Annotated in this window: 45 protein-coding genes (1 of these 45 running past the window's edge); 22 read left to right on the top strand and 23 right to left on the bottom strand. The window is 68.2% G+C overall.

Features of this window, described 5'->3' with window-relative positions; translation table 11 throughout:
* From chvE to TSO5_RS07430, 7 genes are all read left to right on the top strand, one after another.
* On the top strand, positions 1-9 hold the 3' portion of the coding sequence (gene chvE / locus TSO5_RS07460; RefSeq protein ID WP_109151006.1) for a multiple monosaccharide ABC transporter substrate-binding protein. It extends 1,080 nt beyond the left edge of the window; the window shows 9 of its 1,089 coding nt (coding positions 1,081-1,089); the start codon falls outside the window, past its left edge; it ends in the stop codon at positions 7-9.
* A gap of 97 nt (positions 10-106) precedes the next feature.
* Positions 107-1,708 (top strand): multiple monosaccharide ABC transporter ATP-binding protein, encoded by a 1,602-nt coding sequence (gene mmsA / locus TSO5_RS07455; protein WP_109151005.1) that lies wholly within the window; start codon positions 107-109, stop codon positions 1,706-1,708.
* Positions 1,705-2,904, top strand: a complete 1,200-nt coding sequence (gene mmsB / locus TSO5_RS07450) for a multiple monosaccharide ABC transporter permease (protein ID WP_109151004.1) — start codon at positions 1,705-1,707, stop codon at positions 2,902-2,904. The genes mmsA and mmsB overlap by 4 nt, the downstream gene beginning before the upstream one ends.
* A 29-nt stretch (positions 2,905-2,933) precedes the next feature.
* Positions 2,934-3,872, top strand: a complete 939-nt coding sequence (locus TSO5_RS07445; protein WP_109151003.1) for a Gfo/Idh/MocA family oxidoreductase — start codon at positions 2,934-2,936, stop codon at positions 3,870-3,872.
* A gap of 41 nt (positions 3,873-3,913) precedes the next feature.
* Complete coding sequence (locus TSO5_RS07440) at positions 3,914-5,947, top strand: methyl-accepting chemotaxis protein (RefSeq protein WP_109151002.1); 2,034 nt, start codon at positions 3,914-3,916, stop codon at positions 5,945-5,947.
* A gap of 77 nt (positions 5,948-6,024) precedes the next feature.
* On the top strand, positions 6,025-7,851 hold the full coding sequence (locus TSO5_RS07435) for an IlvD/Edd family dehydratase (protein WP_109151001.1): 1,827 nt from the start codon (positions 6,025-6,027) through the stop codon (positions 7,849-7,851).
* 272 nt (positions 7,852-8,123) lie between these two features.
* Complete coding sequence (locus tag TSO5_RS07430) at positions 8,124-9,644, top strand: ribonuclease J (protein ID WP_247870631.1); 1,521 nt, start codon at positions 8,124-8,126, stop codon at positions 9,642-9,644.
* Between the two features lie 95 nt (positions 9,645-9,739).
* Here the strand turns inward: TSO5_RS07430 and TSO5_RS07425 are convergent, their stop codons facing one another.
* From TSO5_RS07425 to TSO5_RS07415, 3 genes are all read right to left on the bottom strand, one after another.
* Positions 9,740-11,545, bottom strand: a complete 1,806-nt coding sequence (locus tag TSO5_RS07425; protein ID WP_109150999.1) for a carbon starvation protein A — start codon at positions 11,543-11,545, stop codon at positions 9,740-9,742.
* 143 nt (positions 11,546-11,688) lie between these two features.
* Positions 11,689-12,450 carry an SDR family oxidoreductase gene (locus TSO5_RS07420; RefSeq protein WP_109150998.1) on the bottom strand — a complete coding sequence of 254 codons (762 nt, stop codon included), beginning with the start codon at positions 12,448-12,450 and terminating at the stop codon, positions 11,689-11,691.
* Positions 12,451-12,480: 30 nt separating this feature from the next.
* The gene (locus TSO5_RS07415; protein WP_109150997.1) at positions 12,481-13,653 is read right to left on the bottom strand and encodes an MFS transporter; all 1,173 of its coding nucleotides are present in this window, start codon (positions 13,651-13,653) and stop codon (positions 12,481-12,483) included.
* Positions 13,654-13,800: 147 nt separating this feature from the next.
* Between TSO5_RS07415 and TSO5_RS07410 the strand changes: the two genes are divergently transcribed.
* On the top strand, positions 13,801-14,697 hold the full coding sequence (locus tag TSO5_RS07410; protein ID WP_109150996.1) for a LysR substrate-binding domain-containing protein: 897 nt from the start codon (positions 13,801-13,803) through the stop codon (positions 14,695-14,697).
* Between the two features lie 143 nt (positions 14,698-14,840).
* Entirely contained in the window at positions 14,841-15,035 is a 195-nt protein-coding gene (locus TSO5_RS07405; protein ID WP_109150995.1) for a hypothetical protein, read from the top strand.
* On the opposite strand, the gene TSO5_RS07400 is transcribed toward TSO5_RS07405, so the two are convergent.
* Complete coding sequence (locus tag TSO5_RS07400) at positions 14,983-15,942, bottom strand: YihY/virulence factor BrkB family protein (RefSeq protein ID WP_109150994.1); 960 nt, start codon at positions 15,940-15,942, stop codon at positions 14,983-14,985. The two genes, TSO5_RS07405 and TSO5_RS07400, sit on opposite strands and share 53 nt — an antisense overlap.
* 229 nt (positions 15,943-16,171) lie before the next feature.
* Between TSO5_RS07400 and TSO5_RS07395 the strand changes: the two genes are divergently transcribed.
* On the top strand, positions 16,172-16,897 hold the full coding sequence (locus TSO5_RS07395; RefSeq protein WP_109150993.1) for an aspartate/glutamate racemase family protein: 726 nt from the start codon (positions 16,172-16,174) through the stop codon (positions 16,895-16,897).
* On the opposite strand, the gene btsR is transcribed toward TSO5_RS07395, so the two are convergent.
* The 4 genes from btsR to TSO5_RS07375 form a co-directional block, all read right to left on the bottom strand.
* Positions 16,872-17,588 carry a two-component system response regulator BtsR gene (btsR, locus tag TSO5_RS07390; protein ID WP_109151017.1) on the bottom strand — a complete coding sequence of 239 codons (717 nt, stop codon included), beginning with the start codon at positions 17,586-17,588 and terminating at the stop codon, positions 16,872-16,874. The genes TSO5_RS07395 and btsR overlap by 26 nt on opposite strands.
* An 8-nt stretch (positions 17,589-17,596) precedes the next feature.
* Positions 17,597-19,294, bottom strand: coding sequence for a sensor histidine kinase (locus TSO5_RS07385; protein WP_109150992.1), 1,698 nt, complete (start codon positions 19,292-19,294; stop codon positions 17,597-17,599).
* 138 nt (positions 19,295-19,432) lie between these two features.
* Entirely contained in the window at positions 19,433-20,230 is a 798-nt protein-coding gene (locus TSO5_RS33620; protein ID WP_109150991.1) for a polysaccharide deacetylase family protein, read from the bottom strand.
* 134 nt (positions 20,231-20,364) lie between these two features.
* Positions 20,365-21,885, bottom strand: a complete 1,521-nt coding sequence (locus TSO5_RS07375; protein WP_109150990.1) for a malonyl-CoA synthase — start codon at positions 21,883-21,885, stop codon at positions 20,365-20,367.
* Between the two features lie 334 nt (positions 21,886-22,219).
* Between TSO5_RS07375 and TSO5_RS07370 the strand changes: the two genes are divergently transcribed.
* Both TSO5_RS07370 and TSO5_RS07365 read left to right on the top strand, forming a co-directional pair.
* The gene (locus TSO5_RS07370; protein ID WP_109150989.1) at positions 22,220-25,219 is read left to right on the top strand and encodes a LodA/GoxA family CTQ-dependent oxidase; all 3,000 of its coding nucleotides are present in this window, start codon (positions 22,220-22,222) and stop codon (positions 25,217-25,219) included.
* A 47-nt stretch (positions 25,220-25,266) separates the two neighbouring features.
* Positions 25,267-26,370, top strand: a complete 1,104-nt coding sequence (locus TSO5_RS07365; RefSeq protein ID WP_109150988.1) for a tryptophan 7-halogenase — start codon at positions 25,267-25,269, stop codon at positions 26,368-26,370.
* 56 nt (positions 26,371-26,426) lie between these two features.
* Here the strand turns inward: TSO5_RS07365 and TSO5_RS07360 are convergent, their stop codons facing one another.
* The gene (locus TSO5_RS07360; protein ID WP_109150987.1) at positions 26,427-27,326 is read right to left on the bottom strand and encodes a LysR family transcriptional regulator; all 900 of its coding nucleotides are present in this window, start codon (positions 27,324-27,326) and stop codon (positions 26,427-26,429) included.
* 104 nt (positions 27,327-27,430) lie between these two features.
* On the opposite strand from TSO5_RS07360, the gene TSO5_RS07355 reads away from it, so the two are divergent.
* Positions 27,431-28,852, top strand: coding sequence for an aldehyde dehydrogenase family protein (locus tag TSO5_RS07355; protein WP_109150986.1), 1,422 nt, complete (start codon positions 27,431-27,433; stop codon positions 28,850-28,852).
* Here the strand turns inward: TSO5_RS07355 and TSO5_RS07350 are convergent.
* The 3 genes from TSO5_RS07350 to TSO5_RS07340 all read right to left on the bottom strand — a co-directional run bounded on the left by TSO5_RS07350 (position 28,849) and on the right by TSO5_RS07340 (position 31,866).
* Entirely contained in the window at positions 28,849-29,772 is a 924-nt protein-coding gene (locus TSO5_RS07350) for a ParB/RepB/Spo0J family partition protein (protein WP_109150985.1), read from the bottom strand. The two genes, TSO5_RS07355 and TSO5_RS07350, sit on opposite strands and share 4 nt — an antisense overlap.
* Positions 29,762-30,775 carry an AAA family ATPase gene (locus tag TSO5_RS07345; protein WP_109150984.1) on the bottom strand — a complete coding sequence of 338 codons (1,014 nt, stop codon included), beginning with the start codon at positions 30,773-30,775 and terminating at the stop codon, positions 29,762-29,764. The genes TSO5_RS07350 and TSO5_RS07345 overlap by 11 nt, the downstream gene beginning before the upstream one ends.
* Positions 30,776-30,894: 119 nt before the next feature.
* A complete protein-coding gene (locus TSO5_RS07340) occupies positions 30,895-31,866 on the bottom strand; it encodes a cation diffusion facilitator family transporter (protein ID WP_109150983.1) in 972 nt (323 codons plus the stop codon).
* An 863-nt stretch (positions 31,867-32,729) separates the two neighbouring features.
* Between TSO5_RS07340 and TSO5_RS07335 the strand changes: the two genes are divergently transcribed.
* Complete coding sequence (locus tag TSO5_RS07335; RefSeq protein ID WP_109074722.1) at positions 32,730-33,659, top strand: replication protein RepA; 930 nt, start codon at positions 32,730-32,732, stop codon at positions 33,657-33,659.
* Between the two features lie 89 nt (positions 33,660-33,748).
* Here the strand turns inward: TSO5_RS07335 and TSO5_RS07330 are convergent, their stop codons facing one another.
* The gene (locus tag TSO5_RS07330; protein WP_109150982.1) at positions 33,749-34,597 is read right to left on the bottom strand and encodes a LysR family transcriptional regulator; all 849 of its coding nucleotides are present in this window, start codon (positions 34,595-34,597) and stop codon (positions 33,749-33,751) included.
* 114 nt (positions 34,598-34,711) lie between these two features.
* On the opposite strand from TSO5_RS07330, the gene TSO5_RS07325 reads away from it, so the two are divergent.
* Positions 34,712-35,719 carry a zinc-dependent alcohol dehydrogenase family protein gene (locus TSO5_RS07325; RefSeq protein WP_109150981.1) on the top strand — a complete coding sequence of 336 codons (1,008 nt, stop codon included), beginning with the start codon at positions 34,712-34,714 and terminating at the stop codon, positions 35,717-35,719.
* 125 nt (positions 35,720-35,844) lie between these two features.
* Here TSO5_RS07325 and TSO5_RS07320 read toward each other — a convergent pair whose 3' ends face one another.
* Complete coding sequence (locus TSO5_RS07320; RefSeq protein WP_109150980.1) at positions 35,845-37,035, bottom strand: HPP family protein; 1,191 nt, start codon at positions 37,033-37,035, stop codon at positions 35,845-35,847.
* Between the two features lie 145 nt (positions 37,036-37,180).
* Here TSO5_RS07320 and soxR point away from each other — a divergent pair, with 145 nt between their 5' ends.
* Positions 37,181-37,636, top strand: a complete 456-nt coding sequence (soxR, locus tag TSO5_RS07315; protein WP_109074726.1) for a redox-sensitive transcriptional activator SoxR — start codon at positions 37,181-37,183, stop codon at positions 37,634-37,636.
* 154 nt (positions 37,637-37,790) lie between these two features.
* Positions 37,791-38,966, top strand: coding sequence for a D-alanyl-D-alanine carboxypeptidase family protein (locus tag TSO5_RS07310; protein WP_158282381.1), 1,176 nt, complete (start codon positions 37,791-37,793; stop codon positions 38,964-38,966).
* A gap of 45 nt (positions 38,967-39,011) precedes the next feature.
* Here TSO5_RS07310 and TSO5_RS07305 read toward each other — a convergent pair whose 3' ends face one another.
* The 7 genes from TSO5_RS07305 to TSO5_RS07275 are packed head-to-tail and all read right to left on the bottom strand — an operon-like array spanning position 39,012 to position 44,841.
* On the bottom strand, positions 39,012-39,749 hold the full coding sequence (locus TSO5_RS07305; protein WP_109150978.1) for a fumarylacetoacetate hydrolase family protein: 738 nt from the start codon (positions 39,747-39,749) through the stop codon (positions 39,012-39,014).
* Positions 39,746-40,834, bottom strand: coding sequence for a LacI family DNA-binding transcriptional regulator (locus TSO5_RS07300; RefSeq protein WP_247870630.1), 1,089 nt, complete (start codon positions 40,832-40,834; stop codon positions 39,746-39,748). Before TSO5_RS07300 ends, TSO5_RS07305 begins: the two co-directional genes overlap by 4 nt.
* Before the next feature lie 12 nt (positions 40,835-40,846).
* A complete protein-coding gene (locus TSO5_RS07295; RefSeq protein ID WP_109150977.1) occupies positions 40,847-41,785 on the bottom strand; it encodes a 2-hydroxyacid dehydrogenase in 939 nt (312 codons plus the stop codon).
* A 31-nt stretch (positions 41,786-41,816) separates the two neighbouring features.
* Positions 41,817-42,599, bottom strand: a complete 783-nt coding sequence (locus TSO5_RS07290) for an amino acid ABC transporter ATP-binding protein (RefSeq protein WP_282183494.1) — start codon at positions 42,597-42,599, stop codon at positions 41,817-41,819.
* A gap of 43 nt (positions 42,600-42,642) precedes the next feature.
* A complete protein-coding gene (locus TSO5_RS07285; RefSeq protein WP_109150976.1) occupies positions 42,643-43,464 on the bottom strand; it encodes a transporter substrate-binding domain-containing protein in 822 nt (273 codons plus the stop codon).
* A 35-nt stretch (positions 43,465-43,499) separates the two neighbouring features.
* The gene (locus TSO5_RS07280) at positions 43,500-44,153 is read right to left on the bottom strand and encodes an amino acid ABC transporter permease (protein WP_109150975.1); all 654 of its coding nucleotides are present in this window, start codon (positions 44,151-44,153) and stop codon (positions 43,500-43,502) included.
* Positions 44,154-44,166: 13 nt separating this feature from the next.
* Positions 44,167-44,841 (bottom strand): amino acid ABC transporter permease, encoded by a 675-nt coding sequence (locus TSO5_RS07275; protein WP_109150974.1) that lies wholly within the window; start codon positions 44,839-44,841, stop codon positions 44,167-44,169.
* 319 nt (positions 44,842-45,160) lie between these two features.
* Here TSO5_RS07275 and TSO5_RS07265 point away from each other — a divergent pair, with 319 nt between their 5' ends.
* The gene (locus TSO5_RS07265) at positions 45,161-46,657 is read left to right on the top strand and encodes an MFS transporter (RefSeq protein WP_109150973.1); all 1,497 of its coding nucleotides are present in this window, start codon (positions 45,161-45,163) and stop codon (positions 46,655-46,657) included.
* 13 nt (positions 46,658-46,670) lie between these two features.
* On the opposite strand, the gene TSO5_RS07260 is transcribed toward TSO5_RS07265, so the two are convergent.
* Positions 46,671-47,375, bottom strand: a complete 705-nt coding sequence (locus TSO5_RS07260) for a TetR/AcrR family transcriptional regulator (protein WP_109150972.1) — start codon at positions 47,373-47,375, stop codon at positions 46,671-46,673.
* 249 nt (positions 47,376-47,624) lie between these two features.
* On the opposite strand from TSO5_RS07260, the gene TSO5_RS07255 reads away from it, so the two are divergent.
* Both TSO5_RS07255 and TSO5_RS07250 read left to right on the top strand, forming a co-directional pair.
* A complete protein-coding gene (locus TSO5_RS07255) occupies positions 47,625-48,827 on the top strand; it encodes an efflux RND transporter periplasmic adaptor subunit (protein WP_109150971.1) in 1,203 nt (400 codons plus the stop codon).
* Positions 48,828-48,858: 31 nt separating this feature from the next.
* Positions 48,859-52,002 (top strand): efflux RND transporter permease subunit, encoded by a 3,144-nt coding sequence (locus tag TSO5_RS07250; protein ID WP_109150970.1) that lies wholly within the window; start codon positions 48,859-48,861, stop codon positions 52,000-52,002.
* A 67-nt stretch (positions 52,003-52,069) separates the two neighbouring features.
* On the opposite strand, the gene TSO5_RS07245 is transcribed toward TSO5_RS07250, so the two are convergent.
* Complete coding sequence (locus tag TSO5_RS07245; protein WP_109150969.1) at positions 52,070-54,814, bottom strand: PAS domain-containing protein; 2,745 nt, start codon at positions 54,812-54,814, stop codon at positions 52,070-52,072.
* Positions 54,815-55,115: 301 nt separating this feature from the next.
* On the opposite strand from TSO5_RS07245, the gene TSO5_RS07240 reads away from it, so the two are divergent.
* Together TSO5_RS07240 and TSO5_RS07235 are read left to right on the top strand one after the other, a co-directional pair.
* A complete protein-coding gene (locus TSO5_RS07240) occupies positions 55,116-56,375 on the top strand; it encodes a sodium:proton antiporter (RefSeq protein WP_109150968.1) in 1,260 nt (419 codons plus the stop codon).
* A gap of 117 nt (positions 56,376-56,492) precedes the next feature.
* A complete protein-coding gene (locus TSO5_RS07235; RefSeq protein ID WP_109150967.1) occupies positions 56,493-57,491 on the top strand; it encodes an LLM class flavin-dependent oxidoreductase in 999 nt (332 codons plus the stop codon).
* Positions 57,492-57,671 lie beyond the last annotated feature (180 nt).

The following is a 57,671-nucleotide window of genomic DNA, read 5'->3' as shown; positions in this document are numbered from 1 at the left end:
ATCAAGTGAGTGAACGGCGCGGGGTGAGGGCGCCGACCGGCACCCTCACCCCGCGCCCCGTCCAACAGCGGATCGGGCGGCAGGATCGGCGATCGAGGGTTTATCCATGGACAGCATTCTTGAGATGCGCGGCATCACCAAGACGTTCCCGGGCGTCAAGGCGCTCGACAACGTCAACCTCTCGGTCCGCGAGGGGGAGATCCACGCGCTGATCGGCGAGAACGGCGCCGGCAAATCGACGCTGATGAAGGTGCTCAGCGGCGTCTATCCGCACGGCACCTACGAGGGCGAAATCCGCTTCCGCGGCCAGCCCGTCGCCTTTCGCGGCATTGCCGACAGCGAGAAGCTGGGCATCATCATCATCCACCAGGAACTGGCGCTGGTTCCGCTGCTGTCGATCACCGAGAACCTGTTTCTCGGCAACGAGCAGGCCCCCGGTGGATTTTTGGGTCGCGGCCGGATCGACTGGATCGCCGCCACCGCCCGCGCGCGCGAGCTTCTGCGCACGGTCGGCCTGACCGATTCGCCCGAAACCCTCATCACCGACATCGGCGTCGGCAAGCAGCAGCTGGTGGAGATCGCCAAGGCCCTGTCCAAGGAGGTCAAGCTGCTGATCCTGGACGAGCCGACGGCCAGCCTGAACGAAAGCGACAGCGACGCCCTGCTGGCCCTGCTGCTGCGCTTCAAGGAACAGGGCATCTCCTCCATCCTGATCTCGCACAAGCTGAACGAGATCGCCAAGGTCGCCGACCGCGTCACCATCCTGCGCGACGGCACCACGGTGGAAACACTGGACTGCCACGACGCCCCCATCAGCCAGGACCGCATCATCAAGGGCATGGTCGGCCGCGACCTTGCCGACCGCTATCCCCGCCGCACCAGCAACCCCGGCGACATCCTGTTCGAGGTGAAGGGCTGGAGCGCCGACCACCCGATCCATCCCGGCCGCCGCGTCGTGCGCGACATCGACCTGCATGTCCGCCGGGGCGAGGTTGTCGGCATCGCCGGCCTGATGGGCGCCGGCCGCACCGAATTCGCCATGAGCCTGTTCGGCCGTTCCTACGGCCGCAACATCCGCGGCAAGGCCTTCCTCGCCGGGCGCGAGATCGACGTGTCGACCATCCGCCGGGCGATGGACAGCGGGCTGGCCTACGCCACCGAGGACCGCAAGCATTACGGCCTCGTTCTGGACAACGACATCCGCCACAACGTGACGCTGGCCAAGCTGGACGGCGTCGCCAAGCGCGGCGTCATCCACCACGAGCGCGAGATCGAGGTCGCCAACGACTTCCGCCGCCGCCTGCGCATCCGCTGCTCCGACGTGTTCCAGCAGACCGTCAACCTGTCCGGCGGCAACCAGCAGAAGGTCGTGCTCAGCAAATGGCTGTTCGCCGACCCGCAGGTGCTGATCCTGGACGAGCCGACCCGCGGCATCGACGTCGGCGCCAAATATGAAATCTACACCATCGTCAACCAGCTGGTGGCCGAAGGCCGCGGCGTCATCCTGATCTCGTCGGAACTGCCGGAGCTGCTGGGTGTCGCAGACCGCATCTACGTGATGAACGAAGGCGCGCTGGTCGCCGAGATGCCGGCGGCGGAAGCCAGCCAGGAAAAGATCATGCACGCCATCATGTCCTCCGCCTCCAGATCACCAGCCAATTCTCCGGCCAATTCTCCGGCAGCAGCCGTCCGGGAGTCCCTGCAATGAGCGTCGAACTGAACATGCCCGCCGCGCCGTCCCGCCAGGCTTCGATGGCCAAGTTCCTGAAGAGCCACATGCGTGATTACGGCATGCTGATCTCGCTGCTGGCGATCGTTGCGTTCTTCCAATACATGACCAACGGCACGCTGCTGCAGCCGCTGAACCTGACCAACCTCGTCCTGCAGAACAGCTACATCGTCATCATGGCGCTGGGCATGCTGCTGGTGATCGTCGCCGGGCACATCGACCTGTCGGTCGGGTCCATCGTCGGCTTCATCGGCGCGCTGGCCGCCATCCTGATGGTGCAGTTCCACTGGCACTTCATCCCCACCGCCATCGTCAGCCTGATGGCGGGCGCCGCCATCGGCGCGGCACAAGGGTACTGGGTCGCCTATTTCCGCATCCCGTCCTTCATCGTGACGCTGGCCGGCATGCTGGTCTTCCGCGGCCTCAGCCTCGCGCTCTTGGCCGGCCAGTCCGTCGGCCCCTTCCCGGTGGAGTTCCAGCGCCTCAGCTCCGGCTTCATCCCGGACGTCTTCGGCACCACCGGCTTCCACACCACCACGCTTCTGCTGAGCATCGCGACGCCGGCCATCCTGATCGCCTTCAGCGTCGCCGCCCGCATCCGCCGCCACCGCTTCGCCATCGAGCAGGAGCCGCTGGTCCTGTTCGTGCTGAAGAGCGCCGGCCTGTTCGCGGTGGTCGCCTATGTCGGCTGGCTGCTGGCGACCTACAAAGGGCTGCCGAACGTCCTCATCATCATGGCGCTGCTGATCGGCCTCTACGCCTTCGTCACCCGCGACACCACCATCGGCCGGCGCATCTACGCGCTGGGCGGCAACGAGAAGGCGGCCAAGCTGTCGGGCATCGATACCCGCCGCCTGTCCTTCTACACCTTCGTCAACATGGGCGTTCTCGCGGCGCTGGCCGGGCTGATCTTCGCCGCCCGCCTCAACACCGCCACGCCGAAGGCCGGCGTTTCGTTCGAGCTGGACGTGATCGCCGCCTGCTTCATCGGCGGCGCCTCTGCCTCGGGCGGTGTCGGGCGGGTGACTGGTGCGGTGATCGGCGCCTTCATCATGGGCGTGATGAACAACGGCATGTCGATCGTCGGCATCGGCATCGACTGGCAGCAGGTCATCAAGGGCCTGGTCCTCCTCGCCGCCGTCTGCTTCGACGTCTACAACAAGGGCAAGGCCTGAGGCTTTCCGCCCCGACCGGACTTACCGCCATGACGCTCCCCACCCTCGGTCTCGTCGGCTTGGGCAAGATCGCCCGCGACCAGCACATCCCGGCTATCGCCGCCACCGGCCTGTTCGAACTCGCCGCCGTGGTCAGCCCGGACGGCGCCGGCACCGAAGGCGTTCCGACCTTCCGCTCCCAGGCGGAGATGCTGGCAGCCCTGCCCGGCCTCGACGCCGTGGCGCTCTGCACCCCGCCTGCCGTGCGCCACGGCTTGACGGTGGAGGCCCTGCGCGCCGGCAAGCATGTGCTGATCGAGAAGCCGCCCGCCGCCACCCTGTCGGAGCTTCACGATCTGGTGGCGGAGGCAGAATCCGCCCGCCGCACCCTGTTCACCGCCTGGCATTCGCAGTTCAACCCGGCGGTCGAGGAAACCCGCCTCCGACTGGCCGATGCCACCATCCGCAGCGTCGCCATCACCTGGAAGGAGGATGTGCGGCGCTGGCATCCGGGCCAGGACTGGATCTTCGCCGCCGGCGGCTTCGGCGTCTTCGATCCCGGCATCAACGCCCTGTCGATCCTGACCGACATCCTGCCCGCCCCGGTCTTCGTCCGCTCGGCCGACCTGCATGTCCCGGCCAACCGCGACACGCCGATCGCCGCGACGCTGGAGATGGGTGCCGCCCCCGGTTCCCGCATCGGCCGCGTCACCGCCGACTTCGACTTCCTCCAGCAGGGCGAGCAGACCTGGTCGATCGTCATGGACACGGCCGACGGACGTCTCGACCTCACCCATGGCGGCACCCGCCTGCTGGTGGACGGCGTCCCGGTCCTGGCCGAGCCCGACACCGAATACCAGCGCATCTACCGCCACTTCCACCGGTTGATCGGCGAAGGGGCGAGCGACGTCGACGCCCGTCCGCTGTCGCTGGTCGCCGACGCCTGCATGGTCGGGCGCTGGCACCGCACCGACTCCTTCGACTGGTAGAAGGCCCCGGAAGAGGGTCCGGCAACAGGGAGGTTCCCCGCATGTCCATCGCCACCCGCGTGCAAATCGGCACCCGCATCGGCCACCGGATCACCGCCGGCAGCGCCGGAATCCTGCTGTTCCTCGCCGCCGTCGCCGGGGTGGGCATCAACGCCCTGTCGGAGACGGAGACGGTGGTGCGCCGCAACGGCGTGCTGGCGGAACAGGTGGTCGATCTCGGCCGCATGCAGACGCTGATGCTGGACATGCGCCTGAAGACCACCGCCTTCCTGCTGAACGGCCGCGACGAGGACGCCGACGCCGTTGCTTCCCTCTCGGCGGAGGCCGCGACCCTCGTCGCCGCCGTCGACCAGCGCCTGTCCGGCAGCGGCGACACCGCCCCCCAGCAGATGGCGGTCCAGCAGATGAAGGCCCGCGTCGCCCAATATGGCGACAGCTTCGCCGCCGTCCGCGCCGCCCATGCCCAGCGCAGCGAGGCGGTGGCCGAGGTCGCGAAATACGGGTCGAAGCTGCAGACCATGCTCAGCACCATCCTGACCAACGCCAAGGGCAGCGGCAATGTCGAGGCGCTGAACCTCGCCGCCCAGGCGGCGATGCATGTCCAGGCCGCCCGCACCGTCGCCGCCCGCTTCCAGGGGGAGGGCACGGCCGGCCTCGCCACCGCGACGAAGACCGAGCTGAAGACCGCCGCCCAGAATGGCGACACCATGGCGAAGACGCTGACCGACCCCGCCCTGCGCGGGCTGGTCGCCGCCTTCCTGAAGACGCTCGACGGCTATGCCGCCGGCTTCGACCGGCTGGTGGAGACGACGCAGCGCCGCGACGCCCTGGTCACCGGCACCCTAACCCCGCTCGGCACCGCCATCGGCGAGCAGGCCCGCGCCCTGACCGACCAGGGCATCGCCGACGAACAGCAGCTGCGCGCCGACACCACCGCCGACATCGCCGGCTACCGCAGTGCGATGGTGCTCGCCTCGGCCGCCGGCCTGATCCTCGGCCTCGCCGCCGCGGTGCTGATCGCCCGCAGCCTGTCGCGCCCGGTGGTCGCCATGACCGACGCCATGACCCGGCTGGCCGGCGGCGACCGCTCCGTCGCCATCCCCGGCCTCGACCGCCGCGACGAGATCGGCGGCATGGCCAAGGCGGTGCAGGTCTTCCAGGCCGGCCTGATCGAGGCCGACCGCATGGCCGCCGACAAGGCCGCCGAGCATGAGGCCCGCGTCCGCCGCGGCGAGCGCATCGACCGCCTGACCCTGGAGTTCGAGCGCATGGTGGAAAGCACGCTGGGCCGCGTCGCCAGCGCAGCATCCCAGCTGCAATCGACCGCCCACTCCATCCAGTCGACCACCGACGAGACCAGCCGTCTGGCCGGCGACGCCGTCCGCAGCTCCGGCGAGACCACCGGCAGCGTCGAGACTGTGGCCGCCGCCGCCGAGGAACTGGCCGTCTCCATCGCCGCCATCAGCCAGCATGTCGCCCACAGCGCCCAGGTGACCGAGCAGGCGGTCGGCATCGCCCGCATCACCGACGAGACGGTGCGCAGCCTGACCGGCGTCGCCCGCCAGATCGGCGACGTGGTGCAGCTGATCGGCTCCATCGCCGCCCAGACCAACCTGCTGGCGCTGAACGCCACCATCGAGGCGGCACGGGCCGGCGAGGCGGGACGCGGCTTCGCCGTGGTGGCGAACGAGGTCAAGAGCCTCGCCGCCCAGACGGCGAAGGCGACCGAGGAGATCGAGACCCAGATCGCCGCCGTCCAGCGCGTCAGCAGCGAGGCGGCCGGCGCCATCACCGAGATCACCAAGGTGATCGGCGAGGTCAACGAGGTCTCCACCACCATCGCCTCCGCCATCGGCGAGCAGCGGGCCGCCACCCAGGAGATCAGCGGCAGCATCCAGCTCGCCGCCCGCGGCACCCAGGATGTCCGCGACAACATCACCGGCGTGACCCACGCCTTCCAGGCCACCAGCGACGCCTCGCGTCAGGTCAAATCCGCCGCCGACGGCCTGTCCGGCGAGGCCGACGACCTGCGCGGCTGCGTGTCGCGCTTCCTGGCCGACATGCGCGCGGCCTGATCCACCACAACGAGACGCAAACCCAACTCCGGCGCCAAGCCATCCGCTCCGCGCCCCAACCTGAAACCGGTGCCGATATGTCCGAGACGAAGCCCCCCTTCCCCGCCAATGCCGACGGTTCAGAACGGCGTCTGCGTTCGCGCGCATGGTTCGACAACCCCGCCAACCCCGACATGACCGCGCTCTATCTGGAGCGTTACCTGAACTTCGGCCTGACGCGGGAGGAGTTGCAGTCCGGCGCCCCGATCATCGGCATCGCCCAGACCGGATCCGACCTCAGCCCCTGCAACCGCCACCATCTGGTGCTGGCCGAACGCCTGCGCGAAGGCATCCGCACCGCCGGCGGCATCGCCATCGAGTTCCCGGTCCACCCGATCCAGGAAACCGGCAAGCGGCCGACCGCCTCGATCGACCGCAACCTCGCCTATCTCGGCCTCGTCGAGGTTCTGCACGGCTACCCGCTCGACGGCGTGGTGCTGACCATCGGCTGCGACAAGACCACCCCGGCCTGCCTGATGGCGGCGGCGACCGTCAACATCCCGGCCATCGCCCTGTCGGTCGGCCCGATGCTGAACGGCTGGTTCCGCGGCGAGCGCACCGGCTCCGGCACCATCGTGTGGAAGGCCCGCCAGATGATGGCGGCCGGCGAGATCGACTATCAGGGCTTCATCGAGCTGGTGGCGTCGTCCGCCCCCTCGACCGGCTACTGCAACACGATGGGCACCGCCTCCACGATGAATTCGCTGGCGGAGGTGCTGGGCATGCAGCTCCCCGGTTCCGCCGCCATCCCGGCTCCCTATCGCGAGCGCCAGCAGGCCGCCTATGAGACGGGCAAGCGCATCGTCGAGATGGTGCGCCAGGACATCAAGCCGTCGGACATCCTGACCCGCGACGCCTTCCTCAACGCCATCGTCGTCAATTCCGCCATCGGCGGCTCGACCAACGCGCCGATCCACATCAACGCCATCGCCAAGCACATCGGCGTGCCGCTGACGGTGGACGACTGGCAGACCCACGGGCTGGACATCCCGCTGCTGGTCAACCTCCAGCCGGCCGGCGAATATCTGGGCGAGGACTTCCACCGCGCCGGCGGCGTGCCCGCCGTGGTCGGGCAGCTGATGACCAAGGGCCTGATCCGCGAGGACGCCCCCAACGTCAATGGCCGCACCATCGGCGAGAACTGCCGCAACACCGAGATCCTCGACACCCGCGTCATCCACCCGATCGACGACCCGCTGAAGATCAACGCCGGCTTCGTCGTGCTGCGCGGCAACCTGTTCAACGCCGCCATCATGAAGACCAGCGTGATCTCCGACGAGTTCCGCGAGCGCTACCTGTCCAACCCGAAGGACCCGGAAGCCTTCGAAGCCAAGGTCGTCGTCTTCGACGGTCCGGAGGACTATCACCACCGCATCGACGACCCGTCGCTGGGCATCGACGCCTACACCATCCTGGTCATCCGCGGCGCCGGCCCCATCGGCTACCCCGGCGCGGCCGAGGTGGTGAACATGCGGCCCCCCGCCGACCTCATCAAGCAGGGCATCCACTCCCTACCCTGCATCGGCGACGGCCGCCAATCCGGCACCTCGGGCTCCCCGTCGATTCTCAACGCCGCCCCGGAAGCGGCGGCCGGCGGCAATCTCGGCGTTCTGCGCACCGGCGACCGCGTGCGGATCGACCTGCGCCGCGGCAGCGCCGACATCCTGATCTCCGAAGCCGAACTCGCCGACCGCCGCGCCGCCCTGGAGGCCGCCGGCGGCTACCCCGCCCCGCCGTCGCAGACGCCGTGGCAGGAAATCCAGCGCGGCATCGTCGACCAGCTGGACGAGGGCATGGTCCTGAAGCCGGCGGTCAAGTACCAGCGCGTGGCGCAGACGATGGGGATCCCGCGCGACAATCATTGACGGAGCGCCGGGGGCGCCTGCGCGCCCCCCCTCCTCCCCCACGCATCCCAGCAATGCCCCACCATTTCGTGTGACTTTTTACGCACGCCCTTGACGTACGTCCTCCTTTCCCCACATAAGCCTTCACGAAACATTCAATCCCAGCCGTCCGACGGCCGCCGACAAGGCGCCTCCGGCCGGGTCCCTCCCACCCCCGAGATCCGCATCGACGAGCGATGCACGCCCGTCCGGCAGCGTCGAATGCCGGCCTAAGTGAGACGTACGACAGAGGCATGACGTTTGATTCAAAGCGGCGCCGGATGGCGCCGAACAACCGCGCACGCAATCGCAACCCGCGTCCGCGTGACGACTTCGACGGCTCCCGCCCGGCGACCATTCCAGTCCATGGCGGCGGCCCCACCGGCCCGATCCCGGGAAAGGACGAGATCCTGTTCCTTCCGCTGGGCGGCTGTTCCCGCATCGGCATGAACATGGCGCTCTACGGTCACGCCGGCAAATGGCTGATCGTCGACGCCGGCGTCGCCTTCATGGGCGACGAGGCGCCGGGCATCGACAGCCTGATGGCCGATCCGGCCTTCATCGAAGAACGGATGCAGGACGTCGTCGGCCTCGTGGTGACCCATGCGCACGAGGACCATATCGGCGCGATCCACCATCTGTGGCCGCGCCTGCGCTGCCCGATCTATGCCAGCCCCTTCGCCTCTCACATCATCCGGGACCGGCTGAAGGAAAAGGGCGCACACCGCGCCGCCAAGGTGCAGACCTTCGAGATCGGCGACACGCTGACCATCGGTCCCTTCCGGATCGAGACCATCGCCGTCACCCACTCGATCCCCGAACCGATGTCGCTGGCGATCCGCACGGCGGCCGGCACGGTCCTGCACACCGGCGACTGGAAGTTCGATCCCAACCCGCTGGTCGGCCGCAGCACCGATTTCGCCGCGCTGAAGCGCCTGGGCGACGAAGGGCTGCTCGCCATGATGTGCGACAGCACCAACGCCGACGTGCCCGGCTCCACCGGCTCGGAGGCCGACGCCCGCGCCGGCCTGATCGGCGCCTTCGCCAACCGTTCGGGTGCCATCGCCGTGACCGGCTTCGCCTCCAACGTCGCCCGCATGACCGCGGTGGCGGAAGCGGCGGCGGCGGTCGGGCGCAAGGTGGTTCTGGTCGGCCGCTCCATGCTGCGCATGGAAAAGGCGGCGCAGGCCTGCGGCTATCTCGACCATGTGCCGGACTTCATGGATGTCCGCGAGGCGTCCTGGACCCCGCGCGAGAACCTCGTGTTCCTGTGCACCGGCAGCCAGGGCGAGGAGCGGGCGGCGCTCAGCCGTCTGGCCCGCAACGAGCACCGCGACCTCTGGTTGGAAGAGGGCGACACCGTCATCTTCTCCGCCCGCGCCATCCCCGGCAACGAGGAGGTGCTGGCCGACATCCACGCGCATCTGCGCGGCATGGGCGTCGAGATCGTCACCCCGGCCGATGCGCCGGTCCATGTCTCCGGCCACCCCAAGCGCGACGACCTCGCCCGCATGTATGGTCTGGTCCGCCCCCGCTTCGCCGTGCCGGTCCATGGCACCATCGAGCATATGGAAGCCCACGCCCGCCTCGCCCGCACTTGCGGCGTCGAGCGCGCCCTGGTTCCGGAGGATGGCGACATCCTGCGCATCGCCAAGGAAGGCACCCGCGTCATCGGCCGGATCGAGCCGAGGCGCCTCGCCAACACCGGGCGGGACCTGATCCCCTGGATTCCGCCGGTGGCGGTGGACGCAGAGGAAGAGCGCGTCGCGGCCTGACCGCCCCCCCCCGCCTCCCCTCTCCAAACAGACAAGCGAACGGGTCCTGTGGAACACTCCACAGGACCCGTTCGCTTTTTACGACACTGGAACCGTCATTCGGCCGGGGTGGCGACCATCGGAACCTCGATGGCGCGGGCCTGCAGCAGTTCCTTCCACTTGCGGAAGGCGGCGATCAGGATGATGAAGCCCAGCACCAGCATGATGATCGAGATGCCGGCGTTGAAGGGGTTGTAGCCCTTGGCGGCCTTGTTCAGATAGACGTTGGCGATCATCCAGTAGCCGGCGACGTTCACAGTCACGAACAGGTAGGCCAGCGGGACCAGGCAGGTCAGCATGTAGATCCGCTTCTGGGCCAGCCGCAGGATGATGGTGGCGCCGATGATCAGGCCGACCGAGGCCATCAGCTGGTTCGACACGCCGAACAGGGCCCAGACCGAGTTGATGTCGCCCGAGGTCAGCAGATACCCCCAGGCCACGCAGGCGATGACGCTGGCGATGATCGAACCCGGGACCCAGTCCAGCCGCTTCATCGGGGCATAGAGGTCGCCCAACAGATCCTGAAGCAGGTAACGGGCGACGCGGGTGCCGCTGTCGACGGCGGTCAGGATGAACACCGCCTCGAACATCACGACGAACTGGAAGAAGTAGGAGGCGAGGCTGTTGAACCACGGCACGCGGGTGAAGATCTCGGTCATGCCGACCGCCAGCGTCACCGCACCGCCGGTCCGGCCATAGAGGTCGAGACCGATGTCCTGGCTCAGCCGCGGCAGGTCCACCACATCCATGCCCAGGGCCTTGAAGGCGGCCGGCGCGGAGTTGATGGCGAAGTAATCGGCCGGATGCAGCGAGGTCGCGGCGATCAGCGCCATGACGCCGACCAGGCATTCCGCCAGCATGCCGCCGAAGGCCACCGGACGGATGTCGCTCCACTTGTCGATCAGCTTGGGCGTGGTGCCCGACCCGATGAAGGCATGGAAGCCGGAGATGGCGCCGCAGGCGATGGTGATCGAGATGAAGGGCCAGACCGGGCCGTTCAGCACCGGGCCGCCGCCATGGATGAAGTCGGTCAGGGCCGGGAAGCGGATTTCCGGGTTGATGAAGACGACGCCGACGACCAGCGCGCCGAACACGCCGATCTTCATGAAGCTCGACAGGTAGCCGCGCGGAGTCAGCAGCATCCACACCGGCAGGGCGGTGGCGAAGAAGGCATAGACCGGCAGGGCGATCGCCACGGTTTCGGCATGCAGCGTCAGCCACTCGCCGACCATGGTGCCCTGGATGTAGGGACCAGCGAAGACCGAGGCGGCGATGGCGGCGATGCCGATCTGGGTGGCGCCCTTGGACGAGCCGGTGACCCGCTCGTAAAGGCCGAGCGCGATGGCGATCGGGATCGTCATGAACACCGCGAAGGTGCCCCAGGCGTTGCGTTCCAGCGCATGGACGACGACCATCGACAGGCCGGCCATGGTGATGGTGATGATGAACAGCATCGCCAGACCGGTGCACCAGCCGGCCACCGGGCCGAGTTCGGCCTTGGCGACTTCGGACAGCGACTGTCCCTTGTGCTTCATCGAGGCGAACAGCACGACGGTGTCGTGCACCGCGCCGCCGATGACGCAGCCGATCAGCAGCCACAGGAAGCTCGGCAGATAGCCGAACTGGGCGGCCAGCACCGGACCGACCAGCGGGCCGGCGGCGGCAATGGCGGCGAAATGCTGCCCGGCATTCACCCACTTCTTGGTGGGCACATAGTTACGGCCGTCCGCCAGCATATGGGACGGGGTGACTTCCGAATCGTCGGCACGGAGAACCTTGCGCACGAAGAACACGCCGTAAAAGCGGTAGCAGAGCGCAAGAATGCAGAGTGTCGCGATCACAAAGGTTAGGGCGTGATCCATGACGGCTCTCCTGAGAAGGATATGCCGCCGGTGTACGCCTGCCGCTTACCCCCGTGGGGTGGAATGCCGCGAGCGGCAGCCGGGAGGTGCTAAGCGGCAGCCGGCAGGGGGCGAGCGGCGCCGCTCAGGCTCCCTCCTGCCGGTCATTTGCCGCCGGTAACGTCGAGGAAGGTTCCGGTGATGAAGGAGGCCTCGGCGCTCGCCAGCCACAGGATCGCCCGCGCGACCTCCTCGGGCTGGCCGCCCCGTCCCATCGGGATCGAATCCTTGACGCGATCCACCCGCCCCGGCTCCCCGCCACTCGCATGCATGTCGGTGTAGATGTGGCCGGGGCGGATGCAGTTGACGCGGATGCCGTCCCGCGCGACCTCCTTGGCGAAGCCGATGGTGAAGGTCTCCAGAGCGCCCTTGGAGGCGGCATAGTCGACATATTCGTTCGGGCTGCCGAGCCGGGCCGATGCCGACGAGATGTTGATGACCACGCCGCCCCGGCCGTTATGGCGATGCGACATGCGCTTGGCCGCCTGCTGGGCGCAGAGGATCGGGCCGATCGCATTGACCGCGAAGATGCGCTGCATCCGCTCGAAGCCGAGATCCTCGGTCCGGCACTGGCGCGCGAGCACCGCAGCGTTGTTGACCAGGACGTCGATCCGGCCGAATTCCTGGTCGATTGCGGCGAACAGCGCGGCGACCTGCGCCGGATCCGCACTGTCGGCGCGCACGGCCAATGCCCGGCGCCCGAAGGCTTCGACATCCGCTACCACGGCATGGGCGGCGGCCTCGTCGGCGACGAAGCTGATGGCGACATCGTAACCCTCGGCGGCGGCGAGCCTTGCGGTCGCGGCGCCCATGCCACGCCCGCCACCCGTTATCAGAATCAGCGGCGCCTGGGATTCGGTGGTCATGGCAAGACTCTCCAAGTGGTTGCGGGGCGTTCAGGCAGGGCGGGGAACAGCGGCACCCAGATGGGGCCTCAGCATCAGGACGAGCGGAACGATCAGGGCGGCGGTCGCCGCCGAGGCCAGCACGCCGGTCGTCTGGCTGCTGTGGTCGGCGATTGCACCGTAAAGGATCGGGGCCAGCCCGCCGGAACCGATGACGCTGGTGTAGAAGACCGCGAAGGCCCGGCCGGTATCGCCGTTGGAAAGCTCCGGCACGGTGCCGTAAAGCACCGAAGAGGTGCCGTTGAGCACGATGCCGAGCAGCGGCAGCAGGATCAGCGTCGGCGTCAGCGACGTGAACAGCGTCGCCGCGATCAGCACAGCCGTGGCGGCTTCGGTCACCATGACGCTGCCGACGACCCCCAACCGCTCCCCGAGCAGGCCGCATGTCGCCTTTCCCAGCGCGCCGCCGATGAACAGCAGGGCAAGGGCGAGGCCGACAGTCGCGGTATCACCGCCCTGGCCATGGATGAGGAAGGGCAGAAACAGCAGATAGCCCATGCGGGTCGCCGTATCGAGCGCGCCGATCACCGTCAGGATGCCGAAGCCGCCGCGGCCTTGCCCCGCCTTGGTCCCCGTCTTGGCGGCCCTCACGATGGGAACCGCCGGCGCCAGCGGCAGCAGGGCAAGCGACAGGACGAGTCCGATCGCCGCCATCAGCCCCAGCACCGGCTGCCAGCCGAACGTCGGCAACAACACCGCGACGAGCGCCGGCAGGGCGGCTTTCCCGAGATCGCCTGAAAAATTGTAGATGCCGAGCGGATGCCGCGATGCCGAGCCGTAACTGACGGTGACGAGCATCGAACCGCAGGGGTGCTGGATGCTCGATCCGATGCCGGCGACGACGAGGCCGACGCACAGACCGGCGAAGCCGAGCGGCAACGCCATGATCAGCAAGCCCGCCGCCGCGAGGACGGTCGATAGGATCAGCGCCGCCCGCGGCGACAGGCCGCGAAGGGCCCGGTCGGCCGGGATCTGTAGGCCTCCCATCGTTCCGGAATAGAGAGCGCGGACAATCGCAAGCGCCGCATAGGAAAGGCCGAATTGCGCCTGCCACACCGGCAGGAAGACATACAGGGCGTCGGTGTATCCGTCATGCACCGCATGGGCAAGGCACGCGCTCGTCAGGCTCTTTCTTTTCTCTGTCCACCACTGTCTCGGCTTCATCTTCAATGGCTTTCCCGGAGGCGCCACAGGCATTGCCCGGCTGGTCTCATTGGGAAGGCATGCTATGCGTGTGAAAATTCATCGACTAGTATGCTTTGAATCACGGATACCGTTCCTTTTCCTCACGGATCGCCCCACCGATAGCCCATGCGCCGCCTTCCTCCCCTGAACGCCCTGCGCATCTTCGAGGTCGCGGCCCGGACCGGCAGCTATGCCGAGGCCGGGGCTGAACTCGGCCTCACCCATGGCGCGGTGAGCCGGCAGATCGCCACGCTCGAAGGCTGGCTCGGGCAAAGGCTCTTCATGAAGGACGGGCGCCGCATGGTCGCGACGCCGATGGCGAGGGTCTTCGCCGCGGAGGTCGGTCTTTCCTTCGACCGGCTGGCCGTCGCGGCGGAAGCCTGCGGCCGGCCCGACGCGCGCCGTATCCTGCGTGTCAGCGCCCCGACCAGCTTCGCGATGCGCTGGCTGATCCCACGGCTCAATCGCTATCACGCCGACCATCCGCAGGTCGAGGTGGCGGTCACGACGGTTTCGACAGTGCTTGAGGAGTTACGCGGCGGCGTCGACGTGGCGATCCGGCGCGGCGTCGCGCGGGAGCATGTGTGGCCCCAGCATCGCATCGTTCCAGTGCTGGACGATGTTGACACGCTGATCATGAGCCCGGCGCTGTTCGCGCGGCGGCCGATCCACCAGCCCGCCGACATCGAGGGGCACACCCTGCTCGCAAGCGAAACCCGCCCAGGCGATTGGAGCGGCTGGCTCGAGGCCGCAGGGCTCCAGCATCTTGCCGGGCATCCCCGCCAGATATTCGATCACTTTTACGTAACCCGTCAGGCGGTGGAGGATGGGCTTGGCATCGGGATCGGCCCGCTGCCGATGCTCGACATCGACGTCGCCAACGGCAAGCTGATGACTCCGCTGCCCGAGATCCGGGTTCCGAGGACGGGATATGTCGCCCTTGTTCCACGTCAGGCCGATGCCGGAAACCTGATTGCCGGCTTCGTCGACTGGCTAGTCGGAGAATCACGAGGACCGCGGTGACGGGACGAGCAGGGAACCGCTCAAGCCCCGAAATGCGCCGCTCAGGCGATCAAACCGCCGCTCGCCGGAAACCGGCCCGGCGCGTGCGGCAACGGCGCTAACGTGGGACGTCCCACAACGCCGGCTCCCGCCAGAGGTCTCCGATGGACACTCCTTGCCCCCACCCGCCCCTGCGCAAGGTCCTCGCCAATCTGCGTCGTCTGTTCAACGACGACTCCTACGACCGCTACCGCGAGGCCCAGGCCCGCCTCGCCCCGGACGAGGAGCCGCTCGACGAGCGGTCCTTCAAGGCACGGCAGATCCTGATGACTCTGGGACGCGGCTGCTGCGGGCGGTAGTCCCCTCCCCTACCCCAGGGCCTACCCCAGGCCCCGCCTCAGGGTTAAGCCCCGGCATCCGTGCCCGGCTGCCGCTGCGCTCCGAATAGGCGCGGGTCAGTTCCGCGCCGAACAGGAAGATCACCGCCGAATAATAGACCCACAGCAGGATCAGCACGAAGGACCCGGCCGCGCCATAGACCGACACCACCCCGCTGGTGGCGATGTAGAAGCCGATCAGGAACTTGCCGACAGCGAACAGGAAGGCGTTGGCCGCCGCCCCCAGCCAGACGTCGGTCCAGCGGATGTAGGTGTCGGGCAGGATGCGGTAAATCATCGCGAACAGACCGGTCAGCACCGCCCAGGATGTCACCACGTCGAACAGCCACAGCAGCGACGGCATCGCCGGCAAATAGCCGGCGGCCCAGCGGCCGGCCGCCGCCAGCGCCGCGCTGACCACCAGCGACACGATCAGCAGGAAGCCGATGGCACCGATCAGCGCCAGCGCCTTCAGCCGGACCCGCACCAGCCATGTGATGGTCGATTCCTGAGGCGCCGCCACCCGCCAGATGCGGTTCAGCGCGGTCTGCAGCTCGACGAAGACGGTGGTGGCGCCGACGAGGATGGTGCCGATGCCGATGACGCTGGCGACGATTCCGGTCTCCCGCGCGCCGGCACGCGCGATCAAATCCTGCACCGTCTGGCCGGCGTCGCGCCCGACCAGCGCGGTAAGCTGCTCGATCAGCGCGCCGCGCGCCGCCTCGTCGCCGAACACCAGCCCGGCCAGCGCGATCACCAGGATCGCCAGCGGCGCCAGCGAGAAGATGGTGTAGAAGGCGATGGACGCCGCCATGCTCATCGCATCGTCGTTCATCCAGCCATACGCCGCATCGACCACAATCCCCCACCACCGCCGCACGCCGCCCATCGCCGCCCTCCCGTCCCGGACCTTCTCCCCCGGGTAACACCGGCGGCGGCCATTTGGTCATGCCCGGAGGACTCGAATGGCCCGTTTCATCCCGCTCTACCCGCTTCAGCGGTCCCGTGTTAGGAAGAAAGCGTCGTCGGCCGGCAGTTGCTGAACAGGTGAACAGCAGACCGAAAACCGTTTCACGGCGTTCCAAGTGTCCCACCCACCAAGGCAGGAGACCCGCCCGATGTCGCAAAAAGTGATCGGACTGATCGGGGGCATGAGCTGGGAAAGCTCCGCCGAATATTACCGCATCGTCAACGAGGGCGTCCGCGACCGGCTGGGCGGGCTGCGCTCGGCCCGCTGCCTGATGTGGTCCTTCGATTTCGCGGAGGTCGAGGCGTTGCAGCATGCCGGCCGCTGGGACGACGCCACCGCCCTGATGATCGACGCCGCCCGCCGGCTGGAGCGCGGTGGCGCCGACTTCCTGCTGATCTGCACCAACACCATGCACCGCATGGCGGCCGAGGTGCAGGCCGCCGTCGCCATCCCGCTGCTGCACATCGCTGACCCCACCGCCGAGCGGATCCGCGCCGCCGGCCACCGCCGCGTCGGGCTGCTCGGCACCGCCTTCACCATGGAGCAGGACTTCTACAGGGGCCGCCTCGCCGACCGCCACGGCTTGGAGGTGCTGATCCCCGACGACGCCGACCGCGCCACCGTCCACCGCATCATCTACGAGGAACTGGTCCAGGGCCGGGTCGAAGCGGCCTCCCGCCAAGCCTACCGCGACGTCATCGCCCGTCTGGTGGAGCGCGGCGCGGAGGCGATCATCCTCGGCTGCACCGAGATCATGCTGCTGGTGAAGCCGGAGGACAGCGCCGTCCCCCTGTTCGACACCACCGCCATCCATGCCGAAGCGGCGGTGGAGCGGGCAATCGCCGGCTTCACCCCATCCCCAACCGCTCCTTGAGCGCGCCCAGGAAGCGTCGGCTGACCGGCACCACATGGCCGCCGCTGGTCTGAATCTCCGCCAGCCCGCCGTCGACGAAGCGGATTTCCCGGATGCGGTCCGGATTGACCAGATGCTGGCGGTGGCAGCGGAACAGCGGGCTCTTTTCCTGGATGGTGTGCAGGGTCAGTTCGGTGAAGCGCTCCTGCCCATCCTCTCCCACCACATAGACGCCGGCGGGGCGGGAGACGACATACTCGACATCGGCCAGTTTCATCAGGGTGATGCGGTTGACCCCGGTGCAGGGAATGTGGCGCAGCTCCGCCGCTCCCGGCAGGACGGACACCTCCTGCGGCGCATGCTGCCGGCGCAGGCGCTGCAAGGTCTTCTCCAGCCGCGCCGGATCGGCCGGCTTCAGCAGATAGTCGAAGGCATGTTCTTCGAAGGCCTGGACGGCATACTCGTCATGGGCGGTCAGGAAGACGATGCGCGGCATCCGCTCCGGATCGAGCATGCTCAGCATCTCCAAACCGCTGACCCGCGGCATCTGGATGTCGAGGAAGACCACGTCGGGCGCCTGCCGGTTGATGGCGCCGATCGCCTCAATGGCGTTGGCGCATTCACCGACGATGCGGATGTCGGCGGCCTCCTCCAGCAGCCGGCGCAGCTCCTCGCGCGCCAGCGGCTCGTCATCGACGATCAGGACATTCATGGCGGCCGTCATGCGGGCACGGTTTCCTCAAGAGGCAGGCGCAAAGTGACGCGGGTGGCGACATCGGGGTCGCAGGCGACCGAGACGCCGTAATCCTCACCGTAGCGGTTGCGGATGCGGCGGTCGACGATGGTCATCCCCAGCCCGTCGCCACCCGGCTTGGCCTCATAGAGCCCGGCATTGTCCTCCACCGACAGCAGCAAATCGCCGCCCTCCCGCCGCGCCGCGATGCGCACCCGCCCGTCGCCCAGAAGCTGCGCCGTCCCGTGCTTGATCGCGTTCTCCACCAGCGGCTGGAGCGAGAAGGCCGGCAGCCGGGCGTGGCGCAGATCGTCCGGCACCTCGATCTCCACCGCCAACCGGCCGGTGAAGCGCGCCAGCTCGATCTGCAGATAGGCGCTGACATGCTCGACCTCGTCGGCCAGCGTCGCCATCTGGCTCGGCCGCTTCAGGTTCTTGCGGAAGAAGGTCGACAGGTTCTGCACCAGCTGCCGCGCCCGCTCCGGATCGTTGCGGATGACGGCGGAAATGGTGTTCAGCGCGTTGAACAGGAAATGCGGGTTGACCTGCGCATGCAGAAGCTTGATCTCCGACTGCGCCAGCAGCGCCTTCTGCTGCTCGTAGCGGCCGGCCAGGATCTGGTTGGACAGCAGCCGCGCCACGCCCTCCCCCAGCGTGCGGTTGATGGTGGAGAAGATCTTGGTGCGCGGCTCGTACAGCTTGATGGTGCCGATCACCCCGCCCTCCTCGCCCACCAGCGGGATCACCAGCGCCGCCCCCAGACGGCAGCCCGGACTAATCGAGCAGCGATAGGCCACCTCGTTGCCGTCGGCATAGATGACCTGATTGCTGGCGATGGCCTGATGCGTCTGCGGCGAGCTGATCGGCGTGCCGGGCAGATGGTGGTCGTCGCCGATGCCGATGAAGGCCAGCAGCTTTTCCCGATCGGTGATGGCGACGGCGCCGACACCGGTCTCCTCGTAGATGATGCGGGCGACGCGGGTGCTGTTCTCGCTGTTGAACCCGCCGCGCAGCACGCCATCGCAGCGCGCGGCGATCTTCAGCGCCTTGGCGGAAAAGGCGCTGGATTGCTTCTCGTCCAGCACCCGCCGCTCCAGCAGGATGCGCATGAACAGCGCCGCGCCCACCGTATTGGCGACGATCATCGGGGCCGCCACCACCTCGACCAGATGCATCGCCGCCTCGAACGGCCGGGCCACCGCCAGGATGATGAGCATCTGCACCACCTCCGCCACGAAGGTGACGGCGCCGACGCGCAGCGGGTTGAACAGCGGCTCGATCCGCCCCTGCCGCACCATGTGCCGGTGGACCAGCCCGCCGATCAGCCCCTCCGCCATGGTGGAGATGGCGCAGGCCAGCGCCGACATGCCGCCCAGCGAATAACGGTGCAGCCCCCCGGTCAGCCCGACCGCCAATCCCACCGACGGCCCGCCGAAGATGCCGCCCAGCACCGCCCCGATGGCGCGGGTATTGGCGATGCTGTCGTCGATGTGCAGGCCGAAATAGGTGCCCATGATGCAGAAGATCGAGAAGATCGCGTAACAGGCCAGCTTGTGCGGCCAGCGCACCGTCACATGGGTCAGCGGCAGGAACAGCGGCGTGCGGCTCAGCAGATAGGCGATCACCAGATAGACGCACATCTGCTGAAGCAGCGACAGGATCAGGGTGAAGGGCTCGACGGGCATGGCGGTGCTTCCAACGGCAGCCGTGAGAGATGAAGGCCGCTCGCCGCCATCCTACACCGGCCGGGCGCCCCCGCCGATGGGACATCCTTGCATCCCTACCCTGGCCCTACCCCCCCGGCCCTACCCCGGCGCGGGCGCTCAGCGCCGCCGCGACGCCGGGTGCAGCAGCGCCATTTCCGGCGTCACCGATTGCCGCATCGCCGCCTCCCACTCGCTCATGGTGACGAAGCGCAGCCCTCGCCTCTCCCCCTCCTCCAGGATCGCCGGCAGCGCCGCGACGGTCGCCGCCTTGGTGCTGTGCATTAGCACGACGGCGCCGGGCATCAGCCGTGCAGTCACCCGGTGGCGGATCACGTCGGGACCGCTGTCCTTCCAGTCCTGGCTGTCGGCGGTCCACAGCACCGTCGCCATGCCATGCCGGCGCGCCAGCGCCGCCAGCGCGTCGTCCACATCGCCGAAGGGCGGCCGGAACCACGTCGCCGTCACCCCGACCGACGCCAGCGCCTTCTCCGCCTGCGCCAGGTTCCACTCGCGCTCCGCCGGCTTCAGGTCGGTGGTCATCGGGTGGGTCTGGGTGTGGCTGCCGACCTCGTTGCCGGAGGCCGCCACCTGCTTGGCGATGTCGTGATGCGCCGGAATCTTGTCGCCGATGTAGAAGAAGGTCGCCTTCGCCCCATGCGCCCGCAGGATGTCGAGGATGTGCGGATCATTGGCATCCGGCCCGTCGTCGAGCGTCAGCGCCACCACCCGCGCCTGCGGCAGGGTCCGGTCGACCTGATCGAGGTCGAGGTCCGATCCGGGGATCAGATGCTCCGTCACGAAGGGGGCGGCGCCGTGGGTGGCAGCATAGCTGCGCTGGCCGGCCATGGCCGAAGCGGGCAGGGCAAGCAGGGCCGCCGCCAGCGGCAGGACGGCACGGCGGAACAGGGTCATCATCGCGGGCGCACATGGAAAAAGCCGGAGCCGCACCCCTCCCTTCGAAAGGGGTAGGGCGCGGCAGGAGGCCGAGCATTGCTCCCACCGCGGACGGCGGACAAGCGATAACTTGGGGACCCTGGCCGGCGTTCCCCTTACGCTCCGAAACGGCCCTTGTTCGCCTCGCGCAGCAGGTTCTTCTGCACCTTGCCCATGGCGTTGCGCGGCAGCTCATCGACGAAGACCACCGCCTTCGGCACCTTGAAGTTCGCCAGTTGCTCCCTGCAGGCACCGACCACCGCCGCCTCATCGACCGCAGCCCCCGGACGGCGCAGCACCACCGCCATCACCGCCTCGCCGAAGTCCGGGTGGGGGATGCCGATCACCGCCGATTCCACCACGCCGTCGATGGCGTCGATCACCGTCTCCACCTCCTTGGGGTAGACGTTGAAGCCGCCGGAGATCACCAGATCCTTGGCGCGTCCGATGATGTGGACATAGCCGCGCTCGTCGATCCGGCCGACATCGCCGGTGATGAACCAGCCGCCGGGGCGGATCTCCTGCGCCGTCTTCTCCGGCATCCGCCAATAGCCGGAAAACACGTTCGGCCCCTTCACCTCCAGCACGCCGATCCCGCCCTCCGCGACCGGTTCCCCGGTCTTCTCGTCGGCGACCCGCACCGACACCTCGGGCAGCGGGAAGCCGACGGTACCGGGGATGCGGTCGCCGTCCAGCGGGTTGGAGGTCAGCATGCCGGTCTCCGTCATGCCGTAGCGTTCCAGGATGGCGTGGCCGGTGCGCTCCTTGAACTCCCGGTGGGTGTCGGCCAGCAGCGGAGCGGAGCCGGAGATGAACAACCGCATATGCGCCACCGCCTCCCGCGTCAGGCGCGGGTCGGCCAGCAGGCGGGTGTAGAAGGTCGGCACCCCCATCATCACGGTCGCCCGCGGCAGCAGGCGGAACACGGCGTCGGGATCGAACTTGCCCAGGAACAGCATGCCGGTGCCGTTCATCAGCACGCAGTTGGTGGCGACGAACAGGCCATGGGTGTGGAAGATCGGCAGGGCGTGCAGCAGCACGTCGTCTGGCCGGAAGCCCCAGATGCGGTGCAGGGTGGCGGCGTTGGAGGACAGGTTGCGGTGGCTCATCATCGCCCCCTTCGACCGCCCGGTGGTGCCGGAGGTGTAGAGGATCGCCGCCAGATCGTCCGCCGCGCAAGGAACCGTGTCGAACTTCGGTTCCAACCCCGCCGCCCGGTCGGCCAAGCTGCCGTCGCAGCCGGTGCCCAGCGTCAGCAGCGTGCCCACCCCGGCGCCCTTGGCGGTATCGGCCAGCGTCGCCTCGTTGCCCGGCGTGCAGACGAAGACCTTCGGCTCGGCATCGCCCAGGAAATAGCCGACCTCGGCCTTCGTATAGGCGGTGTTCAGGGGCAGATAGGCGGCACCGGCGCGCAGGCAGGCGAGATAGAGGAAGACCGCCTCCGGAGACTTCTCCACCTGCACGGCGACACGGTCACCCTTGACGACGCCCAGTTCCGCCAGCAGCCGGGCATACCGGCCGCTGATCTCCATCAGGTCGCAGTAGCTGTAGCGGCGGCCGGACTCCAGCTCGATGAAGCTGCTGTCGGCATCGGCGGGAAAACGGGCGGCGGCGATGTCGAAGAAGTTGTCGCTCATTCTGGTCGGACCTCTGCGGAACGGATTGTCCATCATACACATCAATGGGGTAGGGGAGCAGCCTAACGCTTTGTGGGACGTCCCACATCGGCACCTCCGGATCACCGGCACGAACAGCGCAGAAATCCTCAACCTCCGAAGCGCTCCGTCACCACCAACTCTCCCACACACGAAAATTGTGTGCAGACCTGATTATTTAAGGTGGAAACCCTTCAAGTGCTCGCGTAAGCACGAGTCAAGACGCGGGAAAATCAAACAACGAACACAACCTCCCACGACTGACGTGCCCACCCCGCCCCGGCAGCGCCGCCGGACGATACAGGAGACGGAGCGAATGACGGCCAAAGACCCCAACAAGAGTCCCCCCTGCTTCGACTGCGCGACCAACGCCACCCAACGGCTGGACGAGATGTTCATCGCCATGGGCCAGATGAAGCGCATCGCGCTGGGCCAGAAGCCGGCGGAGCGTGCGGTGTTCCGCAAGCTGCACGGGGCCGCCCATGGCCGTCTGGTGATGGATCCCAACCGGCCGGAGGCGCTGCGCGTCGGCGTTTTCGCCAAGGACGAGCTGCCGGCCTGGATGCGCTTTTCCAGCGACACCAGCCCGACCTCGCCCGATCTGGGTTCGACGCTCGGCATCGGGCTGAAGGTCTGGGGCGTCGATGGGGTCAACGCGCTGGGAGAGACGGGCGACGTCGCCGACTTCATCATGCAGAACTTTGCCGTCTTCTTCGTCGACGACGCGGAGCAGATGTGCGAGTTCACCTATGCCGGCACTGTCCTGAAGGACTATCCCGGCTACCTCGCCAAGCATCCGAAAACCGACGGCATCCTGAACGCCATGTCGGCCCAGGTCGACGGCAGCGTGCTGACCACCCAGTATTGGGCGATCCTGCCTTTCACCTTCGGCCCCGACCATTACGCCAAATACTCTCTGGTGCCGGAAACGCCGCCGCCCGGCCATCCGGCGGTCAATGTCCCGACCGACGACAAGAACTACCTCGCCACCGATCTCGCCAACCGGCTTCTGGAGGACGAATACCGCTTCACCTTCATGGTGCAGGTGGTGCCGAAAAGCGCCGGCTATCCGCTGGACAAGGCGACGGAGGAATGGCCGACCGACCAGTACCCCTACCAGCCAGTCGCGACTCTGGTCCTGCCCAAGCAGGATGTCTGCGCCCGTGGCCAAGGCGACTATGGGCAGGAGCTGGCCTTCAACATCTGGCGCACGCCGGTGGAGCAGGCGCCGCAGGGCAGCATCGCCGCGGTGCGCAAGGTGGTCTACAACCACGGCGCCGACGTCCGCCATCAGGCCAACGGCCAGCCGCTGCAACAGCCGACGCAGCCCCGCGACCAGGCGCCGCCGCTCCCCAAGGACGACTGCATCGTCAAGGCGGTGATCTACCCGCCCATCGGCATCGCCCGCATCGGCAACGCGCCGGAGGGCTATGTCGTCGGCCCCGAAGTGCCGAACCCGAAGCCGCTGATGGCCGGCGACGACCCGGCGCGGAACCCCTACCGTGACGCCGAGGGCCGGCTTCTGCCGCAGGCGGCGCGCTTCCGCATCTATGGCGTCAACGCCATGGGCCGGATCGTCCGCGAGCTGACGGCCGCCGACAGCGGTGCCGACATCACCTGGAAGGTCCATCTCGCCAACAAGAAGTCGGCCTGGTACGGCTTCCAGCTGGCGCTCGACATCCCGGAAGCGGCGTCGGCCGACCCGACGACGCTGCGCAACCCGACCGTCGCCGACCGTCAGGCGCTGGTGCTGGATGCCGGCGAGCATGCCATCCACGCCGGCCATGGCCGCCAGAGCCACGAACTGGTCGCCGGCAAATTCATGCACCAGGGTGAGCCGGTCTATCTCGGCCGCATGTGGTGCGAGAAGGGCGACCATCGCCTGCTGGTCACCGGCGGGCGCGGCAAGTCGGCCTCCTACAACGGCACCAAGGCGATCACCTTCGGCAACAACGAGGGCTGGCACGACGACACCTCCGACGGCCCGGTCGACGCCGTGGTGAAGCTCAACGGCATGGAGCTGCCGGTCACCCCCGCCTGGATCGTCGTCGCCCCGCCGAACTACGGGCCGCAGCGCAAGTCCGTCCGCACCATGTGGGACCTGATGCGCGACGTGGCGATCCAGGCGGGAACCCTGCCGAAGCCCACCCGCCCGTCCTTCACCCACGACATCTATCCGGTGTTCGAGCGGATGACCGGCCTGCAATGGGTCAATGCCGGCTTCGCCGCCGGGTTCGGCTGGAACTCCGCCAACGACTTCACCAAGCCGGAGTGGATCGCGCGGCTCAGCGACCGCAGCCTCGCCAACCAGGAAACCCGGCGGGTGCTGAAGAACTCCTTCCGCCACGACGCGGTCGACAGCTGGTCGCCGACGCCCTGGCCCTGGGTCTATGGCGACGCGATGAACATCCCGCCGGCCGAGACGCCGCGCCAATACACCTCGCTGACCCAGACCCAACTGGAATTCCTCGACCAATGGGTCGCCGGCGACTTCGACGATGATTGGGGCAAGGTCCCGGTCTACACCGACTTCGATCAGGTGCCGCTGGACGAGCAGGGCGACGTGCTGACCCGCGCAGCGCTCGACTTCTGCCTCGCCGACGCCTTCCATCCCGGCTGCGAGATGACGTGGCCGGTGCGCGCCGCCACCCTGTATATGGAGCCGTTCCGCTTCGCCCATGCGCCGAAGGGCTGGGTGGAGCCGGGCATGGGCGCCATCCTGTCCAGCGACACCGTGACCATCCCCAACGGCCCGCTCTATGGCCAGCTTCCCGGTGGCATCACCCGCTGGATGGCGGTGCCGTGGCAGACCGACACCGGCAGTTGCCGCTCCGGCTACGATCCCGGCTACGATCCCAATGTCCCGACCTTCTGGCCGGCCCGCGTGCCCAACGAGGTGCTGACCCGCGAGAATTACGACATCGTGATGGACGCCGCCCAGCCGGCCCAGGTGCGTCTGGCCGCCTTCGCCAACCGCGCCGCCTGGGTGGCGCCGCTGGGCACCACCAGCTACACCGACCAGATCAACAACATGATCCATCACTTCGACCATCTCGGCGTGGTCGAGGTCAATCCCGGCCCGACCGATCCCGAAGGCGCCAGGCTGTTCCCGCCGCTGATCGAGGTGGAGGACCAGCATATCCCGATCCCCGACGCGGACGACACGGTCGACACCAAAGCCGTCCGCACCGCCCACCACACCCTGTCCACCAAGGCGCCGGCCCCGTCGGGCGGCGGTGCCGGGCTGCGGGCGACCCAGCCGATCGACCTCAGCCGGATCGACAAGGTCCGCCGCTTCCCACGTGGACTGCGATGATCCGAGTGGGTGCCGCCGTCAGGGATAGGGCGGAGGCGGACAAGGCTGTGGCGCGTGCGGTTGGGGTGGATGCGGTCGTGGTCGGGGCAGGCCCCGCCGGGACTGCCTTCGCCCTCAACCTCGCGCCGCTGCACCGGGTGCTGGTGCTGGACCGGCGGGCTGGTCCCGCCATCCGCATCGGCGAATCGCTGGCCCCGGCGGCGCGCCGGCTGCTGACCGACATGGGTCTGTGGGACGCCTTCCTCGCCGAAGGCCACTCCCCCTGCCATGGCGGCCGGTCGGTCTGGGGCGGGCCGCTGCCGGTCGAGGCCGACAATCTGCGCGACCTCGACGGGCCGGGCTGGCATCTCGACCGCGGTCGCTTCGACGGCTGGCTGCGCCGGGTGGCGGCCTCCCGCGGCGCCGTCCTGCTGATCCCGGCCCAGACGCTGTCGGTGGACAGGGCAGGGCAGGGCTGGCTGCTGGAGGTGGAGACCGCCGGCCGCCGCCTTCCCGTCCACGCCCGTCTGCTGGTCGATGCCGGCGGGCGCGGCTCGCCGCTGGCGAAACGCTTCGGCGCCCGGCGGGCGGTGTCGGACCGGCTGGTCTGCGGCTGGGTCCATGGCCGGGACGCCCCCGGCCGGCAGTCCGGCCTGACCTGGATCGAGGCGGAGCCGGATGGCTGGTGGTACAGCGCCCCGCTGCCCGCCGGCCGCCGGGTCGTCGCCTTCCACACCGACGCCGACCTGCCCGCCGCGGCGGATGCCCGCGACACCGCATCGCTGCTGCGCCGGCTGTCCGGCTGCTCCGTGCTTTCGGACTCATTGCGCGCCTGCGGCTTCGAGCCGGAGGAGCAGGGGGAGGGGTGGGGTGGTTTCTGCGCCGCCCACAGCAGCACCCTGTCCCCCGCCTCGGGCGAAGGCTGGCTGGCGGTCGGCGACGCCGCGCTGGGCTTCGACCCGCTGTCGTCGCAAGGCATCTTCAACGCGCTCTATACCGGCTTGGCCGGGGCGGAGGCCGCCCACCGCCACCTGTTCGGCGATCCCACAGCACTGCCCGGCTACGCCGCCGGCCTGACACCGATCCGCGACGCCTACCGCGCCCATCTGCGTGCTTGGTACGGCCTGGAACGCCGCTGGCAAGACCGCCCCTTCTGGAGTCGGCGCCTTTAAAAGCCCTCTCCCGGGACGGGAGAGGGACGTGATTGTGGGACGTCCCACATCGCCCTCTACCGCCCGCCCCCAAGCTCCCGCACCAGATCGACCAGCGCCCGCACCCCCGGCGGCAGGTGACGCCGGCCTGAATAGTAAAGACACAAGCCCGGAAACGGCGGCGTCCACGCCTCCAGTACGCGCAGCAACCTCCCGGCGGCGATGTCCTCGGCGACATGCCATTCCGCCAGATAGCCCACCCCCATCCCCGCCCGCACGGCCTCAAGCATCAAATCCGGATCATCCAGGATCAGCGGCCCGCTGCCGTCGATGGCGACCGTCTCGCCATGCCGTTCGAACTCCCAGCGATAGAGCGCGCCGCTCGGCAACCGGCTGCGGATGCAGCGGTGTTCGGCAAGGTCGGCCGGCGTGGCCGGCAGGGAGCGGCCGGCGAAATAGTCCGGCGTGCCGACCACCGCGAAGCGCAGCTCCGGGCCGAGCGGGATGGCGATCATATCCTGCGGCACCTGTTCCGCCAGCCGGACCCCGGCATCGAAGCCCTCCAGCACGATGTCGACCAGCTTGCCTTCGGTGACGATGTCGACCGTCATCTCGGGATAACGGCGCAGATACTCCAGGATGACCGGCTTCATGATGATCCGCGCGGCGCCGGCCGAGCTGTTGATGCGCAGCGTTCCCGTCGGCATCGCCCGATGGTCGGACAGCCGGTCGATGGCGGCCCGGATGTCGCGCAGGGCAGGGGCGGTGTCGGCGACGAACTGCTCGCCCGCCTGGGTCAGCGCCACGCTGCGCGTCGTCCGGTGGAACAGCCGCACCCCCAGCCGCTCCTCCAACGCCGCGATGGCGTGGCTGAGCGCCGAACGCGAAATCCCCAGCTCGGCCGCCGCGGCCCGGAAACCGCGATGCCGGGCGACCGCCTGCACGGCCTCCAGCTCGGCCAGTCCAGTGAGTGACATTGTCCCGATCCGTTCACCGATGCATGCGGGATTGTCCACCTTATCACCCGACGGCCCCTGTGCCACCTGAATGGCCAACCACCAGCCATTCCGCGAGACCCGTCATGCATGACATCGACACCATCTATATCGACGGACGCTTCATCACCCCGCACGGGACCGAACTGTTCGACCTGCACAACCCGGCGACCGGCGCCGTCACCGGCCGCGTCCGCCTTTCCGACGAGGAGGATGCCCGCGCCGCCATCGCCGCCGCCAAGCGCGCCTTCCCGGCTTTCTCCCGCACCGGCAAGGCGGAACGGATCGCTGTGCTGCACCGGCTGGCCGACGCCGTCGCCGCCCGGCGCGACGATCTGCTGGACGCGGTGATCGAGGAGTATGGCGCCCCGGCCTCGCGCGCCGCCTTCATGGTGGATCACCCGGTGAACGCCTTCCGCGAGACCGCCGAACTGCTGGCCGATTACCCCTTCCTCCGTCGCATGGGCACGGCCGAGGTCCGCATGGAGCCGCTCGGCGTCGCCGGGCTCATCACGCCGTGGAACAGCAACGCCGGCTTCATCTGCGGCAAACTCGCCACCGCCATCGCCGCCGGCTGCACCGCGGTGATCAAGCCCAGCGAGATGAGCGCCCGCCAGACGCAGATCGTCACCGAAGCGCTGCATGCCGCCGGCTTGGCCCCCGGCCTGTTCAACATCGTGACCGGCCGCGGCGACCGGGTGGGGGCGGTGATCTCCAGCCATCCCGATGTCGCCAAGATCTCCTTCACCGGCTCCACCGCCACCGGCAAGGCGATCCTGCGCGCGGCTGCCGACACGCTGAAGCGGGTGACGCTGGAGTTGGGCGGCAAGTCGCCGACCATCATCCTCGACGACGCCGACCTGTCCCGGGCGATCCCGCTGGCGATCAACGCCGCCTTCATGAACAGCGGTCAAGCCTGCATCGCCGGCACCCGCCTGCTCGCCCCGCGCAGCCGCCTCGCCGAGATCGAAGCGCTGGCCAAGGCGGCGGTGGAGACGGTGCGCGCCGGCGACCCGCGCGATCCGGCGACCACCGTCGGCCCGATGGTCAGCCGAACCCAGTGGGAGCGGGTGCAGCGCTACATCCGCATCGGTTTGGAGGAAGGCGCCGTCCTGCTGGCCGGCGGGGAAGGCCGTCCAGACAGGACCGAAGGCTGGTTCGTGCGCCCGACCCTCTTCACCGCCGTACGCAACGACATGACCATCGCGCGGGAGGAGATCTTCGGCCCCGTCCTCTCCATCCTGCCCTATGAGGATGAGGAGGAGGCGATCACCATCGCCAACGACACCATCTATGGCCTCCAGGCCTATGTGCTGTCGGGCGACACCGCCCGCGCCCGCCGCGTGGCGGAGCGCATCGTCGCCGGCCGCGTGCTGATCAACAGCCTGACCCACGACCCGAAGGCGCCCTTCGGCGGCTTCAAGCAGTCCGGCATCGGCCGCGAGTACGGCAGCTTCGGCCTCGACGCCTTCCTGGAACCCAAGGCGCTGCTGGGGGAGGGCGTCTAGGCGCCCGCTTCCCCGTCCAGAATGGCGTCGATCTCCGCCCGCAGCCGTATCAGCCGGTCGCGGTTGTCGGGGTCGAGGAAGCGGCGCTGCTCGCGCACCACGGCCACGTCGCGCAGGATGCGCTTCACGCTGGCCTGCAGGGTCCGCATCGCCTCCTTCGCACCCAACTCCTGGGCCGGCTCCGGCGGCGGCGCGTCTTTCAAAGCGCCGCCGCTGGCATGGTCCCGCTTGGCCTGCCGCACCGCCTTGACGCTGGCCCCCTCCTTGGCGCGCTCCCACAGCCGGGCATGCAGTTCGGCGGGGGCAGCGGCGATCTCGATCATCACGGAGCGGGAGACATGGGCGAAGCGCGTCGCATACTCCTCCCGCATCTCGGCCGGCAGACCCATGATCGCCAGCAGCTTGGTCACGTCGGTGCGGTCGCGCCCGACCACGGCGGCCAGCTCGTCATGGGTGTAGCCGTGCTTGTCGATCAGCCGGGCCAGCGCCGCCGCATATTCCACCGCGTTCAGGTCGACGCGCTGGACATTGTCGATCAGCCCGATCTCGTCCGGGTCGCCGGAGGTCAGGATGGCGAAGACCGTCTTGCGGCCCAGCATCTCATGCGCGCGCACCCGGCGCTCACCACCGATCAGCAGATACTCGCCCTGGGGCAGCGGGCGGACCAGGATCGGGTTCTGCAACCCATGCCGCTCGATGGAGGAGGCGAGGCTGCGCAGCTCCGCCTCGTCGAAATGGCGGCGCGGCTGATCGGGATTGCGGTGGACGCGGGCGAGGTCCAGTTCGACGACATGCGGGAAGCCGGCCGAGGTGCCGAACAGCCGGTCGCTGCCCACCGTCAGCCCGCCAGCCATCGCGCCCACCGGCTCCGCCGCGGTGCCCAGCAGTTCGCGGGTCTTGCGTTCGAACTTACGCGACATGCGGCAACTCCCGGTTCTGGGCATAGGCACGGATCTGGCGCGCCACCTCGCGGAAGGTCTCGGCCCCCGGCGCCTTCGGGTCGCCGGCCAGCGTGATCATGCCGGCCGCCGCCGCCTTGCCATAGACGGTGGCGCGCGGGATTGGGGCGAAGACCGGGACCTGATCAGCGTAGGATTCGTGCAGCTCCTGCAGGGTGGCGCGGTCCTGGGTCAGCCGGTCGTTGTACATGGTCGGGATGATGCCGGCGATGCGCAAGCTGGGGTTCACCCGGCGGCGGATGCGGCCGATGGTGTCGACCAGCCGCTTGACGCCCAGCAGGGCCAGCGCCTCCGTCTGCACCGGCACCACCACCAGCTCGGCCGCCGACAGCGCGTTGGCGGTGACCAGCCCCAGATTGGGGGCGCAGTCCATCACCACGAAATCATAGGCGTGGCGTACCTCGTCCAGCTTCTCCCGCAGGATCAGCCCGCCGGTGGAATCCGCGGCCAGCTCCACGTCGGCATCGGCCAGCGACAGCCCGGCGGGGGCGAGGTCCAGCCCGCGCTCCGCCGTCGGCATGATGACCGAGGTCAGCGGCTCTTCCGAGCGCAGCACATAATAGAGTGTCTTGCGCTGCTGCTCCAAGGCGACGATGGCGGCGTTGCCGATGCCGACATGGACGGTGGCGTTGCTCTGCGAATCACAGTCGATCAGCAGCACCCGCGCCCCGCCCTCCGTCAGGGCATAGGCGAGGTTGACCGCGGTGGCGGTCTTGCCGACGCCGCCCTTCTGGTTGGCGACGGCCAGATAGGTTGCGGAGCGGGGCCGCTCGTCCGCCTTGTGGCGGGTCAGGAAATCGACCAGCTGCTGCGGGATGCGCTCCGCCCCGCTTTCCCAGCGGCTGATCCGCGCCTTGGTGTAGCTGCGGCCGAGCTGCGCGTTCAGCCATTCGGCGAACTGCGTCTGGTTCTCGCCGCGGCGCTCGCGCAGCTGGCGCATGTCGTCGCCCCCGATCGACAGCATTCCGATAATTCCCCTTCAGACTCCGGCGGCCCGCAGATGCGGCCGCGCGGAGTCTGAGCAAGTTGCCGGAACTTTGTCAATGGAGCCTGCGCGGAGTTGCCACAACAGGTTCGCTGCCCTCAGTTGGGGCGTGGCCGCAGTTCCAACCCTTCCGCCGCCCGCACTTCGGTGAAGACGCGGCGGATTTCCGGGAATCGCTCCGTCACCCGCCGTTCGATACGGGCCAGCGCCTGCTCCACCTGCCCGGCGCTGACCTCGTCCCGCACATCCAGACTGACAGTCACGATCACCACCTGCGGCCCGAGATGAATGGTCAGCACCTCGTTCACGCGGTCGATGGCGGCATCCTCCATCAGCAGGGCGCGCACCCCGCGCACGAGGTCGGGGCGGGCGGACTCGCCGATCAGCAGGCTCTTCGTCTCATAGGCGAGGAAGGCGGCGGTCATCGCCAGCACCAGCCCGATCAGGACCGATCCGATGCCGTCCCACACCGGCTGGTCCAGAACCAAGTCGGCCGACAGGCAGGCGGCGGCGATGAGCAGCCCGACCAGGGCGGCCGAATCCTCGAACAGCACGATGAAGACGGTGGGGTCCTTGCTGGCATGGACCGTCTCGATCACGCCGGCCTCGCCACGGCTGGCGTTGAAGGCACGCAATGCGATGGTCCAGCTGATCCCCTCCATCACGAAGGCGATGCCCAGCACGACGAAGTTGATCCAGGGCGACTCCACCTGCTGCGGGTGCAGGATCTTCTCCACCCCTTCATAGATGGAGACCACCGCGCCACCGGCGAAGATCACCAGCGCCACGACGAAGGTCCAGAAATACAGTTCGCGCGCGTAGCCGAAGGGATGGCGCTCGTCGGGCGGCTTCTTCGACCGTTTCAGCCCGACCAGCATCAGCGCCTCATTCCCGGTATCGACCAGGGAATGGACCGCCTCGCTCAGCATGGAGGCGCTGCCGGTGAAGACCGCCGCGACGAATTTGGTGACGGTGATCGCCAGATTTGACGCGATGGCGGCGAAGACGACCTTCCCCGATTCCCCGTCTTCGGCCCCGTCCGCCGATGCCGTCATCGCATTCCGCGCCATATCGCCCCCTTCGCCCGGCCGAACCCCAGGGCAAGACAACTCCGCCGCCGCCGGCCGGTTCCCTGGCGGCGGGACGCCTGAACCTTGGTGACGCCCCGACGGCGGTACGGCCCGCCCGGATTTGAACTTTGGTGACGCCCCCAGCGGGACCGACTCGGCAAGACTCCTGAACTTTGGTGACGCGGAGCGGTTCAGCGGCGGTTCGGAGGTTTGAACTTTGGTGACGCCCTGGCCCCCGAATCGACTCGACCGGCCGTTTGAACTTTGGTGACGCCCGGACAGTGCGGACCGATGATAGGTGACGGAATGAGCCTCCACCCATCTCAGCGTCATCCCCGCGAAGGCGGAAATCCAGCCGTTTCAGCGACTTAATCGGGACGTTTCCTGGATTCCCGCCTTCGCGGGAATGACGGAAAGCCCATGCCAGTCCGCAGCCTGCGGACTGGGTCGCAGAACAGGCCCCTCGCACAGCCCGATCTTACCCGCTGGAATCCTTGAACTTTGGTGACGCTCCGCAGGCCCCGCCACCCGACTCCGCCCCCGAATCGACAAGTCCAGCGTCACCAAGGTTCAAATCGCCAAGCGATCGGCAGACCCGATTCGTCCACAGGCCCCCGGTTTTTCCCCATGAACTCTGGTGACGCCATGCTTGAACTGTGGTGACGCGACTCGGACTTATCCCCTGAACCTTGGTGACGAATCTAATAGTTGGTTCCAAATAGCTTCCAATTAGCCTGCGTCACCAAGGTTCAAATTGCCTTCGGCGCGATCCGGGGTGTTGTATCTGGCAGGTTCGGTCACCGGCCCGTCACAGGACGCTTGGCCACAGCACCGTCACCGGTGACCAAAAGCGGGAGGTCGTCATGGGCAGCATTCATCGTTTGATCGAGACTCACGGACGCGACGGCGCGCTGGCCCTCGTTTCGGACGAGGAACGGCCCCTGATCGACATCGCCGCCGCGGTCCAGGCGGCGGAAAACGGCAAGCTCGGCATCACCTACGCCGGATTCTGCCAGACGGCGCTGCCCCACCGCCAGCTTCCCGACGACCAGCATTGGGAACGGCCGGGCCACAAGGTGAAGCTGGTGATCCAGCCCGGCGTGATCGAGGACCGCAACGGCGTCACCCGCCGAATCGGCGTTCCCTATGGCAGCCGGGCGCGCATGATCCTGCTTTATCTGCAGACCCGCGCCATCCAGACCGGCAATCCGGAGGTGGAACTGGGCGGCTCCATGCATGATTGGCTGAAGCGCATGGACATTCCGATCTGCGGCAAGGCCTATCGCGACGTGGAGGATCAGGCGGCCCGCCTCTCCGCCTGCCATCTGACCTTCTTCACCGACGCCGACGGCGGACGGCGGCAGAGCAAGGAATCGATCGTCGCCGACGCCATCCAGCTGCGCCGCCCCGACGATCGCCAGGGAACCCTGTTCACCGAGACGGTGCGGCTCAGCGACAGCTTCTTCAAGGCCCTGCGCGAGCATCCGGTCCCGGTGGCGGAAGAAGCGCTGAAGGCGATCAGCGGCAAGTCGATGGCCCTCGACGTCTATATCTGGCTGGCCTACCGCCTGCATTCGCTGGACAAGCCGACGCCGATCACCTGGGCGGCCCTGCACGGCCAGTTCGGCGCCGGCTACGCCCTGGTCCGCCAGTTCAAGACCAAGTTCATCCCGAATCTGAAATACGCCATGGCCGCCTATCCCGACGCCCGTGTCGAAGAAGCGGCCGAAGGTCTGATCCTTTATCCGTCGCGACCGCCGATCAACGAGCGGGTGATGGCGCGCATCGCCTGATGTCCTGCGGACTCACGGCGCTGAACTTTGGTGACGCCGGTCCTGCCGATTCTTGAACTCTGGTGACGCTGCGCATCACAGGCCGACGGTCACGAAAAGCGGTCGATCATCAGATCCAGCAGGGCGCGCAGGCGTGCCAGCCGGCGGAGATCCTGGTGATAGCCAACCCAGACATCGCGTCCGGGCGGCGGTTCGCCAAGGTCGATGACCTGCAACCTGTCCAAGGCATCGCCGATCGGGCGCGGCAGAACCGCCAATCCGACGCCGAAGGCCGCCATGGCGGCCTGGACGTCACGGTTGTTGCTGCGAAACGCGACGCGGGCGTTGGGCAGCATCCGCCGCAACCATGTGACATCCGGCATGCCGCCAAAGGCGACGTCCATCGTGACCAGCGCGCAGCCCGTGCCGTCCCCGACCTCCGGCGGCGGGCTGCCGACGATCCCGTAAAGGGCGTAATCGATCCGGGTCAGCTTGCGCTGCACCACTTCCGGCTCGTCGAACGGACGGATGCGGAACACGAGGTCGGCCTCGCGCCTGGACAGGCTCAGCAACCGTGACTCGGTCAACAGCTCCACCACCACACCGGGATGGCGCTGGGTGAACTCGTGAATGACCGGCGTCAGCATATGCAGGCCGAACCAGTCGGAGGATGACAGCCGCAGGCTGCCCTCCAGCCGTCCGCCTTGGCCGGCCAGTTCGCGTTCCAGCGCAAGGCTTTCCTCTTCCATGCGCTCAGCGTGGCGCAACACAGCCGCCCCTTCGTCGGTCAGCACGAAGCCGTCGGCGGTCCGCTGGAACAGCGTGTGCCCCACCGCGTCTTCCAGCGCGCGCAGACGACGCCCCATGGTCGGCTGGGTCTGTCCGACCCGCCGTGCCGCCGCACCGAGCGTGCCCTCGCGGGCGATCGCCAGGAAAATCCGAAGGTCGCTCCACTCCATGCCGCATCATACAGAAATGAATGGGGTTCAAACAGTATCATTGTTTTTCAAACATCCGCGTTGGGGACATCCTTCGGGACATCACCACGATGCACCCCAACAAGGAGCAAGGCCATGTCCCAGGATCCGAACAACACGATGCGCGCGCTGGTGCTGGATGCGTACGACGCCCCGTTCCGGTTGACCGAAGTCGCGCGGCCGGTGGCCGGTCCCGGCCAGGTGCTGGTCCGCATCGCCGCCAGCGGCGTCAACCCGCTGGACACCAAGATTCGGGCCGGCGCGGCGGCCCACGCGAAGCATCCGCTGCCTGCCATCCTCGGCATCGATCTGGCGGGCGAGGTCGTCGCCGTCGGTCCCGGTGTCACCGCCTTCAAGTCCGGCGATCAGGTCTATGGCATGACCGGCGGCGTCGGTGGCCGGCAGGGCTCGCTGGCGGAATACGCCGCAGTTCCGGCCGAGCTGCTCGCTCACAAGCCGGCGAACCTGACGATGCGCGAAGCCGCCGCGCTGCCGCTGATCACCATCACCGCCTGGGAAGGTCTGGTCGACCGCGCCAATGTGCAGTCCGGCCAGACGGTTCTGGTCCAGGGCGGCGCCGGCGGCGTGGGCCATGTGGCGGTGCAGATCGCCCGTGCCTTCGGCGCGACCGTCTGGGCGACGGAATCGGCGGGGAAGCTGGCGCTGGTCGAACAGCTGGGCGCCACCGCCATCGATTACCGGGCGGAGACGGTCGAAGCCTACGTCGCCCATCACACCGGCGGCCGCGGTTTCGATCTGGTCTATGACACCGCCGGCGGGCCGGTGCTCGACGCCTCGTTCCAGGCGGTGCGGCGCTTCGGCCATGTGGTCAGCTGCCTGGGCTGGGGAACCCATGCGCTGGCGCCGCTGTCGTTCCAGGCCGCGACCTATTCCGGCGTCTTTACCCTGCTGCCCATGCTGACGGGCGAAGGGATGGCGAACCATGGCGAAATCCTGCGCCGGGCCGCCGCCCTGGTCGAAGCCGGCAAGCTGCTGCCCCGTCTCGATCCGCGGCGCTTCTCGCTGGAGCAGGCCGACGATGCGCACACCGCCGTGGCCGACGGCAGTGCCGGCGGCAAGATCGTCGTCGAGATCGCGCTCTGACTGTCGGGCTCGCCACCTCGGGCCGGCGGCCTGCTCGCACGCCGAACCGCCGTCACCAGAGTTCAAACCTCCCAGTCCCCCTCCGCTCCAGGGCCGGCGAAGGGGGAGGGGGCCGTGTTGAACCGCTAGGCCCGACCGGCCGTCACGTCGCGCAGATAGCCGCGCGGCAGCGCTTCGGTCAGCCCGTCCACTCCGGTCTGCACCGCACGGGCAAGCGCGGTGCGGGCCAGCACCACCAGCAGGTCGGTCTGGGTGACCATGCCGAGGATCCGGCGGTTCTGGTCGACGATCACCACGTCGTGGGTGCGGCCGTCGGACAGCCGGCCGAGCAGGCGGAAGACCGGCGTGTCGGGCAGCTCGGTCGCCGCCGGTGCCATCACGGCGCCGACGCGCGTTCCATGATGGGCGACATCACCGTGCGACAGCTGCTCGTGCCCGACGATGCCCACCAGTATGTTCTGCGCATCCACCACCGGCAGGGTGCGGAAGCCATGCTCCAGCAGCCGGGCGCGGGCCACCTGCGGATGGGTGTCCGGCGTGACGGTGACGAGGTCGCGCGACATGATCTCCCGGCAGCTGATGTCGACATGCAGCCGCTCGAGCGCATGCAGCTCGGCATTGACCAGCAAGGTGCCCAGATCGTCGCGGCTGACGTCCAGCGTCTCGGCCAGCGTGCGCAGCGCGTCGTCGACGTCGCCCTGGGTCAGGCCGGGGCGCAGCTGCGCCGGCGGATCGTTGGTGCGGTGGGTGTTGACCGCCCTGTGCGGATAACGGTGGCCCGACAGCCGATGGAACATCAGTCCGGCCGTCACCAGCAGGATGGAGTTCACCGCGACCGGGAAGAAGGCGAACTTGATGCCCATCTCCGTCACCGCCGGCCCGCCCAGCACCGCGGTCAGCGCGGCGGCCCCGCCGGGCGGATGCAGGCAGCGGGTCAGCGACATGGTGGCGATGGCCAGAGCCACAGCGGCGGCCCCGGCCAGCATCGGGTCGGGGATGACGCTGGCGACCAGCACGCCGACGACGGCCGACAGCGTGTTGCCGCCGATGATCGACCAGGGCTGGGCCAGCGGACTGGCCGGCACGGCGAACAGCAGCACCGCCGACGCCCCCATCGGTGCCACCAGGACCGGCGCGCTGGACATGAAGGTCAGCATGTTGCGGCACAGCAATCCGGTCGCGGCGATGCCCAGCAGCGCGCCGCAGCAGGCGATCATCCGGTCGCGCAGCGTGGCGCCCGGCAGGATCGGCCGGAACACAAGCTCACCCAATCCCGCCAAACGTTCCCGCAAGGCGGCAAACTTTCCCCTGCTCATTCGGTCCCCATCCCCCTCGTTGCACCATCCGGCCCGTTCGGGCAGCAAAGTTGGGCGACCCTAAAACCTCAACAGGACTTGAGGTCAAGCGGAAAAGCCGTCAGACTTGCGGGACGGAGGGTTGCAGGAAAGGGGAGGAACCGCAATGCTGTCACCTGAGGACTACGACAAGGACCTGACGGTGGGGGAGGTGGCGCGCCGGTCCGGCGTGGCGGTCTCGACCATCCACTTCTACGAGGCGCAGGGACTGATCCGCAGCTGGCGCAATCCTGGCAACCAGCGCCGCTTCTCCCGCGACGTGCTGCGGCGGGTGGCGGTCATCAAGGTGGCGCAGCGGCTCGGCATCTCGCTCGCCTCCATCGCCGACGCGCTGAACGCCCTGCCGCAGGACCGCTCCCCCACCACCGCCGACTGGCGCCGCATGTCGGAGCGCTGGCGGGCGGAGCTGGACGACCGCATCGCCAAGCTGACCAAGCTGCGCGACAATCTGGACGGCTGCATCGGCTGCGGCTGCCTGTCGATCCGCGACTGCCCCCTGCGCAACCCGTGGGACGAGCTTGGCGACGCCGGCGCCGGCCCGCGGCTGCTCGACCCCGCCTGACCTTGGGCCCGCCTGACCTTGGGCCGGCCTGATCCTGCCGCTGTCCCACATTAAAATTGCGGCCCATACGAAAATAAGGGGTGAAGCCGGCGCGGCGATGGTTCATGGAAACGGCCGTCGAAAGAGCCATCCGTCACCTCAGAGGATCCGCAGGGTGATCGTCGCCAATCCGCCCCGTTCCGCCGCCCCGTTCCGCAGACCGCTCCGTCATCTGGCCGCCTGCCTGTCGCTCGCCGCCGCCCTCCTGGGTTCGGTCCCCGCCATCGCGCTGACCCCGCCGGATACGGCGGCCAAACAGGCCTATCTGGTCGATCTGACCAGCGGGGAGGTGCTGCTGGACAAGAACGGCGAAACCCGGATGGCGCCGTCGTCGATGACCAAGATGATGACGGCCTATCTCACCTATGACGCGCTGGTCCATGGCCGGACGACGCTCGACACCGGCTTCCCGGTCAGCCAGACCGCCTGGAAGATGGGCGGCTCGCGCATGTTCCTGAAGCTGGGCAGTCAGGTGCGGGTGGAGGATCTGCTGCGCGGCCTGCTGATCGACAGCGGCAACGACGCCGCCGTGGCGCTGGCCGAGGGGCTGGCCGGCAGCCAATCCGCCTTCGCCGCGCTGATGAACGCCAAGGCGCGCGAGTTGGGGATGACCGACACCCATTTCATGAACGCCAGCGGCTGGCCGGACCCGGACCACTACACCACCGCCCGCGATCTGGCGATCCTCGCCAGCCACCTGATCCGCGACTTCCCGCAATTCTACCATTACGAGTCGGAGCGGACCTTCACCTGGAACGGCATCCGCCAGGGCAACCGCAACCCGCTGCTCTACCACCCGGTCAGCGTCGACGGCATCAAGACCGGCCACACCGAGGTCGGCGGCTACGGCCTGACCGCGTCGGGCGAGCGCAACGGCCGCCGTCTGGTTCTGGTCGTCAACGGCCTGCCCAGCCCGCAGTCCCGCAACGACGAGCCGACGCGGCTGCTCGACTGGGCCTGGAACAGCTTCAAGCTCTACCCGCTGCTGCACAAGGGCGAGCTGGTCGAACAGGCGCCGGTGTGGATGGGGGCGGAGGACAGCGTCCCGGTGACGGTCGCCGACGACGTGACGGTGACCATGGCGCCCGCCGACCGCAACAGCCTGCATGTCGTCGCCACCCTGGCCGAGCCGCTGCCCAGCCCGGTCCATCGCGGCGACATCGTCGGCAAGCTCCGCATCGACTATGACGGCGCCGTCCGCCGGACGGTCGATCTGGTCGCCGGCGCCGACGTCCCCGCCTCCAGCGGCCTCACCGCTCTCGGCCAGCGGCTGGGGCACCTGCTGCCGTAAGCGGCGCTCCCTCTCCCGTCCCGGGAGAGGGCATTCTTTCCCCGCTCAATCGACCTTCAGCGTGATGGTGCCCATGGTGCCGTAGCGGGCGACCGACCGGCTGCCGGGCTCGACGAAGACGGTGCCGGTGCAGGATCCGGTGGTCACCACCTCTCCCGCATGCAGGCCACCGAAGCTGCGGGTGCCGACATTGGCCATCCACACCAGCAGCCGGACCGGATCGCCGGCGCTGTTGCCGCCGACGACATCGACCTTGGTCTCGCCGTCGACCTCCAGCGTCACCGTTTCCTTCAGCGGGTCGAGCGAGCGCCAGTCGGCGATGGCCGGCCCGACGATCAGGGCCCCGTGGTTGAACTGGTCGGCCATATGGCTGAGCCGGTCCTGGCTGCCGAACCCGGCGAAGCGGGTATCGACGATCTCCCAGGCCGGGTGGACCGAGGCGACGGCGTCCAGCACCTCTTCGCGGCTGTAGGGCTGCTCGCGCACCGGCAGGTCGCGGGCGAAGCGGTAGGCGATCTCCGCCTCTACCCCGATGACCTGGAAGATCTTGGCCGGCAGATGGTCGGTGCCCTCGAAGACGGTGGCGGCGTTGATCGGCGCGCGGAAGGGCTCCGCGTCGGGCGTTACGGCGCCGACCTTCCAGGCGGTCACTGGACCCAGGCGGCGGGCGACGGCGTCCTGGATCGCATAGGCCTCCGCTTCGGTCATCGGGCGGTTGTCCAGCCCGGTCAGCCACTGGCGGGTCTCGCGCGCGGCGATCAGGGCCTCGACGGTATCGGTCATGGCAAGTCTCTGTGGTGAGGGGAAGGGGAGGGGGCGCCGCAGGATTGGCGGACGACCAGCCGGCTCGGCAGGATGATCCGTTCGGGTGGGCCTTGCGGGTCGGCGATGCGGCGCAGCAGCAGCCGGGCGGCTTCCTGCCCGATCTGCCTTGCGGACGTGGCGACGGTGGTCAGCGCCGGCCGGCTGAGGGCGGCCTCCGGCACGTCGTCGAAGCCGGTGACGGCCAGATCGCGCCCGGCCCTCAGACCGCGCGCCTCCAGCCCCAGCATCAGGCCGAGCGCCACCACGTCGTTGTAGCATAGCGCCGCCGTCGGCGGTTCGGCCCGGTTGAGCAGGGCACCCACCACTTCGGCGCCAGCCCGCCGGGTCAGCGGGCAACGCAGCACCAGATCGTCGGCCAGCCCGTGCCGCCGCATCGCCGCGGTGAAGCCGGCATGGCGCGCCGCGTAGGCGGAATGGTCCAGCGTCCCGCCGACGAAGGCGATCCGCCGGTGACCCAGCGAAATGAGATGCTCGGTCACCGTCTCCATGCCCGCCTGGTAATCCACCCCGGCATAGTCCCGTCCCTGATCCGAGACGAAGCGCAGGGCCTGCACGCAGGGCAGCCGCCAGCGGTCGAGCCGGTCGAGCAACTCGGCTTGCGTCCCGGCGGCGGGGCAGAGGATCACCCCGTCGACATTGTGCTCGCGCATCCGCTGCAGGAAGCGGTCCTGGCGCTCCGGCTGTTCGGCGGTGTTGGCGATGAAGGCGACGAAGCCTTCGGTGTCCAGCACGTCGTCCACCCCAGCCGTCAGCTCGGCATAGAAGGGGTTGTTCAGCTCGCAGACCAGCAGCCCGACCGTGTGGGTGCGGGCGGCGCGCAGGTTGGCGGCGCCGCGGTTGTAGATGTAGCCGAGCGCCGCCATGGCGGCCTGGACCCGCTCCCGCGTTTCCGCCGCCACCAGCGGGCTGCCGCGCAGCACCAGCGACACGGTGGAGCGCGACACCCCGGCATGGCCGGCGACCTCCGTCAGGGTGACGCTTTCCATCTTGCCGGTGGCCGGTTTGCTGCTGGCCGGCTTGCTGCTATCGGGCGCTCTGGCCACGGCGGCGGTGCCTCACACCACGGCGGTCGGCAGCGGCCGGCCGGCGAAGAAGGCTTCCAGATTGTCCAGCACCAGCTGGCCCATCGCCATCCGCGTCTCAACCGTTGCACTGGCCTGATGCGGCTGCAGAACGACGTTGTCGAGGCCGTAGAAGCCTTCCGGCACATTCGGCTCGTCGGCAAAGACGTCCAGCCCGGCGCCGCCGATCCGGCCCTCGGTCAGGGCGGCCAGCAGCTCCGGCTCGTCCACCACGCTGCCGCGGGCGACGTTGATCAGCAGCCCGTCCGGCCCCAGCGCGTCCAACACGGTGCGGCCGACCATGTTGCGGGCGTCCGCCCCGGCCGAGGCCGCGACCATCAGGATGTCGCTCTCCCGCGCCAGTTCGATCGGCGATGCGACGAAGCGGTAGGACACGCCGTCGCGCGGCTTGCGGTTGGTGTAGGCGATGGTCATGCCGAAGGCTTCCGCGCGCTTGGCGATGGCCTCGCCGATGCGTCCCAGCCCCAGCACGCCCAGCCGCTTGCCGCTGACCTTGCGGGCGAGCGGCAGCTTGCCCTTCGGCCAGTTTCCGGCGCGGACGAAGCGGTCGCCCACCATCATCCGGCGCGATGCGGCGATCATCAGCCCGATGGCGAGGTCGGCGACGTCGTCGGTCAGCACGTCCGGCGTGTTGGTCACCCGCACGCCGCGGCCGCGGGCATGCTCCAGATCGACCGCGTCGGTGCCGACGCCGTTGATGGTGACGATCCCGAGATTGGGCAGCGCCTCGACCACCGCCTTTTTCACGCCGGTCCCGCCGCCGGTGACGACGGCGCGCACCCGGTCGGCGACCTCGGCGATCAGCCGGTCGCGATCCGCAGCGGCGGACAGGCGGTGGACGGTGTAGGCCGCATCCAGAGCCTGCTCGATGGCGGGCATCATGGGTTCGACCAGCAGGATTTCGGGCTTCATCGCAATTCGTCCTTGGTGGAACAAAAAATCCTCAGTGAGCCAGGATCTGGCCCAGGAAGCTTCGCGTCCGCTCCGATTTCGGATCGGTGAAGAACGCCTCCGGCGTGTTCTGCTCGACGATCTCGCCGCGGTCCATGAAGATCACGCGGTGGGCGACCGACTTGGCGAAGCCCATCTCGTGCGTCACGCACAGCATGGTCATGCCGTCTTCCGCCAGCCCGATCATGGTGTCGAGCACCTCCTTCACCATCTCCGGATCCAGCGCTGAGGTCGGCTCGTCGAACAGCATCACCTTCGGGTTCATGCACAGCGACCGCGCGATGGCGACGCGCTGCTGCTGGCCGCCCGACAGCTGGCCGGGGTATTTGTCGGCCTGTTCGGGGATGCGGACCCGCTCCAGATAACGGATGGCGGTGGCCTTCGCCTCGGCCTTGGTCGTGCCGCGCACCTTCATCGGCGCCAGCATGCAGTTCTCCAGCACGGTCAGGTGCGGGAACAGGTTGAAGCTCTGGAACACCATGCCGACTTCGCGCCGGACGGTGTCGAGCTGGCGGTGATGCGGGCCGAGTTCGACGCCGTTGACGGTGATCCGGCCCTTCTGGTGGCGTTCCAGCTGGTTGATGCAGCGGATCAGGGTCGATTTGCCCGATCCGGACGGGCCGCAGATGACGATGCGCTCACCCCGGTGGACCTCCAGGTCGATGTCCTTCAGCACCTGGAAATGATCGTACCATTTCTGGACGCCTTCCATGCGGATGACGACATCCGCGCTCATCGCGGGCGCGACGCCGTCGCGCGTCGGCTCAGACGCCATTGCCATGGTCGTAACCTCCACCGGGGATTGCGCTTCGTTCGATTTAGGACTTGCTGGCGGTGACCGCCGCCGGCAGGTCGGTGCCCAGCCACTTCTGATGGATGGCGTTCAGCTCGCCGTTCTTCTTCACGGTGTCGAGGAAGCCGTTGACCCAGCCCATCAGCTTGTCCTGGCCCTGGCGCAGCGCGATGCCCTGCACCTGGCTCTTCAGGACGAACTTCATCTCGTAATTGGCCTGCGGCGCCATCGTCTTGATCTGCTGCGCCACCACGTTGCTGACGCCCAGCGCATCGACCTGACCGGACAGCAGGGCCTGCACGGCGCTGGCGTCGTCGTCGAAGCGCATGATGCGGGCATCCTTGGGCGCCACCGCGGTCAGCGACTGGTCCTGCGTGCTGGCGCGGGCGACGCCGACGCTCTTGCCCGACAGGTCTTCCGCCTTTTTGACCGGCGACTTCTGCGGGGCGAGCAGCCCGATCTCGATCGCCGCATAGGGCTCGGAGAAGGCGACCTGCTTGGCGCGCTCCGGCGTGACGCCGAGCGAGGCGACCAGCACGTCGACCTTGCCGGTCAGCAGGTAGGGGATGCGGTTCGGCCCGGTCACCGGCACGATGTCGACCGGCACGCCCATGTGCTTGGCCATCAGCTTGGCGACGTCGGCGTCGTAACCGTCCGGCTTGCCTTCGCTGTTGGTGATGCCGAAGGGCGGGAAGTCGACCAGCATGCCGATGGTCAGCTTGCCCTTGCCCTTGATCTCCTCGACGCTCTGGGCGTGGGCCGTGGCGGTCAGGCCGCCAAAAGCGATAGCCGCGGCGGACATCAGGGCGCCGGCGACGACGAGACGGCGGGTGACGGTGAAGGCCATGGGTGTTTCCTCCGAGTGCGAGTGTTTTTAGGGATTTAACGGGAAGGCGCGGCGTAGCGGGCTTCCAGACGCTGACTCAACAGCGACAACGGCCAGCACAGCGCAAAATAGATCGCGGCGACGATGCTGAAGACCAGGAAGGGCTGGAAGGTGGCGTTGTTGACGATCTGTCCGGCGCGGGTCAGCTCGACGAAGCCGATGATGGCAGCCAGCGAGGTGCCCTTGATGACCTGGACCAGATAGCCCACGGTCGGCGGCACCGCCACCTTCACCGCCTGCGGCAGGATCACGTAGCGCATCAGGCCGGGATAGCGCAGGCCGAGCGCCGACGCCGCCTCCCACTGGCCGCGCGGCACCGACTGGATGCAGCCGCGCCAGATCTCGCCCAGGAAGGCGCTGGTGTTCAGCGTCAGCCCGACCGCCGCGGCGACCCACGGGCTCATGTCGATGCCGATCACGGTGGCGCCGAAGAAGACCAGGAACAGCTGCATCAGCAGCGGCGTGCCCTGGAAGACCTGGATGTAGCCGGTCGCCAGCAAGCGCAGCGGCTTCACGTCGGACGTGCGGCCCAGCGCCACGAACAGCCCGACGATGCCGCCGCCGATGAAGGCGATGACCGACAGCAGCAGCGTCCATTGCACGGCGCTGAGCAGGAACAGGAATTCGTTGTATCCGAAGGCGCGGATCATGGGGCGGCCTCCTTCAGCGCCGGTCGACGGTATAGGCGAAGGCCAGCCGGTAGATGCCGGCGAACAGCGCCGAGAACATCAGCGCCAGCACCAGATAGATGCCGGTCACCACGATGTAGATCTCGAAGCTGCGGAAGGTCTGCGACTGGATGTTGTTGGCGACCGAGGTCAGCTCGTCGGCGGAAATGGCCGACACCACGCTGGAACTCAGCATCAGCAGGATGAACTGGCTGGTCAGCGCCGGATAGACCGTGCGCAGAGCCGGCTTCAGCACGACGTAGCGGAAGACCTGCAGCGGCCGCAGCCCCAGCGCCAGCCCGGCTTCGATCTGGCCCTTGTGGATGGACTCGATGCCGGCGCGGATGATTTCGGTGGCATAGGCGCCGACATTGACGACCATCGCGATCAGCGCCGCCACATCCGGCGACAGCCGCAACCCGACGCTCGGCAGCCCGAAGAAGATCAGGAAGATCTGCACCAGGAAGGGCGTGTTGCGGATGACCTCGATATAGGCGTTGATCAGCCAGCGCACCGGCTTCGGCCCGGAGGTCTTGCCGAGTGCGCAGACGATGGCGATCACCAGACCGATGGCCATGGCGCCGAACGACAGCCTGACGGTCAGCCAGGCGCCGTCGAGCAGGTAATCCCATGACGCGAACACCGCGTCGAATTGAAAATCGTAGGTCACGGGCGTTCCTCCGCACCCGCGTCGCGCCGCCCTTGACGGCCGGCGTCGCGCGGATTGCCTTTGTCCGCTTGGGCTGTCGTCCGGGGAAGCCTCACCCGGACCGCCGGGACGCCGCGACGACGGCGGTCCCGCTCTCTCAGTGTTCGTACACGGTAATTGGATCGATCCAAAAGCGCAACGGGAAATGAGGAGTGCCGTGATGATTTGCAGGCCAGACATTTGATCGGGTCCAGCATGTGCGGAAACCTTCCGGCGGCGCAGGGCGTTTCACCGGACACCGGAACGCCGCCCGACCGTCAGCCTCGAGGAGCCCCCCGACATGACCGCAGGAACAAATGCCGTCACGGGCACCGTCAGGAGCACCGCCGCGGTGAGCAGCCTCGTCCCCGCCCGGATGGACCGGCTGCCCTGGGCGCGCTTCCACTGGATGGTGGTGGTTGGGCTGGGTGTCAGCTGGATTCTCGACGGCATCGAAATCCAGCTGATCTCCGCCTCCGGCTACAAGGAAACCTTGGGCATGTCGAGCGCCGAGGTCGGGCTCGCCGGCACCATCTATCTGATGGGGCAGGTGGTGGGCGCGCTGATCTTCGGCAGGCTGACCGACCGCTGGGGGCGCAAGAAGCTGTTCATCACCACGCTGGCGCTCTACCTGATCGCGTCGGGCATCGCCGGCTTCGCCTGGACGCCCTGGTTCCTCTATGTCTGGCGCTTCATCGCCGGGATGGGCATCGGCGGCGAGTATGCCGCCGTCAACTCCGCCATCGACGAACTGATCCCCGCGCGCTTCCGCGGCCGGGTCGACATCGCGATCAACGGCACCTATTGGGGCGGGGCGATGATCGGCGCGGTCGGCAGCGTCTTCCTGCTCGACCACTCGCTGGTCCCGGAAAATCTCGGCTGGCGCATCGCCTTCTTCATCGGCCCGCTGCTGGGCCTCATCATCATCTATCTGCGCCGACACATCCCGGAAAGCCCGCGCTGGATGGTCACCCACGGCATGGAGGACGAGGCGGAGCGCATCGTCGACGACATCGAGGCCAGCGTGCGCGCACAGGGACGGACGGTGCCACCGGTCGATCCGAAGCGGGCCATGAGCATCATTCCGGAAGATTCGGTGACCTACGCCCAGCTGGTCGACGTCTTCTTCCGGCAATACCCGTCGCGCACCTTCCTGGGCGTGACGATGATGGTGACGCAGTCCTTCCTCTACAACGCGATCTTCTTCACCTATGCCCTGGTTCTGCAGAATTTCTACCATCTCGATCCGTCGCAGACGGCGCTCTATTTCTTTCCCTTCGCCGCCGGCAACCTGATCGGGCCGCTGCTGCTGGGGCCGCTGTTCGACACGGTGGGGCGGCGGCGGATGATCTTCGGCACCTATCTGCTGGCGGGCGTGGTGCTGCTGGTCTCCGCCTTCCTGTTCCGCCAGGGGGTGCTGACGGCGAACACGCACACGATCTTCTGGTGCGTCTCCTTCTTCTTCGCGTCGGCCGGCGCCTCGTCCGCCTATCTGACGGTCAGCGAGATCTTCCCGCTGGAGGTCCGGGCGCAGGCGATCTCCTATTTCTTCGCCATCGCCCAGGTGGTGGGCTCCACCGGCCCGCTGCTGTTCGGCTGGCTGGTGGGGGAGGGGACGGAGCGCGACCCGCTGTTCTGGGGCTATGTGGTGGGATCGGTGGTGATGATGTTCGGCGGGATGGTCGCCCTGGTCTATGGCGTCGACGCCGAAGGCAAGGGGCTGGAGGACATCGCCGAACCGCTGACCAAGGCCAACCGCCACCAAGGCGTGGGAGAGGAGGCGGCGGAGACGATTTGAGGGCTTCGCGCCGTCAGCCCGCTTTGGCCTCCGCCACGCGCGCCCCGCTCAGGAACAGTCGCACCGCCTGCCGGACATAACGGTCGAGGTCGGGGATGGCCGGCGCGCTCTGCGGCAGGATCAGGCGGCGGATCAGCAGATTGCCGGTGACCATGCCGAGGAAGGCCTGCGCGGCGGCGGCCGGGTCGTCGATTCGCAGATCACCGCGGTCGGACAGCCGCCGCAGATAGTCGGCCAGACGGCCGATGGCGTTCTCCGGCCCGATGCGGAAGAAGGCCTCGGCGATGTCGGGCACGCGGTCGCCCTCGGCGATCAGGACGCGGAGAGTGGCCGTGGTCTCGTCATTCAGCAGCGCCTTGACCAGATGCAGGGCGAAGGCGGTCAGCCCGGCCTCCGGCGTTACGCGCTCGTCGGTCTGGGCAGGGGTGAGGCCGGAGAGGAACATGGCATTGTCCTCTTCCATGATGGCGCGGAACAGCCCTTCCTTGTCGCCAAAATGCTCGTACAGCGTGGCGCGGGACCCGCCGGCGACGGCGATGATGTCGCTCAGCGTCGTCTTCTCGAACCCTTTTTCGATGAACAGGCGCCGGGCCGCCGTCAGGATCGCCTGCCGGCGCGCCATGCCGCGCGGTCCGCAGGTGGACGGGCCGCAGATGGCGGTTCCGTTGGCGGGTGAGTCCGGTGCGGTGTCGATCCGCGCCTTGTGGCTGCTGGTCATCGTGCGTTCCCTTCCGGTGCCGCGGCCGGATTGATTTTTGCTTCAGCGCCTTTCCACCGGGCCCCCTGTCGAACATCTCTGTCGGACACCCGTGGAACCCTCTTGCGCGGTGCAGCATTCTGACTGTATCGTCTGGTACACTGTACTGTATGAGACAGTACTAAGCAACGGGGATGTGCCGGACCAACCGAAGCCCGGCGTAGCAGGGAGACGGGTCCGCCGACGCGCGGCGCCGAGACGAGGAAACAGATGTCCAGATCCAATCCATTCATGACGCTGGCCGCGGCGGCCTGCCTGATCGCGCTGCTCGCCGGCTGCAACCAGCAGAAGCAGGCGGGCGGACAGCCCCAGGGCGGCGGCCCGCCGGAGGTGTCGGTCCTCACCATCGAGCCGCAGCGCCTGACCGTGACCACGGAGCTTCCGGGCCGCACCGCCCCCTACCGCGTGGCGGAAATCCGGCCGCAGGTCAGCGGCATCGTGCTGAAGCGCCTGTTCCGCGAGGGCAGCGAGGTGAAGGCCGGCGACCAGCTCTATCAGATCGACCCCGCCACCTACGAGGCGTCGCTGGCGAGCGCCCAGGCCGATGTCCAGAAGGCGGAGGCCAACCTGCAGGCCGCCCGCAACAAGGCGTCGCGCTACGGCGATCTGGTCAAGAACAGCGTGGTCAGCAAGCAGGACTTCGACGACGTCCAGGCGTCGCTGAAGCAGAACGAGGCGCAGGTCGCCGCCGCCAAGGCTGCCTACAACCTCGCCAGCATCAACCTGAACTACACCAAGGTGTTCGCCCCCATCTCCGGCCGCATCGGCAAGTCGGCGGTGACGGAGGGTGCGCTGGTCACCGCCAATCAGGCGACGGCCTTGGCCACCATCCAGCAGTTCGACCCGATCTATGTCGACGTGACGCAGACCGCTTCGCAGTTGATGAAGCTGCGCGAGGATATGGCGACCGGCCGCATCCGCCCGGCGGAGCCCGGCAAGATCCCGGTGACGCTGTTCCTGAACAGCAACGCCAGCGGCGACGACACCGCCTATCCGGCGAAGGGCGAACTGCAATTCTCCGACGTGACGGTGGATGCCGGCACCAGCTCGGTCCAGCTGCGCGCGGTCTTCCCCAACCCGAACAAGGACCTGCTGCCCGGCCTGTTCGTCCGCGCCCGCGTCGAGCAGGGGGTGGCCGAAAACGCCATCACCGTGCCGCAGGCCGCGGTCGCCCGCGGGCCGGACGGCTCCGCCCGTATCTGGGTGGTGGGGGCCGACAACAAGGTGAACCCGCGCACCATCAAGACCGAACGCGCGGTCGGCAATGTCTGGCTGGTGTCGGACGGGCTGGCCGTCGGCGAGCGCGTGGTGGTCGAGGGCCTGCAGAAGGTCAAGCCGGGTGCCGAGGTGAAGCCGGTGCCGGCCCAGAACGCCCTTGCCGCGCTGCCGGAAAAGGCCGCCTCGGCCCGCTGATCCCAGGATACCGTCCCCAGGAACCGCTCCCATGTCAAAATTCTTCATCGACCGGCCGGTCTTCGCCTGGGTCATCGCCATCGTCATCATGATGGCGGGCGCGCTGGCGATCCTGCGGCTGCCTGTCGAGCAATATCCGAAGATCGCGCCGCCGACGGTGTCGATCACGGCCAGCTATCCCGGCGCCTCGGCCAAGACGCTGGAGGACACGGTCACCCAGGTCATCGAGCAGAAGATGACCGGACTCGACCATTTCCGCTACATGTCCTCCAACAGCGACTCCTCCGGCAACGTCACCATCACCCTGACCTTCGAGCCGGAGGCCAACCCCGACATCGCCCAGGTCCAGGTGCAGAACAAGCTGCAGCTGGCGGTTCCCCTGCTGCCGCAGGAGGTCCAGCAGCGCGGCATTCAGGTGTCGAAGGCCGGCAACGACTTCCTGCTGGTGGTCGGTTTCGTGTCGAGCGACGGCCGCCTCAGCCAGGGCGACATCGCCGACTACGTCACCTCCAACCTCCAGGACACGCTGAGCCGCGTCGAGGGCGTCGGCGACATCACCGTCTTCGGGCCGCAGCATGCCATGCGCATCTGGCTCGACCCCGACGCGCTGAACAACTTCGCGCTGACCACCACCGACGTCACCAACGCGATCAAGACCCAGAACGCCCAGGTCTCCGCCGGCCAGCTCGGCGGCGCCCCCGCCGTTCCGGGCCAGCAGATCAACGCCACCATCACCGCCCAGTCCCGCCTGCAGACGCCGGAGCAGTTCGGCGCCATCCTGCTGCGCGTGAACCCCGACGGCTCCCAGGTGCGGCTGCGCGACGTGGCGCGGATCGAGATCGGGTCGGAGACCTACGAGATCAACGCCGCCTATAACGGCAAGCCGGCGGCCGGCGTCGGCATCAAGCTGGCGACCGGCGCCAACGCGCTGAACACCGCCGCCGCGGTCAAGGCGCGGGTGGCGGAACTCCAGCCCTTCTTCCCGGCCGGCATCGAGGTCATCTACCCCTACGACACGACGCCTTTCGTCCAGCTGTCGATCCACGAGGTCATCAAGACGCTGTTCGAGGCGATCGTCCTCGTCTTCGTCGTGATGTACCTGTTCCTGCAGAATTTCCGCGCGACGCTGATCCCGACCATCGCGGTGCCGGTGGTTCTGCTCGGCACCTTCGGGGTGCTGTCGGCCTTCGGTTTCTCCATCAACGTGCTGACGATGTTCGGCATGGTGCTGGCGATCGGCCTGCTGGTGGACGACGCCATCGTCGTGGTCGAGAATGTCGAGCGCGTGATGAGCGAGGAGGGACTTCCCCCGCGCGAGGCGACGCGCAAGTCGATGGACCAGATCACCGGCGCGCTGGTCGGCATCGCGCTGGTTCTGTCGGCGGTGTTCGTGCCGATGGCCTTCTTCGGCGGGTCGGCCGGCGCCATCTACCGCCAGTTCTCGCTGACCATCGTCTCGGCGATGGCCCTGTCGGTGCTGGTCGCCCTGGTGCTGACGCCGGCGCTCTGCGCCACCATCCTGAAGCCGGTCTCCGTTGGACATGGTCATGCCCGCGGCGGCTTCTTCGGCCTGTTCAACCGCGGCTTCGACGCCGGCAGCCGGGTCTATGTCCGCGGCGTGCGCGGCGCGGTGAACCGTCTGGGCCGCTATTTCATCGCCTATCTGCTGATCCTCGGCGGCCTCGGCTACCTGTTCCTGCAGATGCCGTCCTCCTTCCTGCCGACGGAGGACCGCGGCCAGCTGTTCGTGCTGTGGTCGGCCCCGCCGAACGCCAGCTCCCAGCGCACCGCCGAGACCGCCAAGACCGTCACCGCCTATTTCCTGGAAAAGGAGAAGGACAACGTCGAGGGCCTGTTCACCATCGTCGGCTTCAACTTCTCCGGCCGCGGCCAGAATGCCGGCATGGCCTTCGTCCGGCTGAAGGACTGGAGCGAGCGGCCCCTGCCGTCGCAGAAGCCGCAGGCCATCGCCGGCCGGGTGATGGGGGCGATGTCGAAGCTGAAGGACGCGGTCGTCTTCTCCTTTCTGCCGCCGTCGGTTCCGGGTCTCGGCAACGCCACCGGCTTCGACCTTCAGCTGGTCGACCGCGGCGGGCTGGGGCATGACCGTTTGATGCAGGCGCGCAACCAGCTGCTCGGCATGGCGGCGCAGAACCCCAAGCTGGTCGGCGTCCGCCCCAACGGGCTGGAGGACACCCCGCAGTTCAAGCTCGACATCGACCGCGAGAAGGCGAGCGCGCTCGGCTTGTCGCTCAGCGACATCAACACGACGCTGTCGGCGGCCTGGGGCTCGTCCTACGTCAACGACTTCATCGACCGCGGCCGGGTGAAGAAGGTCTATCTCCAGGCCGACGCGCCCTATCGCATGCAGCCCAGCGACATCGACCGCTGGTATGTGCGCAACGCCAGCGGCCAGATGGTTCCCTTCTCCGCCTTCACGACGGCGCAGTGGATCTACGGCTCGCCCAAGCTGGAGCGCTACAACGGCTCTTCGTCGCTGAACATCCAGGGATCGGCCGCACCGGGCATCAGCTCGGGCGAGGCGATGGCCGAGATGGAGGCGATGATGCGGAAGCTACCGCAGGGCATCGGCTACGAGTGGACCGGCCTCTCTTACGAGGAACGGCTCAGCGGCTCGCAGGCGCCGGCGCTCTACGCCCTGTCGATGATCATCGTCTTCCTGTGTCTGGCCGCGCTCTATGAGAGCTGGTCGGTGCCGGTGTCGGTCATCATGGTTGTGCCGCTGGGCGTCATCGGCGCCGTCATCGCGGCGACGCTGCGCGGCCTGCCGAGCGACGTCTATTTCCAGGTCGGCCTGCTGACCACCATCGGCCTGTCGGCGAAGAACGCCATCCTGATCGTGGAGTTCGCCAAGGCGCTGTACGACCAGGGCATGGAGCTGAAGGAAGCGGCGGCGGAAGCCTGCCGTCAGCGCCTGCGCCCGATCATCATGACCTCTCTGGCCTTCATCCTCGGCGTGCTGCCGCTGGCGATCAGCACCGGCGCCGGGTCGGAGAGCCAGAACGCCATCGGCGTCGGCGTGATGGGCGGCATGATCTCCGCGACCGTGCTGGCGATTCTGTTCGTGCCGGTCTTCTTCGTCGCCGTCTACCGCCTGTTCGTCCGCCGCCGCCCCGGCCACGGCGCCATGCCCCAGCCGGCGGCGGGGGATTGAGGCGGGGAGGGCATCTCCCACCCGGGGATAAACGCCCTCTCCTGTCCCGGGAGAGGGCATTCTTCCCCTACTGCCTCGCATCCGTCAGCAGCGTATCCAGCACCTCGACCAAGCGGTCGATGCGGTAGGGTTTCGGCAGCACCATCACGCCGGTGGCGCGGGCGACCTCCTCGCTGTAGCCGGTCGCCAGCACGACGGGCAGGTCCGGGCGGAGCCGTTGCGCGGTGCGGGCCAGATCGACCCCGCTCATGGTGCCGGGCATCACCACGTCGCTGAACAGCAGATCGAACCCGCCGGCCTCCAGCAGCGGCAGCGCCTCGTCGGCGGTGGTGGCGCGGGTGATGGTGAAACCCGCATCCTCCAGCGCCGTCGCGACGGTCAGCGCCACGATGGGGTCGTCCTCCACCACCAGCACATGGCCGCCGATGCGGCTGGCGCCCGCCTCATCCATCGCCGGCTCGGCCGCCGTGGCCGGAGCGGTGCCGGAGCGGCGGATCAGCAGGCCGATGGTGGTGCCGCGTCCCTCCTCGCTCTCGATCCAGGCGGTTCCGCCGGAATGGCGGGCGAAGCCGTAGACCTGCGACAGGCCCAGCCCGCTGCCCTTGCCGATCTCCTTGGTGGTGAAGAAGGGATCGAAGGCGCGCGCCCGCACGTCGGCCGGCATGCCGGTGCCGGTGTCGCTCACCGTCAGCTGCACGAATTCTCCCGACAGCCCGTCTGGAACTCCCTGGGGCGCCCGCGCGTCGCCATGAGCCAGGATCACGTTGGTCGCCCGGATCGTCAGGGCGCCGCCGTCCGGCATCGCATCCCGCGCATTGACCACGAGGTTCAGCAGGGCCAATTCCAGCTGGGTCGCATCGACCTCCACCGGCCATAGCCCCATGGTGAAGTCGATCTCCAGCCGGATGTCGGCGCGCAGCGCCCGGTTCAGCAGCTCCGACATGCCGAGCACGCGGTCGCGCAGATCGACCGTCTCCGGCCTCAGCGCCTGTCGGCGGGCAAAGGCCATCAACTGCTGCACCAGCTTGGCGCCGCGGTCCACCGCCTGCCGCCCGGCATCGACCAGCGGCTGGATGCGCGTTCCCTCCGCCCGCTTCTCGATCATATGCAGGCAGCCCGACAGCGCCTGCAGCAGATTGTTGAAGTCGTGGGCGACGCCGCCGGTCATCTGGCCCAGCGCCTCCGTCTTCTGTGTCTGCAGCAGGGCGACCTGGACGCGCTCGCGCTCCGCCACCTCCTCGGCGACGCGGGCCTCCAGCGTGGCGTTGAGCTGATGCAGCTCCTCCTCCGCCCGCTTGGCTTCGGTGACGTCGCTGCCCTCGACGAACAGGCCACTGACGCGCCCGTCCTCATCCCGGATCGGCTGATAGACGAAGGTGAGGAAGCGTTCCTCCAGCGGTTCCCCTGGCCGGCGCTGGAAACTGATGGGCATGTTGCGCCCGACGAAGGTCTCGCCGCTGGCATAGACGCGGTCGAGCAGTTCGAAGAATCCCTGGCCCTCGACTTCCGGCAGAGCATCGCGCGCCGGGCGGTCCACCAGATCCTGGCGGCCGACCAGTTGCATGTAGGTGTCGTTCGCCATCTCGAAGACATGGTCGGGCCCGCGCAGCACGCACATGAAGCCCGGCGCCTGCCGGAACAGGGTGCGCAGCCGCTCCCCCTCCGCCGCCAGCCGGGCGTTGGCCGCCTCGACCGCCGCGCGTTCGCGCATCAGCGCCTTGTTGGCGGCGCGCAAGGCCGCCTCGGCGAGCGCGCGTTCCACCGCCGCCCAGGTCCGCTCCGCCACATCCTCCGCCAGGGCGGCGTCGGTGTCGGTCCAATGGCGCGCCTTGGTTTCATGCAGATAGAGGATCGCCGTCAGCTGTCCGGCCTTCAGCAGCGGGACCACCAGCAGGGAGCGCGCCCCGATGCTGGCGAAGGCCGCCGCCGGTCCGCCACCACCGGTGTGGGGATCGGAGATGCGCGGATCGGTGGCGACGTCGTCCACGCGCAACGTGTATCCCGCCCGCAGCTCCGCGATCAGCGCCGGGCCGAAGCTGTCGAGCAGGCGGGACTCGCCGGCGAGGCTCGCCACCCCGCTGTCGCTCCAGTCGCGCTCGACCGAGATGATGCTGCCGGTCGGATCGGTGCGGCCATATCCGGCCCGCGCCACCCGCAGATGGCGGCCGATCGCTTCGGCGGCGGCCGCGGTGATGCCGACCGGGTCGTTCAGCCCGCGCAGCCGCTCTGCCAGATCGAGCTGGAAGGTCAGCCGCCGTTCGGCCAGCACGCGGGCGGTGTTCTCGGTGCAGGCGCAGAACATGCCGGCGACGCTGTCGGTCTCGTCGCGCACCGGGCTGTAGGAGAAGGTGAAATAGGTCTCCTCGCGATAGCCGTGCCGCTCCATCACCAGCAGCCGGTCCTCGTGATAGGTCGCCTCGCCGGCAAGCGCCCGCACCACCAGGGGGGACAGGTCGGGCCAGATGTCGGCCCACACCTCGGCGAAGGGACGGCCCAGCGCCTCCGGCTTGTCGCCCAGGATCGGGCGATAGCTGTCGTTGTAGAGGAAGGTCAGCTGCGGCCCCCAGACCGCGAACATCGGAAAGCTGGAGGTCAGCATCAGGTTGACGATGGTGCGCAGCGACTGCGGCCAGTCCTCCGCCGGGCCGAGCGGCGTGGCCGACCAGTCCATCGCCCGCATCCGCCGGCCCATCTCGCCGCCGCCGGTGAAGACGTCCGGCCCGCCCGGAGCCGGACTGCCCAGAGCCGGACTGCCGGACACCCCGGCCTGCCGCAGCCTTGCGGCATCCTGCCAGACCGGATCGGTCCTCATGCGACGAACACCGCCGCCGCGGGTTTGCGTCGTCGATGCCCGGTAGTCCGGAAAAAGATAGGGGTATTCACGCAGATCATGGCGCGAGAATAGGCAATCGCAAGATGGGTGGCAATCAGCGGCATCTAGCCATTTGGGAGTAGTTTTCTTGACTCCTTATGCAGGCGCGACGTTCACGCCTCCGCTGATGTTGTCGAGATCATCATATCTGCCGACCGCTTCTTGTCCTGTCCGGGAGATCGGCCCCGGGAGATCAGACGGGCAGCCGTTCATTCTGTACCGCTTTCTTTGGAGAACGCCCGTGGGTCCGTTCCATCTGGCCGCCATCCTGCTGACTCTGGCGGCTGCCTTCGGCTTCATCAATTACAAGTGGCTGAAGCTGCCCAGCACCATCGCGCTGTTCTTCGAAGGGCTGGCGCTGGCGCTGTTGGTGAGTGGCGCAGATTTGGTCAGCGCGAGCCTGGGTGTGGGCAACTGGCTGCGCCACCTGATTCAACAGATCAGCCTGCCGGCAATCCTGCTCGACGGCATTCTCAGCCTGCTGCTCTACGCAGCCGCGGTGAACGAGGATCTGTGTGCGCTGCTGAAGCGGAAATGGACGGTCCTGGCGTTGGCGACCGTGGGTGTCCTGCTGTTCACCGGCCTGATGGGGCTGGGTCTGCACGTCGTCTTCACGCTGGTCGGGATCGAGGTGCCGCTGATCTGGTGTCTGGTGCTGGGAGCGGCCGTGGCGCCGACCGATCCGGTGGCGGTGCATGGCATCCTCGGGCGGCTGCCGGTTCCGGACTCGCTGCGGTCGGTGATCTCCGGTGAAAGCCTGTTCAACGACGGTGCCGGTGTGGTGCTCTTCGTCACTCTGCTTCACCTCGCGACCGGCAGCGACCAGGACCTGACGGTTGGGGAAGCCGCGCTGGACTTTCTGAAGGAAGCGCTCGGCGGTGCGGCGCTGGGTTTCGTCTGCGGCTGGACCGCTTATCAGGCGAAACGGCGGGTCGACGAAAGCGTGGTGGAGTTGACGATCTCGCTGGCGTTGGTGCTGGGCACTTATTCGCTTGCCAATCGGCTCGGCTTGTCGGGTCCCATCGCCGTCGTGGTCGCCGGCCTGCTGATCGGCTCCACGACAGAGCGGCATGTCCGCAGCGACGAGAGTCGCCGTGACCTGCGGGTGGTCTGGACGATGATCGATGCCGTGCTGAATTCGCTGCTGTTCCTGCTGGTGGGGCTGGAGGCGACGGTGGTCATCGCCTGGAGTTGGCCGGCCCTGCTTGCTGCCGCGCTGGCCGTTCCCCTGGCCTTGGCCGCGAGGCTGCTCAGCCTGACCCCGGCCCTGCTGATGCATATGGGGCAGACCGGCAAGTCCAGTGCGCTGGTCATTCTGACTTGGGCGGGCCTGCGCGGCGGCATCGCGGTGGCGCTGGTGCTGTCGCTGCCGGAAAGCCCTTACCGCGATCCGATCCTGGCGGTGTGCTATGTCGCCGTCGCCTTCAGCATCCTGGTGCAGGGCCTGACGCTGGAGCCGATCGGGCGGCGACTTTACGGTGGGTCGCAGGCCGGGCGCTGAACGTCCCACCGCGATGCAGGGCAGCCGCGCAGGGGGCGGCGTGGAACCGGCGCCCTCCCGATCATACCTTGAATGGCAACAGATGGCCGCCAGCCGGCCCCCACCACGGACCGAGCCATGATTCCCTTTTCCGTTCTCGACCTCAGCCCGATCGTCCAGGGGGCGACCGCCGCCGACAGCTTCCGCAACACCCTCGACCTCGCCCGCCATGCAGAGCGCTGGGGCTACAAGCGCTATTGGCTGGCCGAGCATCACAACATGCCGGGCATCGCCAGTGCGGCCACCGCCGTGGTGATCGCCCATGTCGCCGCCGGCACCTCGACCATCCGTGTCGGGTCGGGCGGGGTGATGCTGCCCAACCACGCGCCGCTGATGGTGGCGGAGCAGTTCGGCACGCTTGAGTCCCTCTATCCCGGCCGCATCGACCTCGGCCTCGGCCGCGCGCCGGGCACCGACATGATGACGGCGCGGGCGTTGCGCCGCGACATGACCGACAGCGGCGACCGCTTCCCGCAGGATGTGGTCGAGCTGCAGATGTATTTCGAGGAGCCGGAGCCCAACCAGCGCATCCGCGCCGTGCCGGGCGCCGGGCTGAAGGTTCCTCTGTGGCTGCTGGGCTCCAGCCTGTTCAGCGCGCAGCTGGCGGCGATGCTGGGACTGCCCTTCGCCTTCGCCTCCCACTTCGCGCCCGACATGCTGATGGAGGCGCTGGCGATCTACCGCGCCCGCTTCGAGCCGTCGGCGACGCTCGACAAGCCGCACGCCATGGTCGCCGCCAATATCTTCGCCGCCGACACCGAGGCCGAGGCCCGGCGCATCTTCTCCTCAGCCCAGCAGCAGTTCGCCAGCCTGCGTCGCGGCACGCCGGGCAAGCTGCCGCCGCCGGTCGACGACATCGAATCCTGGTGGAGCAGCCCGGCCGAGAAGATGATGGTGGACCGCGCGCTCGGCACCATGGCCGCGGTGGGCACGCCCGATCAGGTGGCGGCCAAACTCTCCGAGATCATCCGCGTCACCCAGGCCGACGAGCTGATCCTGGCCGGCCAGATCTACGACCACGCCGCCCGCCTGCGCTCCTTCCAGATCGGGGCGGAGGTGCGCGAGCGGATCGGTTGATTCAGGTGATTTGATCGAAAAGTGTGGGAAGGCGAAAAAAGCCCTTGCGCGGCATCGGCCAGCCGGCCTATACACCGCCTCCCGCGACGCAGCACGGCCGACAAGGCAGTGACGCTTCAAAGGAAACAGTGGTTCGAACAAGTAAGTGTCGAGCGCCTCGAAAAAAAGAGGTTGACAACG

The organism is Azospirillum sp. TSO5 (genome assembly GCF_003116065.1).
Taxonomy (GTDB): Bacteria; Pseudomonadota; Alphaproteobacteria; order Azospirillales; family Azospirillaceae; genus Azospirillum.
Note: the sequence above shows the minus strand (reverse complement) of the source record. Positions and strands in the feature narration are given on the sequence as shown.

Bases quoted from the DNA above. Each gene is read 5' to 3' on its own strand.
- mmsA (WP_109151005.1), top strand. From the start codon at position 107: ATGGACAGCATTCTTGAGATGCGCGGCATCACCAAGACGTTCCCGGGC.
- mmsB (WP_109151004.1), top strand. From the start codon at position 1,705: ATGAGCGTCGAACTGAACATGCCCGCCGCGCCGTCCCGCCAGGCTTCG.
- TSO5_RS07445 (WP_109151003.1), top strand. From the start codon at position 2,934: ATGACGCTCCCCACCCTCGGTCTCGTCGGCTTGGGCAAGATCGCCCGC.
- TSO5_RS07440 (WP_109151002.1), top strand. From the start codon at position 3,914: ATGTCCATCGCCACCCGCGTGCAAATCGGCACCCGCATCGGCCACCGG.
- TSO5_RS07435 (WP_109151001.1), top strand. From the start codon at position 6,025: ATGTCCGAGACGAAGCCCCCCTTCCCCGCCAATGCCGACGGTTCAGAA.
- TSO5_RS07430 (WP_247870631.1), top strand. From the start codon at position 8,124: ATGACGTTTGATTCAAAGCGGCGCCGGATGGCGCCGAACAACCGCGCA.
- TSO5_RS07425 (WP_109150999.1), bottom strand. From the start codon at position 11,545: ATGGATCACGCCCTAACCTTTGTGATCGCGACACTCTGCATTCTTGCG.
- TSO5_RS07420 (WP_109150998.1), bottom strand. From the start codon at position 12,450: ATGACCACCGAATCCCAGGCGCCGCTGATTCTGATAACGGGTGGCGGG.
- TSO5_RS07415 (WP_109150997.1), bottom strand. From the start codon at position 13,653: ATGAAGCCGAGACAGTGGTGGACAGAGAAAAGAAAGAGCCTGACGAGC.
- TSO5_RS07410 (WP_109150996.1), top strand. From the start codon at position 13,801: ATGCGCCGCCTTCCTCCCCTGAACGCCCTGCGCATCTTCGAGGTCGCG.
- TSO5_RS07405 (WP_109150995.1), top strand. From the start codon at position 14,841: ATGGACACTCCTTGCCCCCACCCGCCCCTGCGCAAGGTCCTCGCCAAT.
- TSO5_RS07400 (WP_109150994.1), bottom strand. From the start codon at position 15,942: ATGGGCGGCGTGCGGCGGTGGTGGGGGATTGTGGTCGATGCGGCGTAT.
- TSO5_RS07395 (WP_109150993.1), top strand. From the start codon at position 16,172: ATGTCGCAAAAAGTGATCGGACTGATCGGGGGCATGAGCTGGGAAAGC.
- btsR (WP_109151017.1), bottom strand. From the start codon at position 17,588: ATGAATGTCCTGATCGTCGATGACGAGCCGCTGGCGCGCGAGGAGCTG.
- TSO5_RS07385 (WP_109150992.1), bottom strand. From the start codon at position 19,294: ATGCCCGTCGAGCCCTTCACCCTGATCCTGTCGCTGCTTCAGCAGATG.
- TSO5_RS33620 (WP_109150991.1), bottom strand. From the start codon at position 20,230: ATGATGACCCTGTTCCGCCGTGCCGTCCTGCCGCTGGCGGCGGCCCTG.
- TSO5_RS07375 (WP_109150990.1), bottom strand. From the start codon at position 21,885: ATGAGCGACAACTTCTTCGACATCGCCGCCGCCCGTTTTCCCGCCGAT.
- TSO5_RS07370 (WP_109150989.1), top strand. From the start codon at position 22,220: ATGACGGCCAAAGACCCCAACAAGAGTCCCCCCTGCTTCGACTGCGCG.
- TSO5_RS07360 (WP_109150987.1), bottom strand. From the start codon at position 27,326: ATGTCACTCACTGGACTGGCCGAGCTGGAGGCCGTGCAGGCGGTCGCC.
- TSO5_RS07355 (WP_109150986.1), top strand. From the start codon at position 27,431: ATGCATGACATCGACACCATCTATATCGACGGACGCTTCATCACCCCG.
- TSO5_RS07350 (WP_109150985.1), bottom strand. From the start codon at position 29,772: ATGTCGCGTAAGTTCGAACGCAAGACCCGCGAACTGCTGGGCACCGCG.
- TSO5_RS07345 (WP_109150984.1), bottom strand. From the start codon at position 30,775: ATGCTGTCGATCGGGGGCGACGACATGCGCCAGCTGCGCGAGCGCCGC.
- TSO5_RS07340 (WP_109150983.1), bottom strand. From the start codon at position 31,866: ATGGCGCGGAATGCGATGACGGCATCGGCGGACGGGGCCGAAGACGGG.
- TSO5_RS07335 (WP_109074722.1), top strand. From the start codon at position 32,730: ATGGGCAGCATTCATCGTTTGATCGAGACTCACGGACGCGACGGCGCG.
- TSO5_RS07330 (WP_109150982.1), bottom strand. From the start codon at position 34,597: ATGGAGTGGAGCGACCTTCGGATTTTCCTGGCGATCGCCCGCGAGGGC.
- TSO5_RS07325 (WP_109150981.1), top strand. From the start codon at position 34,712: ATGTCCCAGGATCCGAACAACACGATGCGCGCGCTGGTGCTGGATGCG.
- TSO5_RS07320 (WP_109150980.1), bottom strand. From the start codon at position 37,035: ATGAGCAGGGGAAAGTTTGCCGCCTTGCGGGAACGTTTGGCGGGATTG.
- soxR (WP_109074726.1), top strand. From the start codon at position 37,181: ATGCTGTCACCTGAGGACTACGACAAGGACCTGACGGTGGGGGAGGTG.
- TSO5_RS07305 (WP_109150978.1), bottom strand. From the start codon at position 39,749: ATGACCGATACCGTCGAGGCCCTGATCGCCGCGCGCGAGACCCGCCAG.
- TSO5_RS07295 (WP_109150977.1), bottom strand. From the start codon at position 41,785: ATGAAGCCCGAAATCCTGCTGGTCGAACCCATGATGCCCGCCATCGAG.
- TSO5_RS07290 (WP_282183494.1), bottom strand. From the start codon at position 42,599: ATGGCGTCTGAGCCGACGCGCGACGGCGTCGCGCCCGCGATGAGCGCG.
- TSO5_RS07285 (WP_109150976.1), bottom strand. From the start codon at position 43,464: ATGGCCTTCACCGTCACCCGCCGTCTCGTCGTCGCCGGCGCCCTGATG.
- TSO5_RS07280 (WP_109150975.1), bottom strand. From the start codon at position 44,153: ATGATCCGCGCCTTCGGATACAACGAATTCCTGTTCCTGCTCAGCGCC.
- TSO5_RS07265 (WP_109150973.1), top strand. From the start codon at position 45,161: ATGACCGCAGGAACAAATGCCGTCACGGGCACCGTCAGGAGCACCGCC.
- TSO5_RS07260 (WP_109150972.1), bottom strand. From the start codon at position 47,375: ATGACCAGCAGCCACAAGGCGCGGATCGACACCGCACCGGACTCACCC.
- TSO5_RS07255 (WP_109150971.1), top strand. From the start codon at position 47,625: ATGTCCAGATCCAATCCATTCATGACGCTGGCCGCGGCGGCCTGCCTG.
- TSO5_RS07250 (WP_109150970.1), top strand. From the start codon at position 48,859: ATGTCAAAATTCTTCATCGACCGGCCGGTCTTCGCCTGGGTCATCGCC.
- TSO5_RS07245 (WP_109150969.1), bottom strand. From the start codon at position 54,814: ATGAGGACCGATCCGGTCTGGCAGGATGCCGCAAGGCTGCGGCAGGCC.
- TSO5_RS07235 (WP_109150967.1), top strand. From the start codon at position 56,493: ATGATTCCCTTTTCCGTTCTCGACCTCAGCCCGATCGTCCAGGGGGCG.